The 56,935-nt window shown below is 73.7% G+C and carries 49 protein-coding genes, 1 tRNA gene and 1 pseudogene (2 of these 51 only partly in view); 24 read left to right on the top strand and 27 right to left on the bottom strand.

Annotation, left to right across the window (positions count from 1 at the left end; all coding sequences use genetic code 11):
• From ACQEUR_RS08890 to ACQEUR_RS08875, 4 genes are all read right to left on the bottom strand, one after another.
• Positions 1–220: the 5' portion of a type VII secretion target gene (locus ACQEUR_RS08890; protein WP_433028218.1), read on the bottom strand. The gene continues 92 nt to the left of window position 1, outside the view; only the first 220 of its 312 coding nucleotides appear in the window; its start codon is at positions 218–220; the stop codon falls past the left edge of the window.
• Positions 217–603, bottom strand: coding sequence for a YbaB/EbfC family nucleoid-associated protein (locus ACQEUR_RS08885; RefSeq protein ID WP_433028216.1), 387 nt, complete (start codon positions 601–603; stop codon positions 217–219). The genes ACQEUR_RS08890 and ACQEUR_RS08885 overlap by 4 nt, the downstream gene beginning before the upstream one ends.
• A gap of 226 nt (positions 604–829) precedes the next feature.
• A complete protein-coding gene (locus ACQEUR_RS08880; protein ID WP_433028214.1) occupies positions 830–1,753 on the bottom strand; it encodes an LLM class F420-dependent oxidoreductase in 924 nt (307 codons plus the stop codon).
• Positions 1,754–1,911: 158 nt separating this feature from the next.
• Entirely contained in the window at positions 1,912–2,928 is a 1,017-nt protein-coding gene (locus ACQEUR_RS08875; RefSeq protein ID WP_433028212.1) for a hypothetical protein, read from the bottom strand.
• Between the two features lie 235 nt (positions 2,929–3,163).
• On the opposite strand from ACQEUR_RS08875, the gene ACQEUR_RS08870 reads away from it, so the two are divergent.
• Together ACQEUR_RS08870 and ACQEUR_RS08865 are read left to right on the top strand one after the other, a co-directional pair.
• Positions 3,164–3,421, top strand: coding sequence for a type II toxin-antitoxin system Phd/YefM family antitoxin (locus ACQEUR_RS08870; RefSeq protein ID WP_433028210.1), 258 nt, complete (start codon positions 3,164–3,166; stop codon positions 3,419–3,421).
• Positions 3,418–3,792, top strand: a complete 375-nt coding sequence (locus ACQEUR_RS08865; protein WP_433028208.1) for a type II toxin-antitoxin system VapC family toxin — start codon at positions 3,418–3,420, stop codon at positions 3,790–3,792. Before ACQEUR_RS08870 ends, ACQEUR_RS08865 begins: the two co-directional genes overlap by 4 nt.
• 54 nt (positions 3,793–3,846) lie before the next feature.
• Here ACQEUR_RS08865 and ACQEUR_RS08860 read toward each other — a convergent pair whose 3' ends face one another.
• From ACQEUR_RS08860 to ACQEUR_RS08850, 3 genes are read right to left on the bottom strand one after another with little or no spacing between them, the layout of a single operon-like run.
• Positions 3,847–4,770, bottom strand: a complete 924-nt coding sequence (locus ACQEUR_RS08860) for an aminoglycoside phosphotransferase family protein (protein WP_433028206.1) — start codon at positions 4,768–4,770, stop codon at positions 3,847–3,849.
• Between the two features lie 17 nt (positions 4,771–4,787).
• Positions 4,788–5,702, bottom strand: a complete 915-nt coding sequence (locus tag ACQEUR_RS08855) for an ABC transporter permease subunit (RefSeq protein ID WP_433028203.1) — start codon at positions 5,700–5,702, stop codon at positions 4,788–4,790.
• Complete coding sequence (locus ACQEUR_RS08850) at positions 5,702–8,662, bottom strand: alpha/beta fold hydrolase (protein ID WP_433028200.1); 2,961 nt, start codon at positions 8,660–8,662, stop codon at positions 5,702–5,704. Before ACQEUR_RS08850 ends, ACQEUR_RS08855 begins: the two co-directional genes overlap by 1 nt.
• 430 nt (positions 8,663–9,092) lie before the next feature.
• Between ACQEUR_RS08850 and ACQEUR_RS08845 the strand changes: the two genes are divergently transcribed.
• The 7 genes from ACQEUR_RS08845 to ACQEUR_RS08815 all read left to right on the top strand — a co-directional run bounded on the left by ACQEUR_RS08845 (position 9,093) and on the right by ACQEUR_RS08815 (position 18,532).
• Positions 9,093–10,586: a hypothetical protein gene (locus ACQEUR_RS08845; protein ID WP_433028197.1), complete on the top strand. Its 1,494-nt coding sequence runs from the start codon at positions 9,093–9,095 to the stop codon at positions 10,584–10,586.
• Entirely contained in the window at positions 10,573–13,383 is a 2,811-nt protein-coding gene (locus tag ACQEUR_RS08840; RefSeq protein ID WP_433028194.1) for a nitrate- and nitrite sensing domain-containing protein, read from the top strand. The genes ACQEUR_RS08845 and ACQEUR_RS08840 overlap by 14 nt, the downstream gene beginning before the upstream one ends.
• On the top strand, positions 13,380–13,850 hold the full coding sequence (locus tag ACQEUR_RS08835) for a roadblock/LC7 domain-containing protein (RefSeq protein ID WP_433028191.1): 471 nt from the start codon (positions 13,380–13,382) through the stop codon (positions 13,848–13,850). The genes ACQEUR_RS08840 and ACQEUR_RS08835 overlap by 4 nt, the downstream gene beginning before the upstream one ends.
• A gap of 73 nt (positions 13,851–13,923) precedes the next feature.
• The gene (locus ACQEUR_RS08830; RefSeq protein ID WP_433028188.1) at positions 13,924–14,421 is read left to right on the top strand and encodes a DUF742 domain-containing protein; all 498 of its coding nucleotides are present in this window, start codon (positions 13,924–13,926) and stop codon (positions 14,419–14,421) included.
• Between the two features lie 145 nt (positions 14,422–14,566).
• A complete protein-coding gene (locus tag ACQEUR_RS08825) occupies positions 14,567–15,163 on the top strand; it encodes a GTP-binding protein (protein WP_433028185.1) in 597 nt (198 codons plus the stop codon).
• A gap of 52 nt (positions 15,164–15,215) precedes the next feature.
• Positions 15,216–16,193: a hypothetical protein gene (locus ACQEUR_RS08820; RefSeq protein WP_433028182.1), complete on the top strand. Its 978-nt coding sequence runs from the start codon at positions 15,216–15,218 to the stop codon at positions 16,191–16,193.
• A gap of 104 nt (positions 16,194–16,297) precedes the next feature.
• Positions 16,298–18,532 carry an AAA family ATPase gene (locus ACQEUR_RS08815; protein WP_433028179.1) on the top strand — a complete coding sequence of 745 codons (2,235 nt, stop codon included), beginning with the start codon at positions 16,298–16,300 and terminating at the stop codon, positions 18,530–18,532.
• Positions 18,533–18,591: 59 nt separating this feature from the next.
• On the opposite strand, the gene ACQEUR_RS08810 is transcribed toward ACQEUR_RS08815, so the two are convergent.
• Complete coding sequence (locus tag ACQEUR_RS08810; protein ID WP_433028176.1) at positions 18,592–19,110, bottom strand: GNAT family N-acetyltransferase; 519 nt, start codon at positions 19,108–19,110, stop codon at positions 18,592–18,594.
• Positions 19,111–19,569: 459 nt separating this feature from the next.
• Positions 19,570–20,406, bottom strand: a complete 837-nt coding sequence (locus ACQEUR_RS08805; protein ID WP_433028173.1) for a hypothetical protein — start codon at positions 20,404–20,406, stop codon at positions 19,570–19,572.
• Between the two features lie 270 nt (positions 20,407–20,676).
• On the opposite strand from ACQEUR_RS08805, the gene ACQEUR_RS08800 reads away from it, so the two are divergent.
• A complete protein-coding gene (locus ACQEUR_RS08800) occupies positions 20,677–20,889 on the top strand; it encodes a hypothetical protein (protein ID WP_433028170.1) in 213 nt (70 codons plus the stop codon).
• Positions 20,890–20,958: 69 nt separating this feature from the next.
• Here the strand turns inward: ACQEUR_RS08800 and ACQEUR_RS08795 are convergent.
• The 5 genes and pseudogenes from ACQEUR_RS08795 to ACQEUR_RS08775 form a co-directional block, all read right to left on the bottom strand.
• Positions 20,959–23,586 (bottom strand): annotated as a pseudogene (locus ACQEUR_RS08795) (hypothetical protein).
• 242 nt (positions 23,587–23,828) lie between these two features.
• On the bottom strand, positions 23,829–24,317 hold the full coding sequence (locus ACQEUR_RS08790; RefSeq protein ID WP_433028167.1) for a DUF3263 domain-containing protein: 489 nt from the start codon (positions 24,315–24,317) through the stop codon (positions 23,829–23,831).
• Positions 24,318–24,477: 160 nt separating this feature from the next.
• Positions 24,478–25,494 (bottom strand): ABC transporter permease subunit, encoded by a 1,017-nt coding sequence (locus ACQEUR_RS08785; RefSeq protein WP_433028164.1) that lies wholly within the window; start codon positions 25,492–25,494, stop codon positions 24,478–24,480.
• Positions 25,491–26,510 (bottom strand): ABC transporter ATP-binding protein, encoded by a 1,020-nt coding sequence (locus ACQEUR_RS08780; RefSeq protein ID WP_433028161.1) that lies wholly within the window; start codon positions 26,508–26,510, stop codon positions 25,491–25,493. The genes ACQEUR_RS08785 and ACQEUR_RS08780 overlap by 4 nt, the downstream gene beginning before the upstream one ends.
• 72 nt (positions 26,511–26,582) lie before the next feature.
• Positions 26,583–26,777 carry a hypothetical protein gene (locus tag ACQEUR_RS08775; RefSeq protein ID WP_433028158.1) on the bottom strand — a complete coding sequence of 65 codons (195 nt, stop codon included), beginning with the start codon at positions 26,775–26,777 and terminating at the stop codon, positions 26,583–26,585.
• A 212-nt stretch (positions 26,778–26,989) separates the two neighbouring features.
• Here ACQEUR_RS08775 and ACQEUR_RS08770 point away from each other — a divergent pair, with 212 nt between their 5' ends.
• The 3 genes from ACQEUR_RS08770 to ACQEUR_RS08760 all read left to right on the top strand — a co-directional run bounded on the left by ACQEUR_RS08770 (position 26,990) and on the right by ACQEUR_RS08760 (position 29,142).
• Entirely contained in the window at positions 26,990–28,150 is a 1,161-nt protein-coding gene (locus ACQEUR_RS08770; RefSeq protein WP_433028155.1) for a sensor domain-containing protein, read from the top strand.
• Positions 28,138–28,782: a LuxR C-terminal-related transcriptional regulator gene (locus ACQEUR_RS08765; protein WP_433028151.1), complete on the top strand. Its 645-nt coding sequence runs from the start codon at positions 28,138–28,140 to the stop codon at positions 28,780–28,782. Before ACQEUR_RS08770 ends, ACQEUR_RS08765 begins: the two co-directional genes overlap by 13 nt.
• Positions 28,783–28,866: 84 nt before the next feature.
• A complete protein-coding gene (locus ACQEUR_RS08760) occupies positions 28,867–29,142 on the top strand; it encodes a hypothetical protein (protein WP_433028148.1) in 276 nt (91 codons plus the stop codon).
• Between the two features lie 12 nt (positions 29,143–29,154).
• On the opposite strand, the gene ACQEUR_RS08755 is transcribed toward ACQEUR_RS08760, so the two are convergent.
• On the bottom strand, positions 29,155–29,907 hold the full coding sequence (locus tag ACQEUR_RS08755) for an ABC transporter ATP-binding protein (RefSeq protein WP_433028145.1): 753 nt from the start codon (positions 29,905–29,907) through the stop codon (positions 29,155–29,157).
• A 184-nt stretch (positions 29,908–30,091) separates the two neighbouring features.
• The gene (locus ACQEUR_RS08750; protein WP_433028142.1) at positions 30,092–30,877 is read right to left on the bottom strand and encodes a DeoR/GlpR family DNA-binding transcription regulator; all 786 of its coding nucleotides are present in this window, start codon (positions 30,875–30,877) and stop codon (positions 30,092–30,094) included.
• Positions 30,878–31,105: 228 nt separating this feature from the next.
• On the opposite strand from ACQEUR_RS08750, the gene ACQEUR_RS08745 reads away from it, so the two are divergent.
• From ACQEUR_RS08745 to ACQEUR_RS08725, 5 genes are all read left to right on the top strand, one after another.
• On the top strand, positions 31,106–32,035 hold the full coding sequence (locus ACQEUR_RS08745; protein ID WP_433028139.1) for an SIS domain-containing protein: 930 nt from the start codon (positions 31,106–31,108) through the stop codon (positions 32,033–32,035).
• Positions 32,032–32,991, top strand: coding sequence for an ROK family protein (locus ACQEUR_RS08740; RefSeq protein WP_433028136.1), 960 nt, complete (start codon positions 32,032–32,034; stop codon positions 32,989–32,991). The genes ACQEUR_RS08745 and ACQEUR_RS08740 overlap by 4 nt, the downstream gene beginning before the upstream one ends.
• Positions 32,988–34,109 (top strand): N-acetylglucosamine-6-phosphate deacetylase, encoded by a 1,122-nt coding sequence (gene nagA / locus ACQEUR_RS08735; protein ID WP_433028133.1) that lies wholly within the window; start codon positions 32,988–32,990, stop codon positions 34,107–34,109. The genes ACQEUR_RS08740 and nagA overlap by 4 nt, the downstream gene beginning before the upstream one ends.
• Positions 34,110–34,669: 560 nt before the next feature.
• Positions 34,670–35,215, top strand: coding sequence for a DUF3105 domain-containing protein (locus tag ACQEUR_RS08730; RefSeq protein WP_433028130.1), 546 nt, complete (start codon positions 34,670–34,672; stop codon positions 35,213–35,215).
• A gap of 27 nt (positions 35,216–35,242) precedes the next feature.
• A complete protein-coding gene (locus ACQEUR_RS08725) occupies positions 35,243–36,055 on the top strand; it encodes an SDR family NAD(P)-dependent oxidoreductase (RefSeq protein ID WP_433028127.1) in 813 nt (270 codons plus the stop codon).
• Here ACQEUR_RS08725 and ACQEUR_RS08720 read toward each other — a convergent pair.
• Both ACQEUR_RS08720 and ACQEUR_RS08715 read right to left on the bottom strand, forming a co-directional pair.
• Positions 36,024–37,292 (bottom strand): APC family permease, encoded by a 1,269-nt coding sequence (locus tag ACQEUR_RS08720; RefSeq protein ID WP_433028124.1) that lies wholly within the window; start codon positions 37,290–37,292, stop codon positions 36,024–36,026. The genes ACQEUR_RS08725 and ACQEUR_RS08720 overlap by 32 nt on opposite strands.
• 9 nt (positions 37,293–37,301) lie before the next feature.
• Entirely contained in the window at positions 37,302–38,066 is a 765-nt protein-coding gene (locus ACQEUR_RS08715) for a phosphatase PAP2 family protein (RefSeq protein ID WP_433028121.1), read from the bottom strand.
• Between the two features lie 107 nt (positions 38,067–38,173).
• Here ACQEUR_RS08715 and ACQEUR_RS08710 point away from each other — a divergent pair, with 107 nt between their 5' ends.
• Complete coding sequence (locus ACQEUR_RS08710) at positions 38,174–39,376, top strand: DUF4032 domain-containing protein (RefSeq protein ID WP_433028118.1); 1,203 nt, start codon at positions 38,174–38,176, stop codon at positions 39,374–39,376.
• 5 nt (positions 39,377–39,381) lie between these two features.
• On the opposite strand, the gene ACQEUR_RS08705 is transcribed toward ACQEUR_RS08710, so the two are convergent.
• The gene (locus ACQEUR_RS08705; protein ID WP_433028115.1) at positions 39,382–41,214 is read right to left on the bottom strand and encodes a potassium channel family protein; all 1,833 of its coding nucleotides are present in this window, start codon (positions 41,212–41,214) and stop codon (positions 39,382–39,384) included.
• A gap of 120 nt (positions 41,215–41,334) precedes the next feature.
• Between ACQEUR_RS08705 and ACQEUR_RS08700 the strand changes: the two genes are divergently transcribed.
• Entirely contained in the window at positions 41,335–41,832 is a 498-nt protein-coding gene (locus tag ACQEUR_RS08700; protein ID WP_433028112.1) for an MSMEG_6728 family protein, read from the top strand.
• Between the two features lie 5 nt (positions 41,833–41,837).
• On the top strand, positions 41,838–43,352 hold the full coding sequence (locus ACQEUR_RS08695; protein WP_433028962.1) for an FAD-dependent oxidoreductase: 1,515 nt from the start codon (positions 41,838–41,840) through the stop codon (positions 43,350–43,352).
• Positions 43,353–43,833: 481 nt separating this feature from the next.
• Here the strand turns inward: ACQEUR_RS08695 and ACQEUR_RS08690 are convergent, their stop codons facing one another.
• The gene (locus ACQEUR_RS08690) at positions 43,834–44,070 is read right to left on the bottom strand and encodes a hypothetical protein (RefSeq protein ID WP_433028109.1); all 237 of its coding nucleotides are present in this window, start codon (positions 44,068–44,070) and stop codon (positions 43,834–43,836) included.
• An 84-nt stretch (positions 44,071–44,154) separates the two neighbouring features.
• Positions 44,155–45,342, bottom strand: a complete 1,188-nt coding sequence (gene lhgO, locus ACQEUR_RS08685; RefSeq protein ID WP_433028106.1) for an L-2-hydroxyglutarate oxidase — start codon at positions 45,340–45,342, stop codon at positions 44,155–44,157.
• A gap of 336 nt (positions 45,343–45,678) precedes the next feature.
• Here lhgO and ACQEUR_RS08680 point away from each other — a divergent pair, with 336 nt between their 5' ends.
• Both ACQEUR_RS08680 and ACQEUR_RS08675 read left to right on the top strand, forming a co-directional pair.
• The gene (locus tag ACQEUR_RS08680; protein WP_433028103.1) at positions 45,679–45,987 is read left to right on the top strand and encodes a hypothetical protein; all 309 of its coding nucleotides are present in this window, start codon (positions 45,679–45,681) and stop codon (positions 45,985–45,987) included.
• Positions 45,984–46,610: a hypothetical protein gene (locus ACQEUR_RS08675; protein WP_433028100.1), complete on the top strand. Its 627-nt coding sequence runs from the start codon at positions 45,984–45,986 to the stop codon at positions 46,608–46,610. The genes ACQEUR_RS08680 and ACQEUR_RS08675 overlap by 4 nt, the downstream gene beginning before the upstream one ends.
• 66 nt (positions 46,611–46,676) lie before the next feature.
• Here ACQEUR_RS08675 and ACQEUR_RS08670 read toward each other — a convergent pair.
• Positions 46,677–46,753 (bottom strand) — tRNA-Thr (locus ACQEUR_RS08670).
• 323 nt (positions 46,754–47,076) lie between these two features.
• Here ACQEUR_RS08670 and ACQEUR_RS08665 point away from each other — a divergent pair.
• Positions 47,077–48,168, top strand: a complete 1,092-nt coding sequence (locus ACQEUR_RS08665; protein WP_433028097.1) for an ABC transporter ATP-binding protein — start codon at positions 47,077–47,079, stop codon at positions 48,166–48,168.
• 132 nt (positions 48,169–48,300) lie between these two features.
• On the opposite strand, the gene ACQEUR_RS08660 is transcribed toward ACQEUR_RS08665, so the two are convergent.
• The 5 genes from ACQEUR_RS08660 to ACQEUR_RS08640 form a co-directional block, all read right to left on the bottom strand.
• A complete protein-coding gene (locus tag ACQEUR_RS08660) occupies positions 48,301–50,826 on the bottom strand; it encodes a pectate lyase family protein (RefSeq protein ID WP_433028093.1) in 2,526 nt (841 codons plus the stop codon).
• Positions 50,827–50,983: 157 nt separating this feature from the next.
• Positions 50,984–52,606: a family 16 glycoside hydrolase gene (locus ACQEUR_RS08655; RefSeq protein ID WP_433028090.1), complete on the bottom strand. Its 1,623-nt coding sequence runs from the start codon at positions 52,604–52,606 to the stop codon at positions 50,984–50,986.
• A gap of 120 nt (positions 52,607–52,726) precedes the next feature.
• On the bottom strand, positions 52,727–54,088 hold the full coding sequence (locus tag ACQEUR_RS08650) for a pectate lyase family protein (protein ID WP_433028087.1): 1,362 nt from the start codon (positions 54,086–54,088) through the stop codon (positions 52,727–52,729).
• Between the two features lie 255 nt (positions 54,089–54,343).
• Positions 54,344–55,606, bottom strand: a complete 1,263-nt coding sequence (locus ACQEUR_RS08645; RefSeq protein WP_433028083.1) for a Gfo/Idh/MocA family protein — start codon at positions 55,604–55,606, stop codon at positions 54,344–54,346.
• Between the two features lie 58 nt (positions 55,607–55,664).
• Positions 55,665–56,935: the 3' portion of a mannitol dehydrogenase family protein gene (locus tag ACQEUR_RS08640; RefSeq protein ID WP_433028080.1), read on the bottom strand. 226 nt of this gene lie beyond the right edge of the window; only the last 1,271 of its 1,497 coding nucleotides appear in the window; the start codon falls outside the window, past its right edge — the gene reads right to left on this strand; its stop codon occupies positions 55,665–55,667.

Below are 56,935 nucleotides of genomic sequence, written 5' to 3'. Positions count from 1 at the left end.
TCGCTTCCGCCCCGGAGCGGATCTCGCTGACCGCGCGCTCCTGGATCGGATTGAGAATCGGCAGGAACAGCGGGCTGCACAGGATGCCGTAGACCTCGTCGTGCAGGTCGAGGTACTCCGCCCCGGCGGTGGCCTCCCGGCACATCTCGGCGGCCTCCTCCACCATCTTGGAGTGCTGGCGAACCTCCGCCGTGGCCAGTTTGATGTCAGGACTCGTCATCGCCGGTCATCCTCCTCATCCTCGGGCGGCTCCGGGAACTGTCTGGTGTAGACGCCGCTGATGAAGGACGCCGTCTCCGAGCCCGGGCCGTACAGGCTGCCCACCAGGTCGGCCATCTGTTGCGCCATCTTCGCCTGCGCCCGCTTGTTGGTGTCGAGAACGGTCTCGGCGAGCTCCCTCGCCGACAGCCGCATCGCCCGTTCGCTGAGCCGCAGCGCAATCATGCCCCCGGACGAGTCGACGGTCACGACGGCCTCGCCGCCCCTCGACTCGACCGATGCCTGGTTCTGCTCCATACGCTCGCTGAGTTCGGCGGTGAGCATCGTCTGCTGCTCCACCCGGCGCTCCCAGTCGACCAGAAAGTCCTCAGGATCCTGTGGCATCGCGTCCTCCCCCCGTGTCCGATCGGGGAGTCTAGGCACACCGGCCCCCGCGCATGGGTCCCGGCGAATCCGAAGAGGACGTTTGATATCCATTCGCGACAATCGGCCGCCGGCGCCGGTCCGTTCGGAGGAGCCGGCACCGGCATGCCGGACACGCCGAACCGGGGGCCGTGGTGACCCCCGGTTCGGCCGGCTGTGACCCCGCGAACTCCCGCTCGTGCCGGTCCTAACGCGGGACCAGCAGCGGAGCCAGGGCCCGCAGCTGCGGCAGCAGCTCCGCCGGCCCGTCGACAAGTGGCTGGACGCAGACGTGGTCCGCGCCCGCGTCGTGGTGCTCCCGGATCCGCTCCGCGACCGTCTCCGGGTCGCCCCACGGCACGATGGCGTCGACCAGGGCGTCGCTGCCGGCGCCGGTCAGGTCCTCCTCGGCCCAACCGAGATCCTTCAGGTTGTTCAGGTAGTTGGGCAGCGTGAGGTAGAAGGACGTGTACCGCCGGGCCTTCTCCCGGGCCAGGTCGGGATCGGTCTCCAGCACCACGGCCTGCTCCGGGGCCAGCACCGGCTCCGGTCCGAGGATCGCGCGGGCGCGCGCGGTGTGCTCCGGCGTGACGAAGTACGGATGCGCGCCCGCGCTGCGCCGTGCCGCCAGCTCCAGCATCCCGGGACGCAGTGCGGCCAGTACCCGCGGGGCCCGCTGCGGCAGCGGCCCCTCGTACCCGGTCTCGTCGATCGCGTCGAGGTAGGAACGCATCGCCGCGAGCGGCCGCTCGTAGTCGTGGCCGCGGGCCCTGACCAGCGGCGCGTGACTCACCCCGAGCCCGAGCAGGAACCGCCCGTCGTACGCCTCGGCCAGCGCGTTCGCGCCGTTCGCGGCGGCGGTGGCGTCCCGGACCCAGATGTTGGCGATGCCGGTGGCGACCACCAGACGCCGGGTGGCGCCGAGCAGGATCGCCGAGTGGACGAGCGGCTCCTTGTTGCTCGGGGTCTCCCCCACCCAGAGCGCGCCGTAACCCAGCTCCTCCACCTCGGCCGCGACCGTACGACCGAACGCGGCCGGCTGCCCGCCGAGCACCCCCGTCCAGACCCCGACCGGACCGATGCGCCGCTTCACCTCGGCCGGGTCGACGTCGGACCGCTCTTGCTGAACCATGGCATCCCCCTGTTCGGAACCGATCGCCGTCACCTCCCGACCGTATGCCGCGGCTCGACCGGACGCCCGGAGGCCACGCGGACAGCCGGCAGGGTCACACCTGCCTCGCCATCGGCCCGACGCCCGCCGGCCCGTCGGATCCGACGAGGTCGCGCTGCTCAGGGTCCGACCCGGTCCCCGTCCCGCTTGACGCGCCGACGGATGAGGAGCCAGCCGGCGAACAGTACGCCGGGCAGCACCCCGATCAGCGGCGGCAGCGCGGCCGGGCCGTACACCAGGGATGTCAGCGGGCCACGGATCTCGGGCAGGCCGCCGACCTGGTACGTGTCGTACGGCCCGTCCTGGCAGGTGACGGTGACCGGTCCCGCCCCCGGTACGTCGAAGGTGCCGAGCAGCACCGTCACGACGCTGTCGCTGTTGTCGGTGAACAGCACCGAGGGCTCGGACAGCGGCAGCGTGCCGCCCCGGGCGTCGACGAGGTCGCACTGGCTCGTGGACATGTCGCCGCCGTACAGCCGGAAGACGGCGTGCCGGCCCGGCGCCAGCGGGACGGTCGTGCGCTGACCGCCAGCGACGGTCACCGCCCCGTCCGGCACGAACCGCCCGGTGGCGAGTTCGGCACCGACCCGGACGAAGTCCGGCACCACCAGGAGCCCGCCCACCGCGACGGCGACGGCCGCCAGCAACCACCGACGACCCGGCGGCGGCTGAGGGCCGTCGACCGTCGGGGCGGCCGCCTGGCGGCGCAGCAGTCCGAGACCGTAGCCGAGGGCGCCGACGAGCACCGGATAGGTCATGCCGGCCAGCCACGGTCCGGCCGGCCGGGACCGATTGTTGGTCAGGTCCGCGTCGAGCGGGACGACGTACCGGTAGAGGGCGTCGTTCGCCAGCAGGGTGAGGGCGGTCGCCGCCGCGCCGACGCCGAGGACCAGGAGCAGGCGTCGGCGCAGGACGGACCGGTCCGCGTCCGCCGGGATCTCCGCGCCGTGGAGGTAGCCGAGCAGCAGCGCCAGGACGGCCGCGACCACCGTCGCGGCGCCGGTCAGTTCGGACAGCTCGGGTCGGTAGCCTCCGTACCGGCTGCCGTCGAGCCAGACCAGTGCGAGAAACAGCCCGGCCGGAATCCCGACGCAGAGTACGGCGAGCGGGGCCAGGGACCGGACGGGACGCGACATCGTCGTCAGGCTAACCGACCCCGGTCGATGTGGCCGCCCGCCGGCCGCCGCGCGCCCGGGTGGCGGAGGCGCCGGTGGTCATCCGGGCAGCCGGGGCAGCAGCAGCTGGGCGACGTCCAACGCCCGGCGTACCCGGAACCGGGGGCGTGGTGATCGCTGCCCCCAGATGGACGTCAGGGCAGGTCATGGCATGCCCCCCGGCTATGGACTAACCTGTTAGCTAAGGAGGGGTCACATGTCGAGCGAGCCCGTCGCGCAATTCAACATCCATGACGCCAAGACGAACCTGTCCCGGATCATCGACCGGGTCGAGCACGGCGAGGAGATCATCATCAGCCGCGCGGGCCACCCGGTCGCGAAGGTCATTCCGCTGATTCCGCGGGTGGACCGCACCGGTCGCGGCTCCCTACGCCGCAGGCTGGTGGCGGCCGAGGACTGGGACGACCCCGAGGTGAACGAGGCCATCAGTCGCGACTTCGGCATGGCCCAGTGAGCCTGCTGCTGGACACCCACGTCGTGCTCTGGTGGCTGACCGACGACCCGACTCTGGCCGACGACGTCAAGGAACGCCTCGACCACGAACCCGACGTCTACGTCAGCGCCGCAACGATCTGGGAGATCGCCATCAAGCAGGCGATCGGAAAGCTCAAGGAACCGGCCGACCTGCCGGAGCGGGTCCGGTACAGCGGCTTCCGGGAGCTACCCGTCCGGTCCGACCACGTGATCGTCGCCGGGCGGCTTCCCATGATCCATCGTGACCTCTTCGACCGCATTCTGGTCGCGCAGGCACGGTGCGAAGATCTCACTCTGGTCTCGCGCGACCCCGAGGTGCAGAGGTACGAGGTTGCCCTACTCATGGTCTGACACCGCCACGCGTTGGCGGTGCCTGTTCCTCTCCCGGCCGATCAGCCTCGGCGATCACCCGGGCAGCCGGGGCAGCAGCAGGTACGCCACGTCCAGCGCCCGGCTGGCCGGGAACGGGTCGCCCGGCGTCCAGTCCTCGGCGGTCCATACGTCCGACAGCACCGCGTGGACGAAACCCCAGGCGACCACCCGGTCGACCGGCATGCCCAGCCCGTCGGCGAGCTGTTCGACCCGGGCCGGCACCAGCGCCGTCAACGCCGGATCCCGGTCGTCCGGCTCCGGGTTGTAGAGCAGCGCACCGACCTCGTACCCGGGGTCGCCGACGAAACCGTGCGGGTCGATCGCCAGCCACGGCTCCCGTTCGGCGCGCAGGATGTTGTCGTGGTGCAGGTCGCCGTGCAGCACCATCCGCTCCGGCGCCGAGGCGCAGAGTTCCCGCATCAGGCCGTTGGCCCGCACGATCAGGTCGGTCGGCAGCGGACCCCCGTCGCCGAACCGGGCCAGATGGTCGTCGAACCCCTGTGCCAGGGTCAGCAGGTCGGGCAGCGGGCAGCCCGGGGGCGGCGGTACGGCGAGCTTCCGCAGCACGTCCACGGCGATCGAGGTCGCCTCGGTGTCCCGGGCCGGCACCAGGTCCCGCAGCCGGTCACCGGGCTCGGCCCGCTCCAGCAGCAGGGCACCCCGGTCGAGGTCGGCCCGGAGCAGGCGTACCGCACCCCGGCCGGCCCAGGCGTCCAGCGTCGGCGCCTCGGTACGCAGCGACTCCCCGCTCGGCACCCCCAGCTTGAGCACCGCCCGGGTGCCGTCGGCGCAGGTCACCGCCGTCACGTAGTGGTACGCCAGCTCGTAGGGTCGGTCGGGGGTGAGCTGCCAGTCCCGGCAGGTTTGGGCGAGCGTCTCCAGCAGGCCGGCGAGCCAGCGCCGTCCGTCCTCGCCCCAGACCGTCACCACGTTGCGGGTCAGCACCTCGTAGGACACCCCGTGACGGTAGCCGATCAGGAGGTGATGTCCTTGCGGGTGAAGCGGTAGAAGGCGAGGCTCCAGAAGAGCGTGGCGTAGGCGACCGCCGAGATGATGCCGCGCACCATGTCGTCGGACTGCACCGGCGTGGAGAGCAGGCCCAGCCAGGCGCTGCTGTAGTGCGTCGGCAGGAAGTCGCGCAGCACGCCGAGCGCGGTGATCTGGTCGAGGATGCTGGAGAGGATCCAGAGCAGCACCGCCCCGCCGACCGCGCCGAGCGCCGCGTCGGTGGTCACCGAGAGCAGGAACGCCAGCCCGGCCACCACCAGCAGGACGACCGCCAGATAGCCGAGGATGCCGAGCAGCCGCAGCAGCCCCTCGCCGGCCGGGATCTGCGCCGCGACCGTGCTGCTCAACGGCGCCCAGCCGTACCGGAGGGTGCCGGCGAGCAGGGCGGTGCCGGCGAGCAGCAGCAGGGCCAGCAGCGAGTACGCCAACGCGACCACCAGCTTCACGGCCAGCAGCCGGGCCCGGGGCACCGGCACGGCCAGCAGGTAGCGCAGGCTCCCCCAGCTCGCCTCGCTCGCCACCGTGTCGCCGCAGAACAGCGCCACCACGACGACCAGCAGGAAGGACGAGGAGACGAGCAGCGAGAAGAGGGTGAAGTTGAGCCCGCCGCTGGTGGCCAGCTCGATCAGGCTGCCGAACTCGCCCCCGCCGTTGTCGTCGTCCCCGCCGTTGTCGAACTGGAAGGCGATCAGAATGATCAACGGCAACAGCACCATGAACCCGAGCGCGAACTGCGTCCGGCGGCGGGCGGCCTGGCGCCGCCACTCCGCGCCGAGCGAGAGGGTGGCCCGGGGGCGGTAGCCGGGCGCCGCGCCGGCCGCGTCCGGCGTACCGGCGGGCCGGCCGCCGGGGTCGGCCGGACTGGTTTCGGTGGCGGTCATCAGCGGTCCCCGCTTCCTCGGGAGTTCTCGCCGACCAGGGCGAGGAAGGCGTCCTCCAGGCGGCGCCGGGGCACCACCCGGTCCACCCCGATCCCAGCCCGGACCAGCTCGGCGACCACGTCGCTGCGGGCGGTGCCGTTGGTGTCCACCACCAGCGCACCGTTGCTCTCGGGCAGCACCCGTACCCCCTCGATCCGGTCCAGCACGGCCCGGGCGGCGACCGGGTCGGAGACGTCGAACTGGGTGCTCGGCGACTCGCCCACGATCTCGTCCACCCGGCCCGCGGCGACGATCCTCCCCTTGTGTACGACGACGGCGTGCGTACAGGTCTGCTCCACCTCGGCCAGCAGGTGGCTGGAGACCAGCACCGCCCGCCCGTCGGTGGCGTACCGGCGCAGCACCCGGCGCATCTCGGCGATCTGCGGCGGGTCCAGCCCGTCCGTCGGCTCGTCCAGCACCAGCAGTTCCGGCAGGCCGAGCATCGCCTGTGCGATGGCCAGCCGCTGCCGCATCCCGTGGCTGTAGGTGCGGATCCGGCGGTGCACCGAGTCACCGAGCCCGGCGATCTCCAGCGCCTCGTCGAAGTGCGCGTCGGCCTCCGCCCGCCCGGTCGCCCGCCAGTACGCCCGCAGGTTCTCCAGGCCGCTCAGGTGCGGCAGGAACCCCGGCCCCTCCACCAGCGCGCCGATCCGGGAGAGCACCGGCGAGCCGGGGACCAGCCGGTGACCGAAGACGTAGATCTCCCCGGTGGTCGGCTGGGTCAGCCCCATCAGCACCCGCAGCGTGGTGGTCTTGCCGGCCCCGTTCGGCCCGAGCAGCCCCACCACCTGGCCCCGGTGCACCTCGAAGTCCACCCGGGAGACCGCGACGAAGCCGTCGGCGTACTCCTTGCGCAGCTCGCGGACGACCAGCGGGATGTCGGCGTACCCGGGATCCACCGAGGTGTCGTGCCGGCGGTGCCGGCGGCGGATCACGGCGACGACCACGACGAGCCCGAGCACGATCGCGGCGAGCAGGCCGAAGAGGACCCACCGCCACAGGGCGGCCGGGGTGGCGAGCGGGTCGCCGGTCAGGGTCGGCAGCGAGACCTCGGCGGTGCCGGGGGCACCGGCCGGGCCGGATCCCGCCGCCACCGTGTAGGTGACCGGCTGCGGCGGGGTGGCGTAACCCTGGTCGGAGGTGGCGACCACGATCCGGAGCCGGTGGCCGGCCTCGATCCGGCGCACGATCGCCGGCAGGGTCACCCGGACCGGCTGTGCCGCCTCGATGCTCGCGGGCAGGCCGGTCAGCCGTACCGGGGCGACGAGGCCGTTGGAGAGCGCGGCGGGACCGGTCGGGTCGACGTCGTAGAGCTTGACGAAGAGCACCGCCTCGCCGGTCGGCGACGCGGCGCGGATCTCCACGGTGGGTGAGCCGGCCACGTCGATCGCGTCGGCCAACGGCGCCGACTCGAACCGGGCGTGCTGGCCGGGCAGGTCCCCGGCCACCCCGTCGAGCAGCGACGAGAAGCCGCCGGCGAACGGCACCGACGAGATCGCCGCCGGGTTGCCGTTCGGCGGGTTCGCGATCGGCTGCGCCGGCCCGGCGACTCCGACGGCGGTCCGGGCCGTGCCGTCCAGGCCGGGATAGTCGGCGGTCTGGTAGCCGGAGGCGACCAGACCGCGGTCGAGTGCGTCGAAACCGGAGATCCGGGACCAGGTGAAGCTCCTCGACGGCGCCTCGCCGGCCCCCTTGACGTAGTGGTCCAGCCACTGGGCCATCAGGAAGCGCAGCCGGTCCCGGTCGGTCTGCGGACCCTCGCCGCCGTCGTGGCCGCCGGTGAACCAGGCGACCCGGACCGGGGTGCCGGCCGCCGCGATCCCCCGGGCGTTCGCGTCCGCCTCACCGAGCGGGAAGAGCGTGTCCGCCTCGCCCTGGACGAGCAGGGTCGGCGCCTTGATCCGGTCCAGCACCCCGGCCGGGCTGGACCGGCGCAGCAGCGCCACCGCCTCCGGGTCGCCCCGGCCGGTGGTGGCGATCCGCAGGTACGCCGCGCAGACGTCGGGCGCGAAGCGTCCGCAGGCCGGGTCGACCGGGGTGGCGCCGGGCGCCGCTCCCGGAACCTGGCCGGGGATCCCGCCCGCCGGCAGGGAGTTTCCCGCACCGTCGGCCTCGTCGTCTGCACCGGTGCCGCCGCCCGGCGGGCCGAGGCCGCCGCCGAGGGCACCGGCGCCACCGCCGCTGCCGAAGAAGATCCCCGCCCAGCCCTTCTTGAACACCCCGTCGACCGGTTCCCGGCCGCTGGACTCCGGCAGGAACGAGCCGGCCAGGTCATGCCAGGTGATCATCGGAACGATCGCGTCCACCCGGGGGTCGTGGGCCGCGAGCAGCAGGGCCAGGCCGCCGCCGTACGAGCCGCCGACGACGCCCACCCGGGGGTCGCCGGGCGCGTCGGTACGGATGTCCGGCCGCTGGGCGAGCCAGTCGAGCAGCCGGGACGCGTCCCGTACCTCGTAGTCGGGGTTGTCCAGGTGGATCTGCCCGCCGCTGCGCCCGAAGCCCCGGGCGGTGTACGTCAGCACCGCGTAGCCCAACTCGGCCAGGTCCTCGGCATCGGCGCGGACCGACTGCTTCGTACCGCCGAAGCCGTGCGCCAGCAGCACGGCCGGCACCGGGCGCTGCCGGCTCGCCCCGTCGGGCAGGAAGAGCCGGGTGTCCAGGTCGACCGGCTGGTCACCGCCGGGTCCGGACCGGACGGTCAGCATGGCGTCCGTTGTGGAGAAGGACGGCCGCTCCGGCCACGCGGCCCAGCCGACCAGCCCGGCGAGCAGCACCAGCACGACCGAGCCGGCCACCACCCGGCGCCGGGTCAGCCGGGACCGCACGCGCCCGGCCGGGGCCGTCGTGCCGGCGTCGGCCTGTCGGTCCCGCCCGGCCGGGCGCAGGGCACGACGCAGCCGTGCCAGCAGTGGGGAAGGCATGGGCACACCGTACGGCGCCGATCCTGAGCGTTGGCTGAGTTCCCCTCGTTGTGGCCCGGACCGGCCCGCCGGGGCGTCGGTCCGGGCCGGCGTTCCGGGGATCCGCCGTACGTCCGTCCGGTCGATCCGTTCGGGCGGGCCGCAACGGGTCGAGCGCCCAGGTCCAGCTCCGGAGGGCGAGCGAAGTTCGTATTACGTGAATTCCGATTTTCGGCGCACATCCCACCAATCGATAGATGTAAACGCTTTCCGCGTACGACGAGTGACCGAATTCGTCACGGCCAGTGATCCAGGCCCGAGTGACTGAAAACTGACTGTTCGCTGTGGATCGCCCGCCCCAGCCGTCCACTAGTTTTCCGGTCCGGTGGACGGGACCAGGCGGCTCCCCCACGCCCTCCACCGGTTCGCACCCCTCCCCGAGGAGATGACGATGGCATTCTCCGCGCAACGGTCCCAGCGCGCGCCGAACCGGGCCGGCGCCGTACTGCGGGTGCTGCTCGCGCTCGCCCTGCTGGTACCGGTCGGCGTGCTGTTCGCCTCGGCGTGGCGGAGCGGCGACGAGCAACGGTCGTTCGCCGACCGCGAGCGGCACGGCATCGCGTACCTCGGCACACTCACCCAGGTCACCCTCGCGCTGACCGACGCGCAGTCGGCGGCCGTCGCGGGCCGGCCCGCCGCCGCCGACGCGCTGAGCCGGGCGGTCGAGAAGACCGCCGCCATGGACGCCCGGCACGGCGGGGAACTGCGGACCAGCGAGCGCTGGGCCGGGCTACGCGCCAAGATCGAAGCACTGCCCGACCGTGCCCCGGCCGACCCGAGGACCGCGTACGACGCGTACGGCGAGGTCAGCGACCTGCTGCTGGCCCTCTACGGCAAGGTACGGGAGAGCTCGGGGCTGATCCACGACCCGACCGCCGACTCCTACCACCTCCAGGACGCGGTCGCGGAGGAACTGCCGGAGGCCCTGGTCGCGGCCGGCCGCCTCGTCGACCTCGCGCTGATCACCGCGGACCGGCCCCAGGCCGAGCGGCTGCGCGTCGCCGCCGAGCTGACCCTCGCCCGTGCCGCCGTGCTCGGCCCGGCCTCCGACCTCGTCTCCGACCTGCAGGCGGCGGTGGACAACACCGAGAGCCGCACCCTGGGCGGCAACCTGCTCAGCCAGCTTGACGACTACCAGCGCGCGGTGGAGCGGCTCGCCGCCACCTCGGCACTCGACGGTGCCGGCACCGTCGCAACGCCGGCCCGGGTCGGGGCCGCCCGCGTCACCGCGCAGACCGCCGGCGCGGAACTTGCCACGATCATCCTCAGCGAACTCGACACGTTGGTCCGGGCCAGGGCGGACGAGGCGGCCGATGAACGCCGGACCTCGGCCGGCGCGCTGGCGCTGGCCGTACTGCTGGTCCTCGCGCTCTGCGCCGGCACGCTGCTGGCCGTGCGCCGCCGCACCACCCCCGGGGAGGCCGCCCGGGCTCCGCGTTCCGGCCCACCGGCCGGCACCGGACACCCCGGAGCCGGTACGCCCCGGGCCGGCTCCCCGCTCACCGAGCCGCCGCTGGCCGGGCTGACCCTGGAGCCGGCCGGGGCCGGGGCGCGCTCCTCCGGCCACCCGGCGGTCACCGGTCCGCTCGCCGGGCTGACCCTGACCGAGCCGGCGCCGCCCGGCTCCGGGGCCCCCTCCGCCGGTCCGCCGGAGCCGACGTCACCGCTGGTCCGGTCGGCGCTGCTGGCCGAGCGCCGGCGCACCCAACCGGAGGCCCCCGCCGACGCTCCTCGGCGCACCCCGCTGCCCGACTGGTCGGCCGAGGCCGAGGCCGAACCCGGCCGGCACAACCCGCCGCCCGGCTGGCCGGAGGCACCCCCGACCGCCCCGATCTCCCGGGACAACCAGCCGGCGCAATGGGGACGGTCCGATGCTGCTCGGTAGGCTCCGGATCCGCGGCAAACTCGCCCTGCTCGTCGTCATCCCGCTGCTCAGCACCATCGGTCTCGCCGTACCGGTGCTGGCCGACCGGATCGAGCTGGCCCGCCGGGCGGCCGACACCGAGCAGACGGTACGCACCGCCAACCGGGTCGGCACGATCGTGCAGGACCTGCAACGCGAACGCCTGCTCTCGATCGGCTACCTGCTCGGCGTCGTGGACCGGTCCGCGCTGGTCCAGCAGGGCGCACTGGTCGCCGACCGGATCGCCGACCTGCGCGCCGACCTCGGCGACGAACTGCCCAGCCAGATCGACAGGGCGATCGGCGGGGTACGGGCGCTGGCCGAACTGCGCGGCGCCGTACTCGCCCGCCGGGCCGCCCCGGACCAGGTGATCACCGCCTTCGGGCAGCTGGACACGACACTGATCGACTCGCTGCGGCTGGTCGGGGACGCGGACGCCACCACCCCGGAAGGGCGGCAGGTGATCGCGCTGGACGCGGTGCTCCGCGCCGACGAGGGGATCAGCGCCTGTGCCGCGCTGATCGTCCTGGTGGTGGCGGCGAAGAGTCCGACGGCCGGCACCGCGTACGTCGCCACCATGGCCCGGTTGCAGACCAACCTCGCGCGCTTCCGCAGTTTCGCCACCCCCGCGCAGAGCGACCTGTACCGGCTGGTGGAGGAGGCGGTGGCGGCCCGGACCAGCCGGGACTTCCTCAGCGTCGGCTCGCTGAACCCGGCCGGCGCGGTGGCGGGACTCTCCCTGGAACGGCTCTTCCCCGCGGTCTCCTCCCTGATCACGCTGGGCCAGTTCGTGGAGAAGAAGATGGTCGCCGACGTGGTCGCCGAGGTGACCGACGAACGGCGGCGGGCGATCGCCGGGGCGTACACGGTCGGCCTGCTGGTGCTCCTGATCATCGCGATGATGGCGCTGCTCAGCCTCGCCGTGGCCCGTACGGTGGCCCGGCCGCTGACCCGGCTCACCGTCTCCGCCGAGCGGATGGCCCGGGTCGCCGAGGCGGAGCTGGTCCGCATCGCCGACGACGAGTCCGAGGCCCCCGACCCGATCCGGCTGGACCCGGTGGACGTGGGGGGCCGGGACGAGATCGGGGACCTGGCCCGCGCCTTCGAACGGGTGCAGGGCACCGCGGCCCGGTTGGTGGAGCGGCAGACGGCCAGCCGGCGCAACGTGGCGCAGATGTTCGGCCACGTCGGCCGGCGTACCCAGAATCTCGTCGGCCGGCAGATCGCGCTGATCGACCGGCTGGAGGAGCGGGAGACCGATCCGACCCGGCTGCAGCACCTCTACCGGCTGGACCACGTCTCCAGCCGGTTGCGCCGCAACGCCGGCAGCCTGGTCGTGCTCTCCGGCGCGGCAGGCGGCGACGGGCACGACGCACCGCTGCCCCTCGGCGACGTGGTACGGCTCGCGCTCGGTGAGATCGAGGACTACACCCGGGTCGACGTGCTGGTCCGGCTCGACGTCGCGGTGGCGCCCGGGGTCATCGGCGACCTCGTCCTCACCCTCGCCGAGCTGATGGAGAACGCCACCGCCTTCTCCCCGCCGCACACCCGGGTCACCGTGCTGGCCGAGGTCCTGCCCGGTGCCGTACGGATCAACCTGGTCGACCACGGCATCGGGATGTCGGCGGAGCGACTGGCCGAGGAGAACGCCCGGTTGACCCGGCGGGAACGACTCGACCTCGCCCCCACCGAGCTGCTCGGGCTCTTCGTGGTGGGTCGGCTCGCCCGCCGGCACGGCTGGCGGGTCACCCTCACGGCGACGCCGGGCGGCGGGGTCACCGCCGGGGTGGAGATCTCCGACCGGCTGTTGATCGCCCGCCGGCCGGAACCGCCGACGGTGGCGACCGCCCCGAACGCCCGGCCCGGCGCGGCGCAGGAGCTGCCGTCCCCGGTCGGCGTGACCTCCCCGGTCGGCATGACCTCCCCGGTCGGCACGGCCGAACCGGCGGTCGGCGCCGGCGGCCCGGCCCGCCGGACGGTCACCGAACCGGCGCCGGAACCCCTCGTCGGCGCGGCGGTGGCCGCCGGGCCGGCGCCGACCGCCCGGTCGGCGCCGGTCACCCCGGCGGCGCCCGCCTTCGACACCGCGCTGCTGAGCCGGGCCACCCGGTCGCTGGCCGCCGGCCAGCCCTGGAACGCCTTCGCGACCAGCCCCGCCACCGGCGTCGAGGCTGGTCCCGGGGCAGCTCCGGCCCCGGCCGCCGCCGTCGACACCGCCCGGACCGGCGGCACCCCGAACGGCCCGGGACCCGCATCGCCCGGCCCCGGCACCGGGCTTCGCCAGCGGGTCCCGGGCGCCCAGCTCCCCACCGACACCCGACGGGGCCGGCCCACGCCGACCCCCGCCGACCCCTCGGTGGTACGGGCGCTGATCGAGGAGTTCGAGGCCGGGGTACGCCGGGCACAGCGCCAGCAGCAACTCCGGGCCGGTACCGGGCCGGGTCCCCGCCCCGAGCCGAGCGGGCCGGCCGGCGGCCCCGCCCACCCGGAGCCCGCGGCCGGCACCGGTCCCGGCCCGACCGCCACCACCGAAGACACCAGCACCACCGCCGCTCCCGGCGCGGCTGCTCCGCCCCGGCTCAACCGGCGGGTACCGGGCGCGAACCTGAGCGTGCCGCCGACGGGCACCCGTACCGGTCCGGCGCCCGGCCACGTCCCGGCCACGCCGGAGAGCCCCGCCCAGGTCCGCGAACTCATCACCCAGTTCGAGTCCGGCGTCGCCCGCGCGCTGAGCGAAGTCCGTTCAGACCGTCGTCACGAAGAGGGATCCGCACCATGAGCACTCCGTTCAGCCGTACCGAACGGGACCAGCAGGCGACGACCACCGCCGAGTTGAGCCCCGAGGCCCGTACCTTCAACTGGTTGCTCGACTCCTTCACGTCGAGCACGGCCGGGGTGCAGGAGGCCATCGCGGTCTCCTCCGACGGGCTGCTGATGGCCATGTCGTCCATCAAGGACCGGTCCAACGCGGAACGGCTCGCGGCGGTGGTCTCCGGAATGACCAGCCTGGCCAGCGGCGCCGCCAACTGGTACACGCTGGGTGCGCTGAACCGGGTGGTCGTGGACATGACCGACGGCTACCTCCTGGTCAGCGCGATCAGCAGCGGTTCGGTGCTCGGCGTCGTCGCCGACCGGTCGGCGAACCTCGGCACGGTCGCCTACGAGATGACCCTCTTCGCCGGGCGGGCCGGCGCGGCGCTCACGCCTCGGCTGATCGTCGAGCTCAAGAACTCCGTGCAGTCGTGACCGTGGCGAGCGGGCCGGCCGCGCGGTTCCGTCGTACCCGCCAGGACGACCCGGAGCGGAGCGGGGGACCGACATGACCTGGCCCGCCGGGGACGGGGTGCCGGATCCGGAACCGGAGAGACGGCGGCCGGTCCGGATCCGGCCGTACCTCGACTCGGCGCCGCTGGACGGGGCGCCGGAGCCGGAGGCGGCCACCGGCGAACTCCGTCCGGCTCCGCCGGGCCCGGCGGGGTTACGACCGTTCGTGCTCACCGCCGGCCGGGTGGCCGGCATCGACCCGGCGATCAGCCTGGAGACGCAGGTCACCGCCCGGCTCGACCCGACCTCCTGGACCACTCCACCGGTGTCGCGGCTCTCGTCCGAACTCCAGGACATCGTCGCGCTGTGCGCCGAGCCGATGTCGGTGGCGGAGATCTCCGCCCGGCTCCGGCTGCACCTCGGCGTTACCAAGATCCTGGTCGGTGACCTGCGCGCCGCCGGCCACCTCGACGTGCACATCTGCGACGCCGAGGATGCCCAGGACCCCGATCTCATTATGCGAGTGATCGATGGACTTCGTGCGATCTCCTGACTGGGCCAACCCCCCGGTCGCCAACAGCGCGCCCGGACGTTACGGCGCCCCCACCGGGTACGGCCCGGGCCGGGCGGTGCCGGGCGGGAACGCCGCCACCGCCCGCCCGGCGTCCCGACACGCGACGGAGAGCGGCGGTGCGCCGATGGCGACCACACGGACCGAGCGGCGTCCCGGGGCGGCCCCGCCGATCCCGGTCAAGATACTGATCGCCGGCGGGTTCGGCGTCGGCAAGACCACCACGGTCGGCGCCATCTCCGAGATCGCGCCGCTGACCACCGAGGCCGAGATGACGACGGCCGGGATCGGCGTCGACGATCCCGGGATCCGTTCGGAGAAGACCACCACCACGGTGGCGATGGACTTCGGCTGCGTCACCATCGACCGCAGCCTCAAGCTCTACCTCTTCGGTACGCCTGGTCAGTCGCGCTTCGGCTTCATGTGGGACGATCTTGCCCGGGGCGCGCTCGGCGCGCTCGTCGTGGTTGACTCGTCCCGGCTTGACGACTGCTATCCGGCGATCGACTATTTCGAGCGGGCGCGCCTGCCCTTCGTGGTCGGGGTCAACGCCTTCGACGGGCAGATCGCGCACGATCTGACGGCGATCAGGTGGGCTCTGGCGATCGGAGACCATGTCCCATTGGTGCAGTTCGACGCCCGCGACCGGCTGTCGGTACGCGATGCCCTACTGATCGTGCTGGATCGGGCGCTGGATCGAGCGATCCGGGAGCGGGACACTTAGGCCCGCGACGGTCGGCCCGGACAGTGGGTCGCTGGCCCGGGAAGGTGACGCGATGAGGGGCGAACTGGACGACGCGCTGGCGCGGATGGCGCGGCGCGAGGCACTTCAGCGGCGGCGGGCCAGCGAGTCGGGCGCCCGCGAGCCGGGCAGCGGCCGCGACTCCACCGCCCGGGATCCGGGCGGCCACGACTCCACCGTCCGGGACCCGGGCGGCCACGACTCCACCGTCCGGGACCCGGGCGGCCCACACGCCCCGGGCGGTTTCGGCGAGCGGGGCGGCGCGCAGGACGCGGGCGGTTTCGGCGACCGGGGCGGCCCACGGGACGCGGGCGGTTTCGGTGAACCCGGCCCCCTCCACGGGCCGGGCGCCTTCCACCGGCCGGGTGGTCGCCCGGATCCCGGCGGCCTCCACGATCCCGGCGGTCCCGCCCACCCGGGCGGCTTCCGGGATCCGAGCGGACCGCACGACGCGGGCGGCTTCCAGGACCGGGGCGGACCGCACGCCCCGGGCGGCTTCCACGAACCGGGCGGCTTCCACGGACCAGGCGGCTTCCACGAACCGGGCGGCTTCCACGAACCGGGCGGCTTCCGCGAACCGGGCGGCCCGCATCATCCGGGCGGCTTCCGGGAACCGGATGGTTTCCGCGCGACGGGCAGTTGGGAGGCCGGACCCACCGGCCCGGCCGCCGGCGCCCCGCCACGCAACGGGGAATCCCCGGTCGAGAAGGTGACCGAGGCCGTCCAGCGGGTGGTCGCCCAACACCCGGACCTGGCGGTCACCATGTGGGTCGCCGATGGCCCGAAGATCTCGGCACTGCACGTCGCCTGGATGGACGGGACGGTGACCGTACGACCGGCCGCCGAACCGGCGCTGCCCACCGCCGGCGAACCGCCGCACTCCTGGCCGATGTCGGTGAAGACGGTGCCGGCCTGGGCCGCGCCGGACGATCCGCCGACCCCGGACGCCGCCGCCCGCCTGGCCGACCTGATCCGCCGCGACCCCGGCCTGCTCGGCCCGATCGAAGAGTAAGGAAGGGCCCCTTCTTATCGCTTTTTATATAGGAAGGGCCCCCTCCTAACCCGGATGGCGTGCGACCGCCGGATCCCGGCGACGGCGGCCGGTACTCTCGGCCGGTGACGGGTCCGAGTCTGACGCTCACCGCCAATCTGCGCCCGGCGGCGCTGGACGCGCGGCGGGGCATCGTCCGGCTGCATCCGGAGGTCCTGACGGCGCTGGGCCTGCACGCCGGTGACCCCGTCCAGCTCGCCGGCCGACGGGTGACCGCGGGGATCGTCGCCCGGGCCGAGCCCACCGCCAGCCGGGCCCTGCTCTACGCCGACGACCTGGTTCTCGGCAACCTCGGGGTACGCGACGGGGGCCAGGTGACCGTGACGCCCGTACCGGTGGTGGCCGCCCGGCGGGTGATCCTGGCCGGCCCGCCGGAGATCGCCGCCGCCGTGTCGCCGGAGATGCTCCGCCTCGCGCTGCTCGGGAAGATGGTCACCGCCGGCGACGACGTCTCGCTGCTGCCGCAGGACGTACTCCCCGACGCCTCGGTGCGGGCACTGGTCGAGGCCGCCCGCCGCAGCCTGGCCAACACCGTCGGATACGCCTGGACCAGCACCCTGCTGACCGTGACCACGGCAGAGGCGGCGGACGCTCCGGCCGCCGCCGATCCGGTGCTCTCGGTGCTGGTCACCATGGACACCGTGGTGGGCTGGCAGGACGGCCACCGCACCCACGGCGCCGATCCCGCCCAGGTGCGCGCCGTCGCCGCCGGAGCTGCGGCCGCCCCGATCGAGGAGCCGGCGCCGGGCCTGGACGACCTGCCCGGCCTGCGCGCCCAGGCGGAGGAACTCACCGAACTGCTCGACCTCGGCTTCCACCACCGCGAGGTGCTGAGCCGGCTCGGCACCGCCGTCTCGCTCGGCGTGCTGGTCACCGGCCCCGCCGGGTCGGGCAAGTCCGCGCTCGTCCGGGCGGTCGCCCGGGCGGTGCGCGCCCGGGTGGTCCCGCTCTGGGCTCCGGAACTCGCCGCGTCGAGCAACGACGCCGCCGCACGGCGGCTCCGCGAGGCGGTCGGGTCGGTCCGGGACGCGCCGCCGGCGGTGCTCCTGGTCACCGACGTCGAGGCGCTCGCCCCCCGCGACACACCCGGCCCGGTCGGTACGGTGTTCCGCCAGCTCCTCGCCGAGGCCGTACGGGACGGCGCGGCGGTGGTCTGCACGACCAGCCGCCCCGAATCGGTCGACCCGGCGCTGCGCGCGCCCGACCTGCTCTCGATGGAGATCGCCGTACCGCTGCCGGACGCGGCCCTGCGGCGGGAGCAGCTGACCGTACTCACCCGGGGGATGCCGCTCGCCGAGGACGTGCGGTTGGACGAGGTGGCCGGCCGTACGCCCGGGTTCGTCGCCGCCGACCTGGCCGCGCTGGCCCGCGAGGCCGGCGTGCGGGCGGCGCTGCGACAGAAGGAGGCCGCGGCGCCGACGGTGGCGATGGCCGACTTCTCGGCGGCCCTGGAGGTGGTCCGGCCGACGTCGATGGCGGAGTCGTCGGTGCTGGAGCTGGCCGAGGTGACCCTCGACGACGTGGGCGACATGGTCGAGGTCAAGCAGGTGCTGACCGAGTCGGTGCTCTGGCCGCTGACCTACCCGGACACGTTCGCCCGGCTCGGTGTGCAGCCGCCGCGCGGCGTGCTGCTCTACGGCCCGCCGGGCTGCGGCAAGACCTTCCTGGTCACCGCGCTCGCCGGCACGGGCCGGGCGAACGTGCTGTCGGTCAAGGGTGCGGAGCTGCTCTCCAAATGGGTGGGCGAGAGCGAGCGGGCGGTCCGGGAGCTGTTCCGGCGGGCCCGGGACGCGGCCCCGACACTGGTCTTCCTCGACGAGGTCGACGCCCTGGCCCCGGTACGCGGGCAGGCGACCGACGGCGGCACCACGGACCGGGTGGTCGCCGCCCTGCTCACCGAACTGGACGGGGTGGAGCCGCTGCGCAACGTGGTGGTGGTCGGTGCCACGAACCGGCCGGACCTGGTCGACCCGGCGCTGCTGCGGCCGGGCCGGCTGGAGCGGCTGGTCTACGTACCGCCGCCGGACTCCGATGCCCGGGCCGAGATCCTCCGCGCGGCGGCCCGCTCGGTGCCGCTCGCCGCGGACGTGGATCTGGCGGTGCTCGCCGCGCGGCTGGACGGCTTCTCCGCGGCGGACTGTGCGGCGCTGGTCCGGGAGGCGGCGCTCGCGGCGATGCGGGAGTCGCTGGAGGCGACCATAGTGACCGCCGGGCACGTGGCGGCGGCCCGGGCCCGGATGCGACCCTCGCTGGACCCGGCCCGGGTGGCCTGGCTGGCCGCCTACGCCGCCGGCCGCTGACCCGTGCGCCGCGTCGCCGGTGGGCGCCGACCCGCCCCGCCCCGGGCGGAGGGCCGCCGTCACAGGGTCTCGGCCGGGTCGCCCTCCCCGCCGAGGCGGATCTCGGCCCGGACCGCCGTACCGTCGGAGCGGAACACGGCACCGGAGCGGCGCAGCAGGTTGAGCGCGGCGGCGTTGTCCGGGCGCGTCTCGGCGACAACCCGCCGGGCACCGACCCCGATCGCCTCGGCGAGCAGCAGCCGCAGGGCGATCAGCCCGATGCCCTGCCCCCGGGTGGACTTGCCGAGCCACATCCCGGTCTCCAGCGTGCCCGGCTCGTTCCGGCGCGCCATCCGGATCATGCCGACCACGTCGCCGTCCTGGACGATCGCGTACATCAGGTTGCCGGTCGGTCCGTCCAGACCGCCGGCGTGCGCCCGGTAGTAGTCCCGGAAGGCGTCCCGGCGCGCCTGCGACCAGCCGGCAGGCGCCTCGACCGGTGGCATCACCTCGTCGGGCTCGGTTTCGGCCACCGCCACCGACAGCAACGGCTCCAGATTCTGTTCGTCCACCGGCGTCAGCCGGACCTCACGGGTCACGCAGCGCAATGTTTCTCGTCTCCGAGGGCCCCGTCCACCGGTTCGGCCGGGCCTGCTCCGTTCGGTCAGCCGGTTCGGACCGGGCGTCCACCCCGCCGGTCCGACGGCCGTCCGGGGCGACGACGCCCCGGACGGGGTACGTGGCACCCAGTGGAGGATCCGCGCGGCCAGTTGCCCCGGGTCGGTGTCCGGTAGGTCCTGAAGTGCTCGGCAGAGCTGTCCCGCGAGGTAGACGAGCAGGCCGCACCGGTTATCGCGGTAGGCGTACAACAGGTTGAGCCGGGCGGGCGAGCAGGGCCAGGGGGCGCCGCAGCTACGGCACCGGAAGCACGGCCGGACGTGCATGTCGTGCTCGGCCGGGAGGGCGACAAGGCCAGGGCCGGACACCTGCACTGGGCCAACGTCGAGCATTTCTTTGTGAACGCGTACGTCGTGCCGCTGGACAGCCGACAGCCGTAGCTACTCGGGATCGAAGCCGCAGAACACGGCGGTCGCGTCGTCGTACCGCTTGAAGCCGGGGTGACGCTGGGCGTCGTTGGCCTCGGCCAGTCGTACCTGGCGGATCAGCTCGGCGGGCCCGACGTCGGTGAGCAGGTCCAGCAGCTCACGCCAGTCGAAGAGGCCGAACCGCTCGACCGCGCACGAGGCGCCGTCGGTGAGCAGGGCGGCCCGGCGCACCCGCTCCGGTCCACGCAACGGCAGGGTGCCGGCCACCGCGTGGTACGCCGCGTCCGGGTTGGCGGCGGCGACCCAGTACCCGTGGGTCCGGTTCATCTGCTGCCGTTGCAGCGTCACCGCCCGGCGGAACCGGGTCGCCTGGTCCACCCCGCCGGCACCGGTGACGGTGAGCGCCTTCTGCCGCAGGTCGGCCATTGCCGTGCGCAGCCGGTCGTCGGAGACCACCCGGATCTGGGCGCCGAGGTCGAGGACCAGCGGGCTGTCGCAGAGCACCAGGTAGTCCACGTGGTCCCCGCCGTACCGGAGCAGGGCGACGGTGGCCGACGGGGTGCCGGGATGGTCGAGGTCGCACCGGTCGCCGTGGTCGGCGCGCACCGCCAGGATCGCGGCGGCGAGGTTGCCGGTCAGGGCGGCGGCGGGCCGCTCGGCGGTGGCCAGGCCGATCCGGGCGGCGAGCTGCCGGACGTACCAGGTGGGGCCGTGCACGCAGCCGGTGTCGAAGCCGTCCGGCACGGTCGCGCCGTCGAGCACGCCGACCAGGTCGCCGTACTGGAAGACGTGGTCCTCGTTCTCCAGCCGCCCCGGCGCGGGCTCGGACGCGGAGCAGACCCGCATCATCGACCCGGTCCCGGCTCGTCGCGGCGTGACTGCCTCATCGCGGCTCCCGATGCTCGGTGGGCTGGGCCGTCGGCTACGGCCAATCCCTGTCTACCGCGCGACGAGCGCCGCCGGGCCCGGTCCGGGCAGGTCCGCGCGCCGAACCGGCACGACCGGGTACCGGCCCGAAGCGGTCGAGATCCGCCCTGGATCAGGAAACCTGCTGACCAGCGGACATCACAGAGGGTAGCGTCATGAACACGAGTTTTCGTCGCGCGAGGGGGGTCGCGGATGTTGAAGCAGCTGCACCATATGGGCCTGCGGGCCGAGCACCTCTACATCGCCGGTGCGGCGAGCATCGGGCTGTCCTTCCTGAGCTGGATGCTCAGCAAGCAGATGGAGAACGCCGGGATCGACCGCGCCGACCGCTGGGGCATCTTCATCGGCGAGTGGGCTCCCACCTTCATCGCCCTCGGCAACGGGCTGCGCACGTACGAGAAGTGAGCGCCCGGACATAGCCGCCCGGCGTCCGGCGGCGCGGTACGGGGACCGCGCCGCCGGACGCCGCGGCCGTCAGCGGGCGGAGACGTCGATGTCGGTCCGCCTCGCCGGCAGCGGGTACGCCGGATCGAGGTAGAAGCTCGGGTGCGGCGGCTGGTTGTACGTGGTGTTCTGCGACGCCACCTGCAACCGGTACTGCGGGTCGTGCATGAGGGTGCGGATCCGGTGCGCGGTCGGGATGGTGCTGGTGAACAGGCGCACCCGGTCGTCGCCGAGGCGCCAGACGACCTCCTCCCGCCAGTCGCCGAGGAGGTCGGCCGAGATCACCGGCGTGGACTTCGAACCGTTGATCGAGGTTGCCCCGGTGGCCACCAGCAGGTCCGTCCCGCCGACGCTCGCCGGCCGGGTCTCGTAGTCGGTGTTCGGCTTCACGATCCGGTTGCTGTCCAGGAGCTCCCGGGTCAGGTCCCCGTCCCAGTAGGCGAGGAAGTTGACCGGCAGCGAGGTGGCGTAGAGCTGCTCGCCGGTGACCGCGCTGTAGGCGTATCCGTTGGACCAGTACTCGGCGCCGGGCGAGTTCGCGTCGATGTTCGCCGCCACGCCCCGCCCGTTGTCCTTGCCGGCGTAGAAGCCGGTCAGCACCTCGCCGGTGCGCGGGTCGTAGACCCCGCCGCCGGGCCGGAGCCCGGTGCCGACCGCCCCGTCCGCGTCCACCGCGTCCTCGGTCTGGAACTCCTCCTGGACCAGGAAGACCTCGATGCCGCGCCGCTGCGGGTTGAGGTCGCCGATGTGCATCGCGTCGCCGTGAGCCAGCCGGACGAACCGGTCACCGGGCTGCGGCGAGCGCATCCGGGCGGTCAGGTCGACGTTGACCTACGGTGCCGGGTACGGGAACCAGGTGCCGGCCACCGTCTTGACGGTGAGGTTGTCCTCCAGCACCATCGCACCGTAGACGATCTCGTCGCGTCCGTCGCTGTCGACGTCGGAGACCATCAGGCTGTGTACGCCGCGCTCCTCGGCCAGCCACGGGTCACGCAGTTTCGCCGAGTCGAAGGTACGGCCGAGGACCAGCCTGTCCTTCTTCATCGTGTACGCCGCCACCGTGGTCCGGGCGTAGTAGCCCCGCGCCATGATCGCGCTCGGCTGCTTCCCGTCCAGGTACGCGACGCCGGCCAGGAACCGGTTGGCCCGGTTGCCCTGGTGGTCGCCCCACGGGTAGTGGCCCCAGCGGGTCGCCGGTGCCTGCCAGTACGGGTCGACGGTGGTGGCGAACGACGCGCCCCGGTGGTCGACCGGGGCGGCGCCCCAGTTGGGTGCCCCGTACGGGAAGGCGTACTTCACCGTGTCGATGACCCGACCGGTCCGGCCGTCGAACGCGGTCAGGTACTCGTTGCTGGTGCCGATCGGCCCGTACGTGTAGATCTTGCCCCACTGCCGGACGTTCTGCTCCGGTGGCGTGTTGCCGCCGGGCAGGATCCAGCCGACCGTGTACGTGTTCAGCGCGTCGTGGTACCGGTCCAGCGACGCGGTGTCCCCGGCGGCGATGTAGCCGGCGATCCTCTCGGCGGTGGCCCGCCGCTCGCCGACGACGTCCCGGGGCTGGTAGACACCGTCGCGGACGACGCCGGAGGTGGTGCCGTCGGCCGTCTTGATCAGCATCTCGGCCCGACCGTCGCCGTTGAAGTCGTAGACCACGAGCTGGGTGTCGTGCGCGCCGGCCCGGATGTTGTAGCCGACGTTGACCCGCCACAGCAGCGTGCCGTCCAGCTTGTACGCGTCCACGATGGCCGGTGAGGTGAAGCCGTACTGCGACGAGTCCTTGGCGTCACTTGGGTCCCACTTGAGCACCAGCTCGTAGTCCCCGTCGCCGTCCAGGTCGCCCACGCTGGCGTCGCCGGGGGCGTAGGTGGCGGTGGCGGTGGCCAGGGTTCCGTCCGCGTTGCGCGCGTACGGCAGCCGTGGGCCGCGGTCCAGTTCGTCCACGTAGCGGGTGAACTCGCGCTCCAGCTCGGCGAAGAGCTTCGCGCTGATCCGGTACCGGCCGCCGCCGACCGAGGTGGCCGGGGTGGCGAACGGGTTGCGCGGGGCCCAGTCCGGGTCGGCGAAGTAGGTCCGGAACGGGGCGACCAGCGCGTCGAACTCCGCGGGGGTCAGGCCGCCGGTCTTCGCGTACGCCTCGCGGACGTGCCGGAGCAGGTCCATGTCCACCGGCTCGAACTGCCTGCCGGTGGTGGTCGTGGGGTCCACCTGGAGCACCGGCGTGACGGCCGGGGCCGGGCGCTGGAGCTGGATGTCGAGGTACTGGTCGGCCAGCGGGGTGACCGGGGCGGAGCGCCGCCCCTCCCGCCCGCCGACGACCGCCGCGACCGCATACGACGAGGTGGCGGTGCCGGCCGCGTCGGTGTGGTTGGTCCCGCCGGTGACGGTGGTCAGCAGCCTGCCGTCGCGGTAGAGCCGGTACGTGATGGTGTCCGGCTCGTCGCCGAGGAAACGCCAGCTCAGGTAGACGCCGCCGGCGACCTTGACCGCGACGAGTCCCCGGTCGAGGTGTTCCAGGTGCCGGATCGCCGGCCGGTCGTGGCTGGACGGGCCGGGCTGTGCCCCGGCCGGGGTGGACGGAACGAGTCCGGCCGCCCCGATGAGCGGGATCGCGGCCAGGCCGGCCGCCGCCCGCCGGGCGAGTGCCCGGGGCCGGGCCATTCTTCGGGTCATCGTGCGCGACACCTCCCGGTGGTGGCGGCGACGCCGGGCGGGAGCGCGCCGGGCATCGCCGGTCGGTACGAGTTATTGATACGTTTCATCGAGCGGCCCCGGGGAGCGGCCGGAGGGTTCTAAATCGTTTCAAGCCCGATGAGGGGACTTTAGGGTCCGGCCCTCCCGACGTCAACCATCGAGTCGGGGCTATCCAGCGGAAACACCCCTACGCCGACGGTGACGGGGGCTCAGCGGCGACGGTTTCGGCTCCGGGTGGCCCGCAGCCGCCGCAACCGGGCGACCAGCACCGGGTCGGCGGCGAGCGCGGCCGGATTGTCCAGCAGTCCATTGAGGAGCTGGTAGTAGCGCGTCGCGGAGAGGTCGAACGCGTCCCGGATCGCCTGCTCCTTGGCGCCGGCGTGCCGCCACCACCGCCGTTCGAAGGCCAGGATCTCGCGCTCCCGTTCGGAGAGTGCCGGGCCGCCGGGCGTCGCGGCGGACCCGGCCGCCGTACCCGCACCGGCCCCGGTCGCGACCTCGGCACCGTCCGGCGGGGTTTCCACCTCGGAGCCGGCACCGGAGCGCGGCTGCGGGACCGGGCCGGCGCCCGGCGCGGTGGCCGGCCGCTGTGCCTCGGACTCGACGTCCGGCGCCGGCCGCGGCTGCGGCACCTCGGCGGCCTCCGTCACCGTCCCGTCGTCGGCCTCGTCGTCCGCGGGAGCGTCGGCGAACCTCATGGCTGCTCCTCCGGACTCCGCTCGCGGGTGGCGTTTGGCCTGACCAGCCTACCCACGGCCGGCCGGAGGCACAGCGGCGGCGCCGGCCGGGCGGGGCACCCGCAGCGGTGGCGCGAGCCGCCCGACCGGCCCGCGCCACCGCCCCTCTCCCCCCGGGAGGTCAGGTGATGTCCCGCCGCCGCATCGTCCAGAGCGCCGCGCCGAGCACCAGCACCAGCGACACGCTCAGCAGCACGGAACTGTCCTGCCAGGTGATGTCCATGGTCACCGCCTCGCAGTTGCCGGTGTACGAGGCCTGGCAGGCGTCGTAGTTCTGGAGGGTGACCTTCTTCTCCATCCAGGCCAGCAGGTACGTCGGCAGCAGCCACGCCTCGACGAACCTGACGTTCGCCATGGAGAGCAGCATGCCGACCCCGAACTGCCCGATCACCAGCACCCCGAGCACGCCGCCCAGGGCCAGCGCGGTGTGCCGGCCCAGCGAGGCCAGACCGAAGCCGAGCGCCGCCGCGATCAGCACCAGGGCCGCCGCGCGCAGCCCGGTCAGACCGAACGACTGCCAGACCCCGGAGGTCATCCCCGCCGTGCTGCCCCGCTGGCTGGCGATCCCCCAGAAAGCCGCCGTCCAGGCCGCCATCGCGACCACCGCCAACCCGAGCACCCCGGTCAGCAGCGCGGCCAGCTTGGTGAGCAGTACCCTGAGCCGCTGCGGTTGCCAGAGCAGCAGGTTCATCATCCCGCCGCTGCTCCACTCGGCCCCGACGAACGAGGCGCCGGCGAGGAGCACGACCAGGGCGAGTACGGCGGCGAAGATGACCAGTGCGGTACTGAACTCCTCCTGGAAGTCGAAGGTCGCCGGGAGGTACCACTGCGCCTGGAACGACTCCCGGGGAGTCGGGGTGATGGTGGAGCAGTCCGCCGGGAAGCCCCGCTCCGAGGTCGCGCCGGTCGCCGCAACCCGCTCGCACTCCGCCCGGTACTGCTGGGCGGACTCGACGTTCTGCCGGTAGTCGCGCTCCGCCGCCTGCTCGGCCGCGGCACGCTGCGCCGGACCGATCCGCTCGTTGGTGACGAACATGCCGATCGCCACGGCGACCAGCACCAGCAGCCCGGCCAGGGTCAGGTAGCGGACGAACCGCCGCTTGACCAGTCGACGCAGCTCGGTGCGGTACAGGCTCATACCCCCCACCCCCCGTTGGCGGAACCGGAGGTCGCCGGCCCGCTCGGCTTCGTGACCACGGTGGACTGGTCCACCTGGCGGTGCTGACCCGGCACCGGCGCGGTCGCGGTCAGCTCCAGGAAGACGCTCTCCAGGTCGACCGTGACCGGCGCCAGCTCGCTGACGAACAGGTCGTGGCCGGCCAGCGTACGGGTGATGTCGGCGGGCTTGTCCACGCCGTACACCAGCAGGTGGTCCTGCTGCGGGGTGACCCTGGCGCCGGAACGGGCGAGCAGGTCGGCGGCGGCCGGCAGGTCGGTGACCGCCTCCAGCCGGACCCGTACCCCGCCCGCGGAGTGTTCGGCCAGCACCTCGGCGACCGGGCCGGCGGCGACCCGGCGGCCCAGCGAGATGATGGTGACGGAGTCGCAGATCAGCTGCACCTCGCCGAGGATGTGGCTGGAGAGCACCACGGTCATCCCGCTGGCGGCGAGGTCGCGCATCAGGGTGCGCATCTCGCGGATGCCGCCCGGGTCGAGCCCGTTGGCCGGCTCGTCCAGGATCAGCAGGGCCGGCTCCTTCAGCAGGGCGGAGGCGACGGCGAGCCGCTGCTTCATGCCCAGCGAGTAGGTCCTGACCCGCTCACCGGCCCGTTCGCGCAACCCGACCAGCTCCAACACCTCCAGCACCCGCCGCTGCGGGACGCCGCCCGCGCCGGCCAGCAGCGAGAGGGTGTCCCGGGCGGTGAAGTGCGGGAAGAACTGCGGGCTCTCGACGATGGCGCCGACCCGGCCGGCGACCTCGGGCAGCGCCGCCGGCACCTCCCGGCCCAGGATCGCCATCCGGCCGCCGTTCGGGCGGATCAGCCCGAGCAGCGTACGGAGCGTGGTGGTCTTGCCGGAGCCGTTGGGGCCGAGGAAGCCGTGCACCTGGCCCGCCTCGACCACCATGTCGAACCCGTCGAGGGCGCGTCGAGCGCCCCGGCGTCTACTCCGGTAGGTCTTCCGCAGACCCTCGATCTCGAGTACGGCAGCCATCACGGCCTCTCTGGTCACGTCCGGTAACGGCGAAACCGTACCATCGCTTTGCGCGCTACCTCGCTATGCACGCTACCCGCGTGTCGAGGACTCCCCGGTCCCGCGTTGCCGGCGGTACACGGCGACCAGCCCGCCCAGCGCGGCGAGGGCGGTCAGCCCGGTACCGACGTTCAGCACGATCTGTCCCGCCCCGCCCGGGGCGACCACGCTGACCGCGGCGTTGGCGACGACGGCGACGACGAGCAGGAGCCAGAGCAGGTTCTTCATCGGGATGGTCCCTTCGGGAATGGTCCGGTCGCGACAGCGGCGGCCGGCGGCCACCGGCCGGCGGACCGCTCGGGATCCGCGGTGACAATCGTGCGACGCCGGCGCGCCCGGATCGATGGACCGCGCACCCGGATCCCCGGTGTAGCGGGCTACACCCTCACGCGGAGTTCCGCTCCACCGTGCCCCGCCCATTCCGCGAATAGCCTGGCCGCATGGAAGAGGCGGTACGCAGGGCGGCGCGGACGACGTACTGGCTGGCGACGGCGAGCGGGCTGGCCCTGCTCTCGTACGCCTTCCTCGGGGTGATCGCCTTCGCCGGCATCCTGACACTCACCGTGATCGGCGCGGGCGTACTGCCCGAGACCGCGCTGGTGCTGCGCCAGCTCGCCGGGTTCAAGCGGCGGCAGGTGGCGCGGCGGACCGGCGTGGAGATCCCCGAGGCGTACCGGCCGCTGGCCGGGCCACTCGCCGAACGGGTGCGCACCGCGCTCACCGATCCGCAGACGGTACGCGACCTGCGCTGGCTGCTCATCCACCTCGGCTACGGCCTGCTCCTGCTCTACCTGGCCCTCGTCGTCTGGTCGTTCGTGCCGCTGGTCGACGGGGTCTGGGCCGGACTGCTGCGCCGGCGGCCGATCCTGCTGCCACTCATCGAGCGGATCGCCGACCTCGACGCCACCTGGTCGCGGGCACTGCTGCGCCCCGCCCCGAACACCCGGCTCGCCGACCGGGTCGCGGAGCTGACCGCCACCCGGGCGGACGCGATCGCCGCGCACGGCGCCGAACTGCGGCGCATCGAACGGGACCTGCACGACGGGGCCCAGGCCCGCCTGGTCGCGCTGTCGCTGCGCCTCGGCCTGGTCCGCCGGGCGTACGACCGGGACCCCGAGACCGGCCGGCGGCTGCTGGACGAAGCGCAGAGCCAGGCCGAGGAGGCGCTGTCCGAACTCCGCCACCTGGTACGCGGCATCTACCCTCCGATCCTCACCGACCGGGGCCTGACCGGGGCGGTACGGGCGCTCGCCGCCGGCAGCGGGCTGGCGGCCACCGTCGAGCTGGTCGGGTTCGCCGGGCCGGCCGAGCCGCGCCCCCCGGCGGCGGTCGAGGCGGCCGGGTACTTTGTCGTCGCGGAGGCCCTGACGAACGCGGCGAAACACAGCGGCTCCCGCGGCGCACAGGTGCGGTTGGTGCGGGAACCCCGCGCACTGCGGATCCGGGTACGGGACGAGGGGCGGGGCGGCGCGGACGAGGCGGGGGGCAGCGGACTGCTCGGCATCCGCCGCCGGGTCGCCGCCCTGGACGGGACGATGCAGGTGACCAGCCCCGCCGGGGGGCCGACCACGATCGAGGTGGAGCTGCCGTGCGTGTGGTGATCGCGGAGGACAACGCGCTGCTGCGGGAGGGCATGATCCTGCTGCTGACGTCGGCCGGGCACGAGGTGGTGGCGGCCGCCGTCACCGGCCCGGAGGTGCTGCCGGCGATCCTGCGACACCGGCCGGATGTGGCGGTGCTCGACGTACGCCTGCCGCCGGGCCTGCGCGACGAGGGCCTGCTCGCCGCGCTCGCCGCCCGCCGGGAGATCCCCGGGCTGCCGGTGCTGGTGCTGTCCCAGTACGTCGAGGAGACGTACGCCGCCGAGCTGCTCAGCGGCGGCGCGAACGGGATCGGCTACCTGCTCAAGGACCGGGTGGGACGGATCGACGAGTTCCTGGACGCCCTGGAGCGGGTGGCGGGCGGCGGCACGGCGCTGGACCCGGAGGTGGTGACCGAGCTGCTGACCCGGCGGCGTGACGATCCGCTGGACTCGCTGACCCCGCGCGAGCGCCAGGTGCTGAAGCTGATGGCCGAGGGCCACGACAACGCCACCATCGCCGGCACGCTGGTGGTGACCGAGCGCGCGGTCAGCAAGCACATCGGCAACGTCTTCGCCAAGCTGGGACTGCCGCCGAGCGACAGTGGACACCGGCGGGTCCTCGCGGTGCTGGCCTATCTCCACCGCTCCTGACCCACCGCCGCACCAGGCGGCGGTGTCGCGGCCCATGCACAGACTCTGCCCGCACTGTTGGTACGTCGACCGGGAGGCACGGGAATGACCGACGCGGAACCAGACCAGACCCCGGTCGAGGGCGGTCAGCGGCCGCCGGAGCCACCGGCCCGGTCCCCCCTGGTGTGGGTCGGCGTGCTGGTCTGCGTGGCCGCGCTGGTGCCCCTCGGTCTCAACCGGATGTACCCGTTCGACCCCGGCGGCTGGCTCGGCCACTGGTACGTCGAGGCGCTGGCCTCGGTCACCGGCATCGGCGGGACGCTCCTCGGCGTCTGGCTGGTCGGCCGCGGTTACCGCGGCCGAAACCGGCCAGAGTCGTAGCCCGGCGGCCGCTCACGCCGCCCGGTCCAGCCCCTGGAGGAACTCCAGTACCCCGGCCCGCCGCGGGTGCGCCATCCACCCGGCGACCCGCCCCCGGTCCAGGAACAGCACCTCGTCCGCGCAGGCGGCGGCGACCGGATCGTGGGTCGCCATCACCACCGTCTGCCCGTCGACCGCGACGGCCTGCCGCAGCAGGGCCAGCACCTCGCCGGCGGCGACCGGGTCCAGGGCGCCGGCCGGCTCGTCGGCGAAGACGATCTCGGGCCCGGTGACCAGCGCCCGGGCGATCGCGACCCGCTGGCGCTGCCCGCCGGAGAGTTCCTCGGGCCGGTCGTCGCCCCGCCCGGCGAGTCCGACGGCGTCGAGCAGCCGTGGCACCACGCCGGCCTGGTCGGGCCGGGTGCCGCCGAGCAGCAGGGGCAGCGCGACGTTCTCGGTGACACTCAACGACGGCACCAGGCCGTGCGACTGAAACACGAACCCGACCCGCTCCCGGTGGAACCGGGTGAGTTGGCGCTCGCGCAGCGACGACAGGTCGGTGCCGCCGATCCGTACGGTTCCGCCGCTGGGCGGTTCCAGCCCGGCGGCGCAGCGCAGCAGGGTGGATTGCCCCGCCCCGGACCGGCCCACGACGGCCAGGAACCGGCCCCGGGGCAGCACCAGGTCGACCGGATGCAGGGCCACCGTCCCACCCGGGTACCGCCGGCTGACCCCGTCCAGCACGAGTGCGTCCGGCCCGGCCGAGGCCCGGCCCTCCCTCCGCACGCGCACGCCCTGGTTCGGCCCAGACATCCGCCACGTCCCCTCGCCCCGTCACTGCCGGCCTCGTCCGCCGCTGCCGAGAACGCTAGGAACCGGGAGGGCCGGCATCGAGAGTGCGGGCCCCCGTCTGTGGGTACAGCGGACCCCACCACCGACCCTGACCCGGGCGGTGCCTCGTCGGGCGACCTCAGGCGCAGACGACGTGCACGCCGGCGTCCCGGAACGCCTGCACGGTGCCCGGGTCCGCGCCGGAGTCGGTGACCAGGGTCTCGATCCGCTCCACCGGGCAGATCCGGGCGAAGGCGTGCCCGCCGAGCTTGGACGCGTCGGCGATGATGACCACCCGCTTGGCCCGGGCCACCATCAGGTTGTTCATCGACGCCTCACCCTCGTGGTGGGCCGCCGCCCCGAGCTGTACGTCGACGGCGTCCACACCGAGCAGCGCCACGTCCAGGGTGACCTCGCGCAGCAGTGCCCCGCCGAGCGGGCCGACCAGCTCGAAGGACTGCGGCCGGACCACCCCGCCGGCCACCACGATCTTCATCCGGGACCGGACCAGCAGCTCGTTGGCGATGTTCAGCGCGTTGGTCACGACGGTGAGCTGGGCGCCGTCGGCGCTGCTGTTGAGGTCGGGGCGGACGGCCAGCGCCCGGGCCACCTCGGTGGTGGTGGTGCCGCCGTTGAGCCCGACCACCATCCCGGGGGCGACCAGGGCCGCGGCGGCGGTGCCGATCCGCTGCTTCTCCGCCGAGTGCTTGGCGGTCTTGTAGCGCAGCGGCAGGTCGTACGAGACGCCGTTGGCGACCGCCCCACCCCGGGTACGGGTGATCATCTGCTGCTGGGCGAGCTGGTCGAAATCGCGCCGGATCGTCGCCTGCGAGACGTCGAGCCGGAGCGCCGCGTCCTCCACGCTGACCCGGCCGCTGTCGGTCAGCAGCTCCAGCAGGGCGTTCCATCTCGCGTACCGGTCCACCGTTGACCCTCCAGGCGCTTACGGTGATGAGATTGCGTGCACAATAGTGCGCGAAACACGCGGTCGCAAAGCGCCGTTCTGCGCGAACCTGCGCGCGGTTGCCACAACCGGGGAACTTCGCGCAGAATGACGCGCGAAAGATCATCAAATTGAGCCGTATCGCGCAGGCTGCCCCGGGCTCGCCCGGCCGTCCCTGAGCTGCGGACGCCCGCCCGCGAGGAGCTTGTGATGGGCCACGTCGACGCGGAGATCAGCACCCAGCCCGAGTGCTGGCGGCAGGCCGCCACCCTCGCCGCCGAGTCCACGGCGGCGCTGCCCCGGCCCGGCGAGCGGGTCGCCGTACTCGGCTGCGGCACCTCCTGGTTCATGGCCATGGCGTACGCGGCGCTGCGCGAGGCGGCCGGGCACGGCGAGACCGACGCCTTCCAGGCCTCCGAGTTCCCGGCCCACCGCCGCTACGACCGGGTCCTCGCGATCACCCGCTCCGGTACCACCACGGAGGTGCTGGCGGCGCTCACCGCGGTACGCGACGAGCGACCCAGCACCGTCATCGTCGGCGACCCGGACTCCCCGGCGGTCGAGATCGCCGGAGCCACCGTGGCGATGCCCTTCGCCGACGAGCGGTCGGTGGTGCAGACCCGCTTCGCCACCAGCGCGCTCGCGCTGCTCCGGGCCCACCTCGGCACCGACGTCTCCGCGCTGGCCGCCGACGCCGAGGTGGCGGTCCGGGCCCCGCTGCCGGTCGACCCGGCCCGGATCGAGCAGGTCACCTTCCTCGGCCGGGGCTGGACCGTCGGGCTGGCCCAGGAGGCCGCGCTCAAGTGCCGCGAGGCGGCCACCTGCTGGGCCGAGGCGTACCCGGCGATGGACTACCGGCACGGGCCGATCGCGATCGCCGCGCCGGGGCGGATGGTCTGGGCCTTCGGCGAGATCCCGGACGGGTTGGCCGAGGAGATCACCGGCACCGGGGCGGCGTTCGTGCACAGCCGGACCAACGGCGTACACGCGGTGATCGGGGGCTGGGCCGCCGGCCGGCCGCCGCTGGACCCGATGGCCGACCTGATCCTGGCGCAGCGCTTCGCCGTCGCGCTGGCGGCCGGCCGTGGGCTCGACCCGGACGCGCCGCGCAATCTCAGCCGTTCCGTGGTCCTGGCGTGACCGGCGCCGCCACAGCCACCCCGGCGCAGGTGGTCGTCGCGCTGGACGTCGGCGGCACCGGGATGAAGTGCGCCCTCGTCGGCCCGGACGGCGGCACCTACCACGCCGAGCGGCACCCGACCCGGGCCGAGCGCGGCCCGGCGGCGGTGGTGCACAGCATCCTGGAGATCACCGAGGCGCTGGCCGGCCGGGCGCGGGCCACCGGGCTCAGCCCGGTGGCGGTCGGCATCGCCGTACCCGGGGTGGTCGACGAGGCCACCGGCACCGCGAAGTGGTCGGCCAACCTCGGCTTCCGGGACGTACCGCTGCGGGAACTGGTCGTCGCGCGGCTCGGCCTGCCGACGGCGCTCGGCCACGACGTGCGGGCCGGCGGCGTCGCGGAGGCCCGGCTCGGTGCCGGGCGGGACAGCCGGCACGTGCTCTTCGTCGCGATCGGCACCGGCATCGCCGCCGCGCACGTGGTCGCGGGGTCGGCCTTCGCGGGCGCGCACAGCGCCGCCGGCGAGCTGGGCCACATCGTGGTACGCCCCGGCGGGCCGCGCTGCGGCTGCGGCGCGGACGGCTGCCTGGAGGCGGTGGCCTCGGCCGCCGCGGTCGGGCGGCGCTACGCGGCCCTGGCCGGGAGCGCGGCGACCGCCGCCGAGGTGGTGGCGCGGTCGGCGGCCGGTGACCCGATCGCCGTCCAGGTGTGGCGGGAGACCGTCGACGCGTTGGCCGACGGGCTCGCCATCGCGCAGAACCTGTACGACCCGGAGGTGGTCGTCCTCGGCGGCGGGCTGGCCGAGGCCGGTGCCGCCCTGCTCGATCCGCTCGGCGCGGCGCTGCGCCAGCGGCTGACCTTCCAGCGCGAGCCTCGGCTGCTCCCCGCGGCCCTGGGCGACGAGGCCGGTTGCCTCGGCGCCGCCCTGCTCGCCCTCGACACCGTTCCCGCCCTAGACACCCTGGAGACTCCGTGACCGTGCGCGTCCGCGGCAAGGTGGTAACCCCGACCGGTGTGATCCGGCAGGGTTGCGTCGAACTCGACGGTGACCGGATCACCGCGGTCGCCGAGTACCCGTCCGTCCGGGACGGCCACTGGATCGTCCCGGGCTTCGTCGACATCCACACCCACGGCGGCGGTGGGCACACCTTCACCACCGGGGACGCCGACGCGGCCCGCGAGGCGGCCGGGTTCCACCTCGCGCACGGCACCACCACCCTGCTGGCGAGCCTGGTCAGCTCGCCGTACGAGCTGATGCGCACCGCCACCGCCGCGTACGCCCCGCTGGTGCAGGCCGGGGTGCTGGCCGGGATCCACTACGAGGGGCCGTACCTGTCGGCGGTGCGCTGCGGGGGGCAGAACCCGCAGTTCCTGCGCAATCCCTCGGTCGAGGAGCTGACCGAGCTGATCGAGCTGGGCGCCGGCGCGGTCCGGATGGTCACCCTGGCTCCCGAGCTGCCGGGGGCGCTGGACGCGGTCAAGCTGCTGGTGTCCCGGCGGGTCGTGGCCGCGCTCGGGCACACCGACGCCACGTACGAGCAGACGCTGGCCGCCGTCAGTGCCGGGGCGACCGTGGCGACCCACCTGTTCAACGGCATGCGTACGCCGCACCACCGCGAGCCGGGGCCGGTCTTCGCGCTGCTCGGCTCCCCCAACGTGGTCTGCGAACTCGTCGCCGACGGGGTGCACCTGCACGACGGCACGCTCGCCTTCGCCGCCGGTACGGCCGGGGCCGACCGGGCGGCGCTGATCACCGACGCGATGGCCGCCGCCGGCATGCCCGACGGCGAGTACGAACTGGGCGGGCAGCCCGTCGTGGTGGCCGACGGCACGGTCCGGCTGGCCACCTCCGACGGGACGGCGGGGGCGATCGCCGGGAGCATCCTGACCATGGACGCCGCCCTGCGCCGGGCGGTCGGCGCCGGGATCTCGATCGTCGACGCCTGCCGGATGGCGGCCACCACCCCGGCCCGGGCGATCGGGCTCGGCGAGCGCACCGGCGCCCTGCTCCCCGGCTGGCGCGCCGACCTGGTGGTCCTGGACGACAACCTCAACGTCGTCCAGGTCATGCGCGCCGGCACCTGGACCACCTAACCCACCCCGCCCCGCCCGCACCCCGCCCGCACCCCCATGATCGCGGTGATCAGGGGATGGTTCCGCGTGTCGTACGGCGTGTCGGGGTGACCACCCCTTGATCACGGCGATCATGGGGGTGCGGGTGGGGGCGGTGGCGTCGGTAGGATCGGGACTCCTCTTCCGTCGCCCGGAGGCGAAGGCACATGGCCCAACCAGACCAGCCGCACGCGCAGCAGCCCGGCCACGAGACGTCTGCCGGGCCACCGGTGCCGGCCCAACCGTCGGGGCCACCCGCGCCGCAGCCGCCCTTTGGCGGGCCCCTGCCGCCGCAGCCCGGTCACCCAGCACCGCCGGCCGGGTACGGCCCACCACCGCAGCCCGGGTACGGCCCACCGCAACCCGGGTACGGCCCACCGCAACCCGGATACGGCCCACCACCACAGCCCGGGTACGGCCCACCACCACAGCCCGGGTACCCGCCACAGGGGCCGGTCGGGTACCCCCAGCCGTACCCCGGCCATCCGCCGGCCCCCACGCCGGGGGCACCGAAGCGGCGTACCGGGCTGATCATCGGGATCGTGGCCGCCGGCGTCGCCGTCGTGCTGCTGCTCGCCTGCGGCATCGGCGGCTTCGTCTGGTACCAGCGGAGCGGCGGCGGCGACCCGGCCGACCTCAACGGCATGGTCGACTACCGCCAGGACAACCCGGCGATGCTCTCCCGGGATCACGAGGAGGGGCCGGTCTTCTACCCGATCAGCCCACCGGTCGGCGGTGTGCACCACTCCCGCTGGCAGAACTGCATGGGCGACGTCTACCCCTTTCCGATCGAGGACGGCCACGCCGTCCACAGTCTCGAACACGGCGCCGTCTGGATCACGCACCGGCCGGACCTGCCGCAGTCCGAGGTGGAGCGGCTCGCCACCCGGGTGCAGGGACAGCCGTTCATGCTGATGAGCCCGCACCCGGAGCAGGATTCGCCGATCTCGTTGCAGGCGTGGGGCTACCAGCTCGCGGTCGAGGAGGCGGACGACGAGCGGATCGACGAGTTCGTCCGGCGGTTCCGGGAGACCGCGTCGATGGAGCCCGGCGCCCCCTGCTCCGGTGGCGTCACCACGGTGCGGTGACCGCGGCCGGCCCGCTACCGTGGCCGGATGGCACGGATCCTGATCACCGGGGCGTCCGACGGGCTCGGCCGGGAACTGGCGTACGCGCTGGCCGGGCAGGGGCACCGGCTGCTCGTGCACGGGCGCGACGCCGGCCGGCTGGCCGAGGTCGCCGAGCGCACCGGGGCGGAGGCACACCGGGCGGACCTGGCCTCGCTGGCCGAGGTACGCCGGCTGGCCGCCTCGGTCGAGGGTCCGCTGGACGTGCTGGTCAACAACGCGGCGGTCGGGTTCGGCCCGCCCGGTGAGGCCCGGCAGTTCTCCGCCGACGGCCACGAGCTGCGGTTCGCCGTCAACTACCTGGCGCCGTACCTGCTGACCCGGCTGCTCCTGCCCCGGCTGACCGCCGCAGCCCGGGAGGGCGCGCCAGCCCGGGAAGGCGGCGCAGCCCGGATCGTCAACGTCGCCTCCGCCGGCCAGCGGACGGTCGACCTGGACGACCTGATGGCACGCGGCTACGACGGCACGGAGGCGTACCGGCGGGCCAAGCTGGCCCTGATCGCGCACAGCTTCGACCTCGCCGAGGAGCTGGCCGGGACCGGTGTGACGGTCAACTGCCTGCACCCGGCGACGCTGATGCCGACCACGATGGTCCGGCAGGCGCGCTCCGGGCAGATGGACACCATGGAGCAGGGCCTGCGCGCGACGCTCCGGCTGGTGGTCGACCCGACCCTGGCCGGGGTCACCGGCCGGTACTTCGACGGCCAGCGGGAGGCGCGGGCCCGCGAGCAGGCGTACGACCGGGCGTTCCGCACGCGGCTGCGCGAACTCACCGACTCGCTGGTGGGCCTCCCGAGCTGACCCGGCGGACGGCGAACCAGAGCGCGCCGGCGGCGAGCACCGCGAACCCGGCCAGCACGCTGTGCAGCGGCAGGGTTACCGCCAGCAGCAGGCAGCCGGCCAGGCCGAGGGCGGCCAGTGCCCGTACCGGCAGCCGGCGGGCGGGATCCGGTCCGAGGGTCAGCGCGGCGGCGTTGGTGATCGCGTAGTAGACCAGCACGGTACAGCTGGAGAAGCCGATCGCGTCCCGTACGTCGCCGAGGGCGACCACCACGACCACCACGGCCGCGACCGCCAGCTCGGCCCGGTGCGGCACCCGGCGGCGCGGGTGTACGGCGGCGAGCGCGCCGGGCAGGTCGCGCCGCCGGGCCATCGCCAGCGTGGTCCGGCCCACCCCGGCGACCAACGCCAGGAGTACGCCGAGCACCGCCACGGTGGCACCGGCCCGGACCAGCCAGTCGAGTCCGGGCACCCCGGCGGCCCCCGCCACCCGGGCGAGCGGGGCGGCCGAGCCGGCGAGCCGGGCCGGGCCGAGGACGGCCAGCGCGACCAGGGCCAGGACCAGGTAGATCGCCAGCACCAGCCCGAGCGCCAGCGGCACGGCGCGCGGGATGGTGCGCTCGGGGTCGCGTACCTCCTCGCCGAGGGTGGCGATCCGGGCGTACCCGGCGAAGGCGAAGAAGAGCAGCCCGGCGGCGGTGAGCACACCGAGGCCGCCGCCGGCCCCGGCGGTGTCGCCGATCCGGGCCGGCGCGAACGCGCCGCCGAAGAGCCCGGCCAGCACCACCGTGGCCAGCACGGCGAGGGTGATCGCGACCAGCCACCGGGTGGCCCGGGCCGTCTTCTGGATGCCGCCCAGGTTGACCACGGTCACCGCCGCGACGGCGGTCACCGCGACCGGGCGGGCCTGCTCCGGCCAGAGGTACGCCCCGATGGTCAGCGCCATCGCCGCGCAGCTCGCCGTCTTGCCCACCACGAAGCCCCAGCCGGCCAGGAAACCGGCGAAATCGCCGAGCCGTTCCCGGCCGTAGACGTAGCTGCCGCCGGACTCGGGGTAGCGGGCGGCGAGCCGGGCCGAGCTGGTGGCGTTGCACCAGGCGACGAAGCCGGCGACGGCGAGCGCGGCCAGCAGTCCGGTGCCGCTGCCCGCCTCGGCGGTGGCCGGGGCGAACGCGACGAAGATCCCGGCGCCGAGCATCGAGCCGAGTCCGATGATCACCGCATCAGTCAGGCCGAGCCGGCGGGCGAGCTGTTCCACGCCGGGATCCTAGGGACCGGAGGTGAACACCCCGGGTCGGTCGACCCCGCCGGGCAGGGCCGGCAGCGGTACGTCGTCCCACGGCACCCGGGCGAGCAGCCGGTCCAGCAGCAACCCGAGCAGCAGCCCGGCGATCGAGTCGGTGATCCAGTGCCAGCCGAGGTAGGTGGTGGTGCAGAAGACGATGGCCGGTGGCGCGATCCGGATCGCCCGGTACAGCGCCGGCGGGGCGTCCGGCCGGTCGAACGTACGCAGCAGCGCGGCGAGCAGCAGCGCGATCGCGCCGTACCAGACGATGGCGTTGCCAACGTGGCCGGACGGGTAGGACATGCTCCACTCGTCGGCCGGCAGTGGCGCGAAGAGCCGCACCGTCTCCTCCGGCGGCAGCTCCGAACTCGGCGCGGCCCGGCCGGTCCAGATCTTCAACGGGCCGATGGTGAACGAGGTGAGCGCGAAGGCGCCGACGCCGACCAGCAGCGGCCGGACCGACCGGGTGCGCCACGCGACCAGCGCGCCGAGGCCGAAGGCGACCGGCATCAGCACCCAACCGCCCTGGCCGAGGAAGTTGAGGACGATCGCCACCCATTCCGCCGGCACCGGACGGTGCGCGTTGACCCAGTCCCGTACCGCGAGGTCGAGGTCGAGGAGCTGGCCGGCGGCGAGCGCGGCGGTCAGCGCGACCACGGCCGCCAGCAGGACGCCGTCCGGCCACCAGCCGCGCGGGCTGACCGGCCGGAGCCGAGGCAGCCGCCGTACCGTCGTGGTTTCCCGCATCCGACCACGCTACCGGGCCGGCGGACCGGGCCCGGGGCGGCGGTGGCGGTGTGTGCCCAACCACGCTGGGAGGCGGTGGGCCGCTCGGCCCGGCATCCTTGGTACCTGTGCGGATCACTTCGGCCCTCGTCGACCCGGCGCTGCTCGACCTTCCCTGGTCGACACCGCTGGAGCAGTGGCCCGCCGACCAGCTGGTGGCGCTGCCCCAGGGCATCTCCCGACACATCGTCCGGTTCGTCCGGTTGGCCGGCACGGTCTACGCGGTCAAGGAGACCGGCGAACGGGTCGCCGAGCGGGAGTACGACCTGCTGCGCGCCCTGGAACGGATCGACTTCCCCTCGGTGGAGGCGGTGGCTATCGTCGCCGACCGGCAGACCGACGACGGCGAACCGCTCGACCCGGTACTGATCACCCGGCATCTCCAGTTCTCGCTCCCCTACCGGGCGCTCTTCTCCCGCACCCTGCGCCCGGAGACGATGAGCCGGCTGCTCGACGCGCTCGCCGCGCTGATCGTCCGGATGCACCTCACCGGCTTCTTCTGGGGCGACTGCTCGCTCTCCAACACCCTGTTCCGGCGGGACGCCGGGGCCTTCGCCGCCTACCTGGTCGACGCCGAGACGGGCGCGTTGCACCGGCAGCTCTCCAAGGGCCAGCGCAGCGAGGACCTGGAGATCGCCCGGGTCAACATCTTCGGCGAGGCGCTCGACCTACAGGCCGCCGGGCTGCTGCACGACTCGATCGACCCCGAGGTGGTCTGCGAGGAGGTGGTCCGCCGCTACGAGGGCCTCTGGCACGAGATCACCTACGAGCAGCAGATCGAGCGGGAGGCGCGGCACGACATCGAGGGCCGGATCCGCCGGCTCAACGAACTCGGCTTCGACGTCGCCGAGGTGGCGATGTCGCTGGTGGACGGTGGACGCTACCTGGTCCGGCCGAAGGTGGTCGACGCCGGCTACCACAGCCGCCGACTGCTCCGGCTGACCGGCCTGGACGCCGAGGAGAACCAGGCCCGGCGGCTCCTCAACGACCTGGACACCTACCGGGCGGAGAGCGACCTCACCGACGAGCAGCAGGCCGCACACCGCTGGCTGACCGAGGTCTTCGAGCCGGTGGTCCGGGCCGTACCGGGACACCTGCGGCGAAAGCTGGAGCCGGCCGAACTCTTCGTGCAGGTCATCGAGCACCGGTGGCGACTGTCCGAACAGTCCGGTCGGGACGTCGGCCTGGCGCCGGCCGTACAGTCGTTCCTCTCCGACGTGCTGGTGCACCACCCCGACGAACAGGCGGTGCTCGGCGTCGAGGTCGGCTGAGCCGGTCACCGGGCCGGTGGTGGGCGGCGCGGCGGCGGACGGCGCGGCGGCGGGGCGGGCGGCACGACCGGCGGGGGCGGTGGCGGGGTCGCGGCCTGCTTGAGCAGGCGGCTCAGTCCGGCCCGCCGGACCACCACGGTGAGCCGGTCGCCGGGGCCGAGCCGGGTGTCGGCGGCCGGCGTCCAGTCGGGACGGGCCTGGCCGGCCCGGGTCAGCGCGATCACCCGTACCCCCTCGATCCCGCCGACCGCGCCGAGTTCCCGACCGACCAGCTCCGCGCGGACCGCCACGGTCACCTCCGCGACCAGCAGGGCGTGCCGGTCGATCGGGATCGTCGCGATCACCGCGCGGTTGAGCAGCGCCGCCACGAAGGACGGCGCGGCCAGGTGCGAGACGCTGCGCGAGATGTTGATGTCGAACGCCTTCTGGATGCGCTCGGCGAGGTCGCCGTCGTAGAGCCGCAGCACCACCCGCAGGTCGTCCCGGATGGCCCGGCCGTTGAGCGCCGCCTGCAGGTTGCTGACGTCCTCGGTGGAGACCACCACCAGCGCCTGGCAGGTCTGCACACCGGCGGTCGCCAGGGTCTCCTCCGAGGCCACGTCACCGACGACCAGCGGTACGCCGAGCCGCCGCGCGACCGGCGCACCCCGGGCCTCCGGGTCCTTGTCGATTGCCACCACCTCGACGCCGAGGTCGGTGAGCTGCCACATCACCCGGGTACCGACGTTGCCCAGCCCCACCACGATGACGTGCCCCTCGCGGTCGGTACGCAGCCGGCCGGCGTCCAGCGCCAGCCGGGCGTTCACGATCCCGTCCACCACCGCGGCGGTGATCAGCGGCACCAGCGCCAGCCCGGCGAGGTTCAACACCACCTGCATGATCTGGGCGGGCGTCTCCTTGTCGACGTCCGGGTCGGCGCCGCTGATCGTGGTGACGATGGTGAGGTAGAGCGACTCCCAGATGCTCTCGGGATGCTCGGCGAAGTAGAGCAGCACGCCGAGCACCATGATCACCGAGAGCACCACGATGGTGGCGATCCCGATCTTGCGGGTGGCGAACGAGCGCATCGCCCGGAGCAGCATCACGGCGGGGCGGCGCCGCCACCGCCGGGCCCGGACGAGCCGGCGGGCGGCCACCTCCGTACCGGCCGGCTGACCGGTCGCCTCGGCCAGCACCAGGTCGGCGCTCTCCTGATCCGCCGGAAGCACCCGGGGATGGTTCGGGTCCCGGGTGTCGGCCAGCCCGCAGACCACGTGCTCCGGGCGCACGTCCGCGCGCCGGGCGACGTACAGGGTCCGGCCGCCGTGCCGGAAGTACGTCGGGGCCACCTCGCCGAGCGCGGCGGCGACGAACGCGGGGGCGGCCATCGAGGCGTCCGAGAGCACGGTGCAGTGCGGGATCAGCTGCCGTACGCCGTTGCCGAGGCTCATGTTGAACATGCGCATCACCACGGGCACGTCCGGGTTGACCTCCTGGGCGCAGAGCGCCGCGTGGATGTTGCCCACGTCGTCCTGCTGGAGCAGGGCCAGCCCGCTGGCCGCGGCGAGCCCGGCCGCCCGGAAGGTGTCCTCGTCGAGCCGGTCCGCCCGGATCACCCGGATCCCGGGCAGGGTCCGGATGTCCGGCACGTCGGGGCGGCGCCGGTGCGGCACGACCACGGTGATCCGGGTGGCGCCGGCCTGCGGATCGTTGGCCAGCAGCTCGTGCACCAGCTGGAACGCGAGGGCGTTCTCCCCGCAGACCACGTAGTGCGCCCGGGTCTCCCCGTTGGATCGCAGCCCGTCGCGCAGCCGGGTCTGCATCGCCCTCCGGGCCCGGGTACGCCACAGGTCCGCCATGCCCGCCGATGCTACTGGCAGAAGGAAGGGCCCCTTCTTATCGCTTTCTGTATAGGAAGGGCCCCCTCCTAACACCCCAACCGCCCGCGAACCACCGCCGGTTCGGGGTAGAACGGACCGGTGCAGACGTTTCTGCCGTACCCGGACTTCGCGCAGAGCGCCCGGAGCCTGGACCAGCTGCGGCTCGGCAAGCAGCGGGTGGAGGCGCTGCAGGTGCTGCGCGGGCTGGTCCGCCCCGGGTACGGCTGGCGGCACCACCCGGCGGTGAAGATGTGGGCCGGCTACGAGGAGGCGCTGGTCCGGTACGGGCTGGACGTCTGCGACCAGTGGTGCTCGACCGGTCGGGCGGACACCTGCGCCGGCACCCTGGTCGGCGATCTCGCCGCCGGCTGCGGCCTGGACCGGGTACGCCGGCAGGACGAGCTGGCCGAGGCCGGGGAGCTGCCGCCGTGGCTCGGCCGGGAGGACCTGCACCTGAGCCACCGATCCGCGCTGGTGCGCAAGTCTCCCGCCCACTATGGACCGCTTTTCGGCGAGGTTCCGCCCGACCTGCCGTACGTCTGGCCGGCTTCGGACCGGCCGCCGGGCTGCCGTCCCCCGACACCCGGGGCGGCGTGACGCCGGTGGACGCCTCCCGATGGCTGGCCCGGCTGGTGGGCGTACGCCCGGAGCTGGCCGACCCCGGCGGCGGCGGCACGGCCCGGGTGGCGGCCGGGGTGGACGCGCTGGTGGTCGGCGGCGGCGTGGCCGGCGTCTCGGCGGCGGTCGTGCTCGCCGAGCGCGGCGTCCGGGTCACCGTCCTGGAGGGAGAGCCGACCCTCGGCGGGCGGCTGCGCAGCTGGCCGGAGACGCTGGCCGACGGCACGGTCCAGGCGGTCGACCACGGCTTCCACGCGTTCTTCCGGCAGTACTACAACTGGCGGTCGATCCTGCGCCGGATCGACCCGGCACTCGGTTTCCTGCGCCCGGTGCCCGGCTATCCGGTGCTGCACCGGGGCTGGCCGGCCGAGGAGTTCGGCCGGCTTCCCGCCGCGCCGCCGATGAACCTGCTCGCCCTGCTGGCCCGCAGCCCGAGCCTGCGGCTGCGGGACCTGCGCCGGATGGACGCGGCGGCGGCCCGCCCCCTGCTGGCGTACCACCCGGTGCGCAGCTACGCCGAGTTCGACGCGGTGGCCGCCGAGGGGCTGCTCGACGCGTTGCGGCTGCCGGACCGGGCCCGGGCGATGCTCTTCGAGGTGTTCGCGCACTCGTTCTTCAACCACGAGGCCGAACTCTCCGCCGCCGAACTGGTGGCCAACTTCCACTTCTACTTCCTGGGCAATCCGGAGGGGCTGGCCTTCGACGCCCCGGACCGGGACTACGAGACCGCGATCTGGCGGCCGCTGGCCGGCTATCTCGACCGGTGCGGCGCGCGGGTGCTCACCGGCCGGCCGGTGGTCGAGGTGGGTCGGGACGCCGCCGGCTGGCGGGTGCACGTCGACGACGACGCCGGACCGGGGTACGCCGCCCGCTACCTGGTGCTCGCCGTCGACCCGCCGGCGCTGCCGGGGCTGTTGGCCGACCTGCCCGTGCCGGCCGGTCGCACGCTGGGCGTCGGACCGCCGTACGCGGTGGCGCGGTACTGGCTGGCCGGGGACGTACGCCCGGACCGGCCGGTGTTCAGCGGGGTGTCCCGGCAGCCCACCCTCGACTCGGTGACGCTGTACCACCGGCTGGAGACCGGGGCCCGGCGCTGGGCGGAGCGCACCGGCGGCTCGGTGCTGGAGTTGCACGCCTACGCCTGCCCGGACGGGGTGCCGGCGACGGAGTTGGCCGAGCGGATGCGACTCGAACTGAGCCGGCTCTGGCCGGAGCTCGCCGACCTGCCGGTACGGGACCTGCGGGCCCGGGTCGAGCGCCAGGCGCCGTCGTTCCGGCCGGGAGAGCACGCCGGCCGCCCCGGGGTGGTCGGCGGGGCGGAGGGGCTCTACCTGGCCGGCGACGGCATCGCGAGCGACGTACCGAGTGCGTTGCTGGAGCGGGCCGCGACGACGGGGATCCTCGCCGCGAACCACATCCTGCGCCGCGAGGGCGCTGCGGCGGAGCCGGTCCGCTCGATCCGCCCGTACGGCCTGCTGGCCCGGGCGGACCGGCGTTGACCGTCGGTCCCCGCCCCGGGACCGCCGCACCGGACCGCCACCTGTTCCGCCGGTCGCCGGGTCACCGCCGACGGTTCCTGCCGGTCGGGAGGCCTTGCCGGTGGCCACTTCCGCCGCTGGCCGGATTTCCGCTGGTCGCGTTCCTGCCGGCGCATTTCCGCCGGTAAATGCGTTGCCGCCCGGTTACGCATCGATCTACCTTGGGGGCGCCCACCCGGTCTCCGCCGGTGGGGCGGCAACCCGCTTCCGCCGGCCCTGTACGGGCCGCCGAACGGGCGGCACAGATCCGGTACCGAGGGCGGTGCGGGGGCCGGGACCGCGCGGGGGGCGCGGCTCGGCCCGACACCGCGCGGCCGGCGGGCACGGGGGTCCCGCCGGCCGCCAGCCCTCGCCGTACCGGCACGCTCGACGTCACCGCCGGGCGCCGGCCCTGCTGATCCGGATCGCCTCCCTCACGACTCCCGCACCGGGGCCCGCCGGTTCACGGCCGGTCGGCCGCCGCCCAGCCCACGGCGACGAGGCAGATCAGCAGCACGATTCCGGTGCGGGTGGTGGCGACCCGGGTCAGCGTCCAGGCGACCCCACGCATCCCCGGCAGCAGGGCCTTCGTCTTCGTGTAGTCCGTCCAGGCCCGCCGGGCGACGGCCAGCGCGATCCCGGCGAAGAGGCCGAGCGACACGCCGAGCAGCAGGGCGGCGGTGGAGGCGGGGTGGTCCACACCGCCAGTGTCTGCACTCGGCCTATCGATGGCTATCACCCGATGCGGTGACGCTGCGTCACTAACCTGCGCGGTGGTCGCCGGTCAGTCGACCGGCAGGCGGGCGACGATGTGCCGGGCGATCTCCAACGAACTGGTCGCGGCCGGGGACGGCGCGTTCAGCACGTGTACCTGCCGCTCCGCCTCGACGATGAGGAAGTCGTCGACCAGCGTCCCGTCGGGGCGTACGGCCTGGGCACGTACGCCGGAGCCGGCGGGAACGATGTCGGCCTCGGTCAGCGCCGGCACCAGCCGGGCGAGGCTCGCGGCGAACCGCCGCCGGGACAGTGACCGGGTCACCTCGGTGAGGCCGTACCGGTAATGCCGGCGGGCCAGTGCCCAGAGCCCGGGGTAGCTGGCCGCTTCCCAGAGGTCGCGCGGATCCACCCGGCGCCAGGAGTAGCCCTCCCGGGCGGTGGCGAGTACGGCGTTCGGGCCCGCGTGCACACTGCCGTCGATCATGCGGGTCAGGTGCACGCCGAGGAACGGCAACCGCGGGTCCGGTACCGGGTAGATCAGCCCCCGCACCAGGTCGCGCCGCTGGGGCCGCAGCTCGTGGTACGCGCCCCGGAACGGCACGATCCGGACCGGCGGGCGTACGCCGGCCAGCCGGGCGAGCTGGTCGGCATGCAGCCCGGCGCAGTTGACCAGCACGTCGGCGGCCACCTCGCCCGAGGTGGTCTCCAGCAGCACACCCCCGGCCCGGCGGCGGATCCCGGTGACCCGGGTCGCCAGGCGCAGGTCCGCCCCGCCCTGGGCGAGCAGTTCGGCGAGCCGCCGGCAGACCGCGCCGAAGTCGACGATGCCGGTGGACTCGACCCGCAGCGCGGCCACCGCCGAGACCTCGGGTTCGTGTTCGGCCGCCTCCAGCGCACCGACCAGCCGCACCGGCAGCCCGTTGGCGACGGCCCGCTCGTGCAGGTCGCGCAGCCGGGGCAGCTCGTCCGGCTCGGTCGCGACGATCAGCTTGCCGCAGATCCGGTAGGGCAGGCCCTGCTCGGCGCAGAACGCGACCATGGCGGCGCTGCCGGTCCGGCAGAGGGTCGCCTTGAGGCTGCCCGGCCGGTAGTAGACGCCGGCGTGGATCACCCCCGAGTTGTGCCCGGTCTGGTGGGCCGCCCAGATCGGCTCCTTCTCCAGCACCGTGACGGCGTCACCGGGGCGGTCGGCCCGCAGCCGGTGCGCCACGGCGAGGCCGATGATCCCGCCACCCACGATCGCGTACCTGGTCATCCGCGCTCCCCGGCCACCGGCATCCGTCGATGGTATGTGCGCGGGCGCTCCGGCCGGGCTGAGCGGCGTACCGGATCGGGTCGGCCCGTACTGTCGGGTTGTCGACGTTTTCCCCGCAACGCCATGAATACCGGCGAATATCGACGGTGGGCCCGGATCGCCCCAGTGAAAACCTATTCACCATAGGAGGTCCGGTGGCGTCCTACCCGCACTCGCCGGCCCGGCATACGAGCCGGGCACGACAGCCGGCGCCCGGACCAGATCGCCGCCGCGCTCCGGCACACCGCCCGGGTGGCGGAGCCGGCGGCGAAGCTGGCGAGATCGGCGGGTTGACGTGTGGGTGAACTGGCAAACTTCATCCCGGCCGGCGGTGTCGGCGCCTTCGGCGTGGGCGGCCTGCTCGTCATGGTGGTGGGCTACCTGCTCAACGCCAACCGCGCCGACCGCAAGGAATACCAGGAGGCCATCGACAAGGCCGAGAAGCGGGCGGACGAGGCCGCGCGGCGCACCGATGCCGCCGAGCAGCGCGCCGAGGGTCTGCAACAGGCCGTCGACGAGGCCCGCAGTGCCCGACGGGCCACCGAGGACCGACTGGCGATCCTCGAACGCGAACTCGCCCGCCACCGGTCGGACGGCCCGCGATGAGCGATGACACCCTGGACCTCCGCCGCCGGATGGCCCGGCGCAGCCGCCGCCGGTTGGTCATCGTGGTGGTCGCCACCGCGCTGATCGCCGCCGGGGCCGGCTGGGGCGCGTCGCGGCTGGGCAAGCAGGCCGCCGTGCAGCAGCACCGCGCGGACACCGCCGTCTCCGGCGCCGAACAGCTCTGCCAGCAGGTACGCCAGCTCGGCGGCGACTGCGTGGTGGATCCCGCCGACCTGCGCGGCGCCCCTGGTCCGGCGGGGCCGCAGGGGGCGCCCGGCCCGCCCGGCGTACCCGGATTGAACGGTCGGGACGGACGGCCCGGTGCCACCGGACCGCCCGGCCCGGCGGGCCCCCCGGGTCCGCCGGGAACGAACGGCACGAACGGCGAGCCGGGGCCGCCCGGCGCGGCCGGGTCGGACGGTGGAGCCGGCCCGCCCGGCCCCGAGGGCCCGCCGGGGCCATCGGGCGAGGAGGGCCCGCCCGGACCGCCGGGACCGTCCGGGCCGCCCGGAACGACCTGCCCGGAGGGTACGGTGCCGCGCAGCCTCTCGGTGCTCACGCCGGACGGTCCGCAGGAGATCAGCGTCTGCGTCGCCGTCGCGGAGGGGGGCCGCCGCCGGTAGGGCGGTGCACCCGGCGGGCTGTCACGTACGGTATGGATTTGATCTTCAGGGTCCACCTGGCGGTACTGGAGCCCCCGGCCGGGATCGAACCGGCGACATCTCGCTTACAAGGCGAGTGCTCTGGCCAGCTGAGCTACAGGGGCGCTGTTGTTCGTGGTCAGCATAGCCACAGATCGCCTGGTAGCACCGCAGGCACCGACGCGGCACTCCGGAGTGGTCGGGGCACCGCGACGCTTGGTGGTGAGCCGTGCCCGGATGCCCGAAATGTGCGTCGGCCGCGTCCCAACTGTGGCCCACGACCTTGGCACGTGAGGAAAACACGTTTACCGTGGCGTGACACGGACGACACCCCGACGCTGCCCTGGCGCCGGGATGGCGTCCAGAGGACCGGTGCGGGCAACGCGCCGGTCGCTCCTTCACTCGGATCGTCCGGCACGTTCCTGCCGGTGAAAGGAAGCGCTTCACCATGGCTACGGTCACCTACTCCAAGGCAACCCGGATCTATCCGGGTACCGAGCGTCCCGCGGTCGACCACCTGGATCTCGAGATCGGCGACGGCGAGTTCCTCGTCCTGGTCGGCCCCTCCGGCTGCGGAAAGTCCACCAGCCTGCGGATGCTCGCCGGCCTGGAGGATGTCGACGACGGCTCGATCCACATCGACACCCGCGACGTCACCCACCTGCCGCCGAAGGCCCGCGACATCGCGATGGTCTTCCAGAACTACGCGCTCTACCCGCACATGACCGTCTACGAGAACATGGCGTTCGCGCTCAAGCTCCGCAAGACGTCGAAGTCGGAGATCGACCGGCGGGTGAAGGAGGCGGCCGCGCTCCTTCAACTGGAGGACTACCTGAGCCGCAAGCCGAAGGCGCTCTCCGGTGGCCAGCGCCAGCGGGTCGCGATGGGCCGGGCGATCGTCCGCGAGCCGCAGGTCTTCCTCATGGACGAGCCGCTGTCCAACCTGGACGCCAAGCTCCGGGTGCAGACCCGTACCCAGATCGCGACGTTGCAGGCCAAGCTCGGCGTCACCACCGTCTACGTCACCCACGACCAGGTCGAGGCCATGACCATGGGCCACCGGGTGGCGGTCATGCTCGACGGCGTGCTCCAGCAGGTCGACACCCCGCGGGAGCTGTACGACGCCCCGTCGAACGTCTTCGTCGCCGGCTTCATGGGCTCCCCCGCCATGAACATCAAGACCGTGCCGCTGACCGAGGACGGCGCCGAGTTCGCCGACCTGAAGGTGCCGCTGACCCGCGAGCAGATCGCCGCCGCCAAGGCCGAGGGTGGCACCGGCCAGGTCACCGTCGGCTTCCGGCCCGAGGACTGCGACCTGGTCGCCCCCTCCGAGGGCGGCCTGGCGCTGGTCGTCGAGCTGGTCGAGGACCTCGGCTCGGACGCCAACGTCTACGGTCACGCCACCCTCAACGGCGTCTCCGAGCGGTTCGTGGTCCGTACCGACCGCCGGACCATGCCGAACATGGGCGACACCGTCCACGTGAAGCCGCGTACCGGCCGGAACCACGCCTTCCACGCGGTCACCGGCAGCCGGATCTGAGGCGAGCCGTTCCGATCCACCAGGCCGGGGGCGGTCACTCCTGACGGAGTGACCGCCCCCGTCGCCTTGTCCCGGCTGACGTGTTAGGAGGGGGCCCTTCCTATACAAAAAGCGATAGGAAGGGGCCCTTCCTTACACCTGGATCCGGCCGGCGCCGGCGCCGGCGGTGACGGCGGACTTCACGCTGTCCGCGTTCTCCGGGGTGTACGGGTACGGGATGGCCGCGACCGATCCGGCGCTCTCCGGGGTACCGGAGTTGACGAAGACGTTGTTCCGCTGGACCAGGGAGCCCGGGTCGGATTCGGCGTAGCCGACCGCGGTCGGCCGGGTGACGTTCTCGAAGTAGTTGCCCTCGACCAGCACCCCGGCGTCCATGGTGGACGCCACGCCGTAGTCCGCGCCGTAGTAGTAGTTGTTGAACACGTGCACCGGGTTGCCGAACCGGACCCGCGGGTGCCGCTCCAGGCTCGCGTCGAACCAGTTGTGGTGGTACGTGACCCGCAGGTGGCCGATGTCGGCGGTGTGCCCGTCGTCGTGGCCGAGCAGCATGCTCTTGGTGTGGTTCGTCACGCGGTTCCAGGACACGGTGACGAAGTCCGACTCCCGCTTGATGTCGACGGCGCCGTCGTAGCCGCTGTCGAAGGTGTTGTGGTCGATCCAGACGTTGCGCGAGCCCTGCACGTTGATCGCGTCATCGTCCCAGCCCCGGAAGGTGAGGTTGCGGATGATGACGTTGGTCGCGCCGCTGACGTTCAGCCCGTTGTCCAGGGTCGCGTTGGTGCCGACGCCGAGCACGGTCTTGTCGGACCGGACGTCGTTCATGGTGTCCGGCATGCTCAGCGAGCCCTGTACCCGGATGGTCAGCGGCGCGTCCTCCTCCAGCGCCTCGGCCAGGTCGTCGCCGTTGGTCACGGTCACCGTCTGGCCGGCGGCACCGCCGGTGGTGCCGCCGTTCTGGGTGGCCCAGCCGATCAGCCCGGTCTGCGCCGGGTTGCCGGCGGGCGGCGGGGTCGTGGTCGGCGGCGGGGTGGCCGGTCCGCCGCCGCCGGGCAGGCCGACCCGGCCCACCCCGGCCTGCGCCGGTACCACCGTGTTCATCTCGCAGGCGGGCTGCACGGTGTACGCGTACGGCGGGTTGCTGACGCTGCCGCCGGTCTCGCCCTCGCCCGAGTTGACCAGGCAGTTGTTCCGGGCGACCAGCCGGCCGGGGCCGGAGTCGGCCTCGCCGAGGTGGTACGGGTCGTCGACGTTCTCGAAGTGGTTGCCCTCGACGATCACGCCCGAGTCCTCGGTGGCCGCGACGCCGTAGTCCCCGGTGTTGAGGTAGTAGTTGTTGTAGACGTGCACCTGGTCGCCGAAGCGCACCCGCGGGTTGCGCTGCTGGGTGTTGTCGAAGAAGTTGTGGTGGTAGGTGACCTTCAGCCGGCCGGTGTCCTGTGCGGCGTTGTCGTCGTCGTGGCCGAGCAGCATGTTCTTGTCCGTGCCGTCGGCGTGGTTGTACGAGATGGTCACGTACGACGAGCCGCGCTTCACGTCGACGCCACCGTCGCTGCCGGTGGTCCAGGTGTTGTGGTCGATCCAGATGTGGTGCGAGAACATCTGCACGTTGACCGCGTCGTCCGGCCAGTCCCGGAAGTTGAGGTTGCGCAGGATGACGTTGTGCACCGCGTTGGCCGGCGGCGAGGTGATGCCGTCGTCGATCGGCAGGCCGATGTTGAGGCCGCCGCCGGTGAAGCCGGAGTTGGCGCCGACCCCGACGATGGTCTTGTCCGAGCTGACCTCGTGCATCGGTCCGGGCAGGCTGAGCATCCCGCTGACCTGGATGATCTTCGGTCCGGCCGAGGCCGCCTCGGTGACGAACTGGGACGCCGAGGTGACGGTGACGGTGGGCCCGCCGGCGCCGCCGGTGGTGCCGTTCTGGCCCCAGGCGTCGACCGAGGCCCAGCCGTCGGCGACGTTGCTGCCCGGGTTGCCCGGCGGGGTGGTGGGTGGTGTCGTCGGCGGCGTGGTCGGGGTGCCGCCGCCCTCGGAGTCGACCACCAGGTTGTCGAAGTCGGCGGTGGCGTTGAAGGTGGCCACCCCGATCCGGCCGGTGCCGTACTGGCTGTCGGTGCCCTCGGCGAGCAGGGTGCCGTTGACGTAGCCGCGCAGGGTGGTCCCGGTGGCGTCCAGCCGCAGGGTGTACGTGCTGCCCACGCTGACCGGCACGCTGCCGGTGTCGAGGGTGGTGGCGGAGCCGTTGGAGAGGCGCTTGAGTTCGACGGTGTTGTTGCTGCGCAGTGCCAGGTAGTAGTAGCTGGTGTTGCTCTGCACCCGGGCCAGCAGCGCGACGAACCGGTTCGTTCCGTTGAACGCGGTCGGCCTGACCGTCGCCTGTACGGAGTAGTTGGTCCAGCTCGCGGTGCCGGCCAGGGCCCGGGCGTCGCTGCTGGTGCCGCCCTGCCGGTAGACCCGGGAGCCGTCGGTGGCCACCGACCAGCTGCCGCCGGAGGTCGACCAGCCGGTGGAGTTGCCGTCCTCGAAGTCGTCGGAGAAGAGCGTGGCGGCCTGGGCGACCGCGCCCATGCCGAGGGCGAGGGCGACCGCGGCGAGCGCGGCGCCGGTCGCGGTCAGGAGACCTCGGCGATGTCTCCGCCGGGTTTCGGTGGTGGGGGTCACAGAACCTCCTCGGGGTGCGCAGGACCGACCGATCCTGCGGATTCAGATAGCAAGATCGACATAAGTCGATCTCTTGGAGTCGCGTCGGCCCCGTCACGGCGGGGATGGGACGGGGGGCGACGCGACCGTCAGCGGAGCAGCGGACGGGCGAACGGCGTCAGAAGGCGAGCCTGCCGGTGCCGCTGCCGGCCATGACCGTCGACCGGATGCCGTTCGGGTCGTCGACCGTGTACGGGTAGTACGTGCTCGGCTCGGTCACCGAACCGCCGGAGTCACCCGGCTCGCTGGTCCCGGCCAGCACGTTGTTGCGGGCCACCAGCCGGCCACGGGAGCCGGAGTAGCTGATCGACCAGGGCACCTCGACGTCCTCGAAGTAGTTGCCCTCGACCACGCAGCCGGAGTTGAGCTGACAGGCGACGCCGACGTCGGTGTTGTAGACGAAGTAGTTGTTGAACACGTGCACCGGGTCGCCGAACCGGACCCGGGGATTGCGCTGCGGCGTACGGTCGAACCAGTTGTGGTGGTAGGTCACCTTCAGGTAGCCGGTGTCCTGCGCGGCGTTGCCGTCGTCGTGGCCGAGCAGCATGTTCTTCGTGTGGTGGTGGGTGTGGTTCCACGACACCGTCACGTAGCTGGAGCCGCGCTTGATGTCGATCAGACCGTCGTAGCCGGCCGACAGGTCGTTGTGGTCGATCCAGACGTGGTGCGAGAACATCTGCACGTTGATCGCGTCGTCCACGGTGTCCCGGAAGTTCAGGTTCCGGATCACCACGTTGTGTACCGCGTTGGCCGGCGGACTGGTCACGTCGCTGGCCGGCAGGCCGATGTTCAGGCCGCCGCCGGTGATCCCCGAGTTGGCGCCCACCCCGACGATGGTCTTGTCCGAGGTCACGTCGTGCATCGGTCCGGGCAGCGCGATCATGCCGTTCACCCGGATGTTCAACGGACCGGATTGCCCGATCGCGGTGAGCAGGTCGGTGGCGGTGGAGACGGTCACCGTCGGGCCGCCGGCGCCGCCGGTGGTGCCGTTCTGGCCGAGCGCGTTGACCGAGGCGAAGCCGATCGGCGGCGCGCCCGGATCCAGCGGCGGTCCGGTCGGCGGCAGCGTCGGCCCACCCGTCGGCTCACCGGTCGGCGGGGTGCCGCTGACCGTGGCCACCTCGACATCGTCGAAGGAGCCGCTGGCGTACGAGGCGACCAGGCCGGCCCGGCCGGCGGGGAAGCCGCTGTCGCTCGCCCGCACCACGAGGCCGCCGTTGACGTACCCGCGCAGCGAGCTGCCGGCCGCCTCCAGCCGCAGCGTCGCCCAGGTGTTCACCGGTACCGCCGCCGAGCCGCTGGCCAGCGTGGTCGGCGCCGAACCGGCCCGCTTGACGATCTGCACCCCGCCGCTGCCGGTGACCACCAGGGCGTAGTAGTTGCTGCTGCTCTGCGCCCGGGCGATCACCCCGACGTGTCGGTCGGTGCCGTTGTAGCCCGTCGGCTTCACCCGGGCCTGAACGGCGTAGTCGGTCCAGCCGGCGGTGCCGGTCAACGTACGGGCGTCGCTGCTCTGCCCGGACTGGCGGTAGACCCGGGAGCCGTCGGTCGTCACCGACCAGCTCCCGCCGGAGGTGGACCAGCCGGTGGAGTTGCCGTCCTCGAAGTTGTCGCTCAGCAGGGTGTCGGCGAAGGCGTACGGCATCGCCAGGGCCGTGACGCCGGCGGTGAGCAGTCCGACGGCGCCCGCGGCGGCGACGAGCCGCCAGCGGGGTCTGCCCCGGGCCCGGTGTGTGCGCATGGTGAACCTCCTCAGGGTGGTGGTGCGGGTGATGGGTACCGCGGCGAGCGGCGGCCGCGTCGCCTGAGGTGTTAGGAGGGGCCCCTTCCTATACAAAAAGCGATAGGAAGGGGCCCTTCCTTACACCGGGAGCCGGCCGGCGCCGGCCAGGAGGGCCACCGCGAGCGGCACCAGCGGGGCCGGCAGCACCGGTCCGGCACGCAGCGTCGGGGTCCAACCGGAGTCCGCGCCGAGGTCGGGATCGTGCGCGGCGTTGTACGCGGCCAGCAGGTCGACCGGGCGGGGCGCGGCGCCGGCGGCCCGTACCCAGTTGCCGCGCTCGGTGATCGCGGTGCCGCCCCAGTCGTAGAGCAGGTCCGCGGCGGTGATGCCGGAGCCGAGGCTGAAGTAGTTGTTCTCGGCGACGATCGCCGACTGGACGCCGACGCCGAGCGCGTAGCTGAACGCGTCGCCGTGCAGCCGGTAGTGGTTGTTGTAGACGTCGACCTGGCCGAAGCGCACCCGGGGCACCCGCTGGGCGGTGCCGTCGAAGAGGTTGTGGTGCAGCGTCACGTTCAGCCGGCCGACGTCCGGGCCGACGGTGTTGGACGAGCCGATCAGCATGACCTTGTCCCGGGCCACGAACCGGTTGTACGAGGCGGTGACCCGGCTGGCGGTGTGGGTGACGTCCAGCGACCCGTCGTGCACCATGTACGGCCGTCCGAAGTAGACCGGCTGGGCGCTGTCGGGGTTGTCGCCGTCGGTGAAGGTGTTGTGGTCCACCCAGACGTTCTCGCTGCGCCGCACCGACATCAGGTCGAACTGGGAGTTCCAGGCCCCGGTCTCGCCGTCCGTGGGCGACCAGGCGGGGAAGCAGTCCCGGGCGTCGGAGAAGGTCAGGTTCCGCACGATCACGTTGTTGGCGGTGTCCACCATCAGGGTCAGCCCGGCCAGGGTCGCCCCGTCCAGCCCGATGATCGTGGTGTTCGGGCCGACGTTGATCTGGGTCTGCGCGGTCTGGTTCGCCACCGAGCGCACCCGGGCCTCCTCCAGCGGCCCGGTCAGCGGCACCCGCCCCCAGGTCGCCGGGTCGTACGCGGCGAGGTAGGCGTCGAGCGAGTATCCCGGATCGGCCAGGTCGGCGCAGCCCAGCAGGCGGCCGTCGGGTGCCTCGAAGCCGTCCACCAGACCGTCGACGTAGATGATCTTCGGTGTGGCGTTCTCCCGGTTGGTGGCATTGTCCCCGCCCAGCGCGTCGACCAGCTCGGCCCGGGTCGAGACCACGTGCACGGCGTCCGGCGCCGCGGTCGACCCGCCGGTCGTACCGGGGCCGGCGGCGGCCCAGCCGTCACCGGCCGGGAGGGCCTGCCGGCCCAGCAGCCGGGCGGTCCAGCTGGGCCGGTCACCGTCCCCGCCCGCCACCGCGGCCGTCGGGGCGAGTGCCCCGGAGGCCGTCGCGACACAGATGCCGACGACGGCGGCGGTCACCCTGTTTCCTCGCATCGCACTCTCCGCGTCCGTTGTCCGTTCACCGGATCCCGTTGACGAACACGAAATCCTCTTGATAAGGAACGGTAGGTAGGAGCAGTTAAAAGTGTCAATGCACTGCGTTTGCAGGTATGTTGCAGGAAATAGGGGCAATAGAGGTTCGCCCGGCCACCGGATGCCGAGAAGAGTGCTATTCGGTCCGATTCCTACCGGACGGTTGTCCCCGCTGTTTGCAGCACGTTTGCGGTCCCGGTACGACCGGGCCGCCCGTCACGCATCGCCCGCCTCCTCCGGCACCGTCGCCCGGTGCGGTTTCACCGCCCACGGCACGCCCAGCTCCGACAGCAGCGCACCCTCGGCCGCCGCCCGGCGCAGGGCCGCGTTGACCCCCCGGATGGTCAGCACCCGGTCCGGCGGGGTACCGGTGGACACCACCGGGTCCCCCTCGACCAGCGCCGGTTCGGGAGCCGCCCGGATCACCTCCGCGACCGCCGTGAAGGCGGCGGTACGAGCCAACGGCGCGATCAGCGGCACCGCCCCGGGGTCATCCCGGTGCTCCAGCAGGTTCGCCAGCAACCCGGCCCGACCGGGCACTTCACGTAGCCCCGGCTCACCGGGCAGGAGCAGCCGGTCCGTTGGGTACTCCAGCACGGCCCGGCCGGCCGTACCGTGCACGACCACCTCGCCCGCGATGAAGTCCTCGCCGGCCAGCGTCACCGCGGCCACCACCGGCAGGCCACCGCCGAGGGTGACCCGCAGCGACGCCGTGTCGTCCACCTCGATCGGCCGGGTCCGGTAGCGCTCCAGTTCGACCTGCGCCGGCCAGGCCGCGTCCGAGGTCTCGGCGCCGTCCGGCCGCCCCGCCGCGACCCCGGCCGACACCGCCGCCCGCGCCACCGCCAGGCACTGCATCACGGCGTGCGCCAGCGGGTTGACCAGCACCCCGTCCAGCACCGGACGGCCGTGCACGCTGCGCCGGCCGGCCCACGGGGAACGGGCGTAGTAGCCGTCGGTCCGCTGCCAGGAGGCCACCGTGGAGATCCCGGTGACCGTGCCGAGCCGGCCGTCGCACACCGCCGAGGTCAGCTCGCCCAGCGCCGCCGAACCGAGCGCCTGGAAGCCGACCTGGCAGACCCGCCCGGCCTCCGCCAGCGCGTCGGCCAGGACGCGGTGCTCGGCCAGGGACAGCACCGGCGGCTTCTCCAGCAGCAGGTCCGCCCCGGCCGCCAGCGCGTCCAGCGCGATCGGCAGATGGGTGTGCGGCGGCGTGCAGATCACCACCACGTCCGGGCGTACGGCGGCCAGCATCTCCCGGTGGTCGGTGAAGACCCCGGTCCCGGGCGGGACCGGCGCGTCCGGCAGTGCCTCCACCGGCCGTACGTCGACCAGGGCGACCAGGTCGAGCCGGCCCGCCTCGTGCAGCGGCGCCATCGTCCGGCGGTGCCACAGCCCGTGCCCGCTCGCCCCGACCAGCGCCACCCTCGGCGGCGCCCCGGCGGACCGGGCCCCGGCCGCCGTACCGGACGCGCTCACGCCGCACCGCCTTCCGTTCGTGACTGCGGGGCTCGCAAACCCGGCTCACTCCTCGCACTCACGCCGCACCCGCCAGCGTCTTCTCCACGCCGTGCCGGTCGAGCGCGGTCAGCCACTCGACCACCAACTCGCGGACCTCGTCGTCGGCGGCCAGCTCGGCCGGGAATACCTCGGTCAGCCCGAAGAGCGCGTCCACCACACCCACCGGGGAGGCCTTGCCCTCGGCCAGCGCCGCCCGGATCCGCTCGGCGAGCGGGTCGTCCAGCGGCAGCGGCGTACCGTCGTCGGCCCGGCCCTGCACGAAGCGCATCCACGCCGCGACCACCAGGGCCGCCCAGCGGGGCCGGGCCCCGCCCGCGCGCAGGTCCGCGATGGTGTGCAGGACCCGCTGCGGCAGCTTCTGGGTGCCGTCCATGGCGATCTGGATGGTGCGGTGCCGGAGGACCGGATTGGCGAACCGCTCCAGCACCTCCTCGCCGTAGTCGACCACCGACACCCCCTCCGGCGGGGTGAAGCTGGCCGCCACGTCCTCGGCGATCAGCCGGCGCAGCGTCGACCGCAGGTGCGGGATCTCCAGCGCCTCGGCGATGGTCTCCCGACCGGCCAGCGCGCCCAGGTAGGCGGTGGCCGAGTGCACCCCGTTCAGCGCCCGCAGCTTCAGGCTCTCCCACGGTCCGGCGTCGTCGGTGAGCACGGCGCCGGCCCGCTCCCAGGCCGGCCGGCCGGCGGGGAAGACGTCCTCGATGACCCATTGCAGGTACGGCTCGGCGGCCACCGCCGCCAGATCGCGGAAGCCGAGGGCCCGCTCGGCGTCGGCCAGGGTCCGCTCGGTACTCGCCGGCACGATCCGGTCGACCATCGTGCCCGGGAAGCTGACGTTGTCGACCACCCACTGCGCCGCCCCGGCCGGCAGCCGGCCGTCGGCGTACTCCAGCGACTGGGTCACCAGGCCGTGCAGCCGCCTGCCGTTGGACGGCAGGTTGTCGCAGCTCACCAGGGCCAGCGGCCCGGCGTCCGCGGCGGCCCGGGCGAGCAGGCCCCGGACCAGCAGCCCGGGCACCGTCACCGGCGGCCGGTCGGTGGTCAGGTCCGCGGCGACCGCCTCGTCCGGCCGCAGCCGGCCGGTCGCCGGATCGAGCTGGTACGCCTTCTCGGTGACCGTCAGCGTGACGACCCGGATCTCCGGGTCGGCGAGCAGCGCCACGATCGCGGCCGGATCGCTGGCCGCGTGCCGTACCCCGGCGAGCGAGCCGACCACCCGGGTCCGGTTCCCCTCCCCGGACATGGCGGTCACGCTGAACAGGCAGTCCTGCTCGGCGAGCTTGTGCA

Origin of the sequence: Plantactinospora sp. CA-290183, assembly GCF_050936375.1 — a bacterium.
Classification (GTDB): Bacteria; Actinomycetota; Actinomycetes; order Mycobacteriales; family Micromonosporaceae; genus Plantactinospora.
This window is presented reverse-complemented; position numbering and strand designations above follow the sequence as displayed.

Bases quoted from the DNA above. Each gene is read 5' to 3' on its own strand.
- ACQEUR_RS08830 (WP_433028188.1), top strand. From the start codon at position 13,924: ATGACCTGGCCCGCCGGGGACGGGGTGCCGGATCCGGAACCGGAGAGA.
- ACQEUR_RS08850 (WP_433028200.1), bottom strand. From the start codon at position 8,662: ATGCCTTCCCCACTGCTGGCACGGCTGCGTCGTGCCCTGCGCCCGGCC.
- ACQEUR_RS08665 (WP_433028097.1), top strand. From the start codon at position 47,077: ATGGCTACGGTCACCTACTCCAAGGCAACCCGGATCTATCCGGGTACC.
- ACQEUR_RS08675 (WP_433028100.1), top strand. From the start codon at position 45,984: ATGAGCGATGACACCCTGGACCTCCGCCGCCGGATGGCCCGGCGCAGC.
- ACQEUR_RS08825 (WP_433028185.1), top strand. From the start codon at position 14,567: ATGGCGACCACACGGACCGAGCGGCGTCCCGGGGCGGCCCCGCCGATC.
- ACQEUR_RS08835 (WP_433028191.1), top strand. From the start codon at position 13,380: ATGAGCACTCCGTTCAGCCGTACCGAACGGGACCAGCAGGCGACGACC.
- ACQEUR_RS08875 (WP_433028212.1), bottom strand. From the start codon at position 2,928: ATGTCGCGTCCCGTCCGGTCCCTGGCCCCGCTCGCCGTACTCTGCGTC.
- ACQEUR_RS08790 (WP_433028167.1), bottom strand. From the start codon at position 24,317: ATGAGGTTCGCCGACGCTCCCGCGGACGACGAGGCCGACGACGGGACG.
- ACQEUR_RS08845 (WP_433028197.1), top strand. From the start codon at position 9,093: ATGGCATTCTCCGCGCAACGGTCCCAGCGCGCGCCGAACCGGGCCGGC.
- ACQEUR_RS08715 (WP_433028121.1), bottom strand. From the start codon at position 38,066: ATGCGGGAAACCACGACGGTACGGCGGCTGCCTCGGCTCCGGCCGGTC.
- ACQEUR_RS08655 (WP_433028090.1), bottom strand. From the start codon at position 52,606: ATGCGCACACACCGGGCCCGGGGCAGACCCCGCTGGCGGCTCGTCGCC.
- ACQEUR_RS08725 (WP_433028127.1), top strand. From the start codon at position 35,243: ATGGCACGGATCCTGATCACCGGGGCGTCCGACGGGCTCGGCCGGGAA.
- ACQEUR_RS08760 (WP_433028148.1), top strand. From the start codon at position 28,867: ATGACCGACGCGGAACCAGACCAGACCCCGGTCGAGGGCGGTCAGCGG.
- ACQEUR_RS08805 (WP_433028173.1), bottom strand. From the start codon at position 20,406: ATGATGCGGGTCTGCTCCGCGTCCGAGCCCGCGCCGGGGCGGCTGGAG.
- ACQEUR_RS08785 (WP_433028164.1), bottom strand. From the start codon at position 25,494: ATGAGCCTGTACCGCACCGAGCTGCGTCGACTGGTCAAGCGGCGGTTC.
- ACQEUR_RS08855 (WP_433028203.1), bottom strand. From the start codon at position 5,702: ATGACCGCCACCGAAACCAGTCCGGCCGACCCCGGCGGCCGGCCCGCC.
- ACQEUR_RS08780 (WP_433028161.1), bottom strand. From the start codon at position 26,510: ATGGCTGCCGTACTCGAGATCGAGGGTCTGCGGAAGACCTACCGGAGT.
- ACQEUR_RS08770 (WP_433028155.1), top strand. From the start codon at position 26,990: ATGGAAGAGGCGGTACGCAGGGCGGCGCGGACGACGTACTGGCTGGCG.
- ACQEUR_RS08800 (WP_433028170.1), top strand. From the start codon at position 20,677: ATGTTGAAGCAGCTGCACCATATGGGCCTGCGGGCCGAGCACCTCTAC.
- lhgO (WP_433028106.1), bottom strand. From the start codon at position 45,342: ATGACCAGGTACGCGATCGTGGGTGGCGGGATCATCGGCCTCGCCGTG.
- ACQEUR_RS08820 (WP_433028182.1), top strand. From the start codon at position 15,216: ATGAGGGGCGAACTGGACGACGCGCTGGCGCGGATGGCGCGGCGCGAG.
- ACQEUR_RS08870 (WP_433028210.1), top strand. From the start codon at position 3,164: ATGTCGAGCGAGCCCGTCGCGCAATTCAACATCCATGACGCCAAGACG.
- ACQEUR_RS08745 (WP_433028139.1), top strand. From the start codon at position 31,106: ATGGGCCACGTCGACGCGGAGATCAGCACCCAGCCCGAGTGCTGGCGG.
- ACQEUR_RS08650 (WP_433028087.1), bottom strand. From the start codon at position 54,088: ATGCGAGGAAACAGGGTGACCGCCGCCGTCGTCGGCATCTGTGTCGCG.
- ACQEUR_RS08840 (WP_433028194.1), top strand. From the start codon at position 10,573: ATGCTGCTCGGTAGGCTCCGGATCCGCGGCAAACTCGCCCTGCTCGTC.
- ACQEUR_RS08705 (WP_433028115.1), bottom strand. From the start codon at position 41,214: ATGGCGGACCTGTGGCGTACCCGGGCCCGGAGGGCGATGCAGACCCGG.
- ACQEUR_RS08775 (WP_433028158.1), bottom strand. From the start codon at position 26,777: ATGAAGAACCTGCTCTGGCTCCTGCTCGTCGTCGCCGTCGTCGCCAAC.
- ACQEUR_RS08885 (WP_433028216.1), bottom strand. From the start codon at position 603: ATGCCACAGGATCCTGAGGACTTTCTGGTCGACTGGGAGCGCCGGGTG.
- ACQEUR_RS08880 (WP_433028214.1), bottom strand. From the start codon at position 1,753: ATGGTTCAGCAAGAGCGGTCCGACGTCGACCCGGCCGAGGTGAAGCGG.